Origin of the sequence: Halobacillus karajensis, from assembly GCF_900108515.1 — a bacterium.
Lineage (GTDB): Bacteria > Bacillota > Bacilli > Bacillales > Halobacillaceae > Halobacillus > Halobacillus karajensis.
The window spans coordinates 1-57,671 of sequence record NZ_FNWW01000009.1; the positions used below are offsets into that span (position 1 = coordinate 1).

Annotated in this window: 58 protein-coding genes and 1 other annotated feature (1 of these 59 running past the window's edge); of the genes, 9 read left to right on the forward strand and 49 right to left on the reverse strand. The window is 40.7% G+C overall.

Annotated elements, in window-relative coordinates:
- Positions 1–134, forward strand: a 134-nt coding sequence (locus BLW54_RS16240) for a transposase (protein WP_139254209.1), incomplete at its 5' end; no start/stop codon positions are given.
- Positions 135–379: 245 nt separating this feature from the next.
- Here BLW54_RS16240 and BLW54_RS16245 read toward each other — a convergent pair.
- Both BLW54_RS16245 and BLW54_RS16250 read right to left on the reverse strand, forming a co-directional pair.
- On the reverse strand, positions 380–1,465 hold the full coding sequence (locus BLW54_RS16245; protein WP_035509559.1) for a M42 family metallopeptidase: 1,086 nt from the start codon (positions 1,463–1,465) through the stop codon (positions 380–382).
- 83 nt (positions 1,466–1,548) lie between these two features.
- Positions 1,549–2,031, reverse strand: a complete 483-nt coding sequence (locus tag BLW54_RS16250) for a dUTP diphosphatase (RefSeq protein WP_035509560.1) — start codon at positions 2,029–2,031, stop codon at positions 1,549–1,551.
- A gap of 109 nt (positions 2,032–2,140) precedes the next feature.
- Between BLW54_RS16250 and BLW54_RS16255 the strand changes: the two genes are divergently transcribed.
- Complete coding sequence (locus tag BLW54_RS16255; protein WP_035509562.1) at positions 2,141–2,545, forward strand: hypothetical protein; 405 nt, start codon at positions 2,141–2,143, stop codon at positions 2,543–2,545.
- Positions 2,546–2,574: 29 nt separating this feature from the next.
- On the opposite strand, the gene BLW54_RS16260 is transcribed toward BLW54_RS16255, so the two are convergent.
- From BLW54_RS16260 to citZ, 25 genes are all read right to left on the reverse strand, one after another.
- Positions 2,575–3,147, reverse strand: coding sequence for a TVP38/TMEM64 family protein (locus tag BLW54_RS16260; protein ID WP_035509563.1), 573 nt, complete (start codon positions 3,145–3,147; stop codon positions 2,575–2,577).
- Between the two features lie 38 nt (positions 3,148–3,185).
- Positions 3,186–3,467 (reverse strand): DUF1294 domain-containing protein, encoded by a 282-nt coding sequence (locus tag BLW54_RS16265; RefSeq protein WP_392387177.1) that lies wholly within the window; start codon positions 3,465–3,467, stop codon positions 3,186–3,188.
- A gap of 391 nt (positions 3,468–3,858) precedes the next feature.
- Complete coding sequence (gene rplT, locus BLW54_RS16270; protein ID WP_035509566.1) at positions 3,859–4,215, reverse strand: 50S ribosomal protein L20; 357 nt, start codon at positions 4,213–4,215, stop codon at positions 3,859–3,861.
- 30 nt (positions 4,216–4,245) lie between these two features.
- Entirely contained in the window at positions 4,246–4,443 is a 198-nt protein-coding gene (gene rpmI, locus BLW54_RS16275) for a 50S ribosomal protein L35 (protein WP_035509568.1), read from the reverse strand.
- A 32-nt stretch (positions 4,444–4,475) separates the two neighbouring features.
- Positions 4,476–4,979 carry a translation initiation factor IF-3 gene (gene infC, locus BLW54_RS16280; protein ID WP_035509569.1) on the reverse strand — a complete coding sequence of 168 codons (504 nt, stop codon included), beginning with the start codon at positions 4,977–4,979 and terminating at the stop codon, positions 4,476–4,478.
- Positions 4,980–5,060: 81 nt separating this feature from the next.
- Positions 5,061–5,185 (reverse strand) — a sequence feature (ribosomal protein L20 leader region).
- A gap of 247 nt (positions 5,186–5,432) precedes the next feature.
- Positions 5,433–7,379: a threonine--tRNA ligase gene (thrS, locus tag BLW54_RS16285; RefSeq protein WP_035509572.1), complete on the reverse strand. Its 1,947-nt coding sequence runs from the start codon at positions 7,377–7,379 to the stop codon at positions 5,433–5,435.
- A 325-nt stretch (positions 7,380–7,704) separates the two neighbouring features.
- Entirely contained in the window at positions 7,705–8,523 is an 819-nt protein-coding gene (gene ytxC, locus BLW54_RS16290; RefSeq protein ID WP_035509574.1) for a sporulation protein YtxC, read from the reverse strand.
- A 175-nt stretch (positions 8,524–8,698) separates the two neighbouring features.
- Entirely contained in the window at positions 8,699–9,631 is a 933-nt protein-coding gene (gene dnaI / locus BLW54_RS16295; protein ID WP_074735907.1) for a primosomal protein DnaI, read from the reverse strand.
- 14 nt (positions 9,632–9,645) lie between these two features.
- Entirely contained in the window at positions 9,646–11,001 is a 1,356-nt protein-coding gene (locus BLW54_RS16300) for a replication initiation and membrane attachment family protein (protein WP_074735909.1), read from the reverse strand.
- A 147-nt stretch (positions 11,002–11,148) separates the two neighbouring features.
- Positions 11,149–11,613, reverse strand: a complete 465-nt coding sequence (gene nrdR, locus BLW54_RS16305) for a transcriptional regulator NrdR (protein ID WP_035509578.1) — start codon at positions 11,611–11,613, stop codon at positions 11,149–11,151.
- Between the two features lie 38 nt (positions 11,614–11,651).
- Entirely contained in the window at positions 11,652–12,026 is a 375-nt protein-coding gene (locus BLW54_RS16310; RefSeq protein WP_074735912.1) for a cytosolic protein, read from the reverse strand.
- 227 nt (positions 12,027–12,253) lie between these two features.
- On the reverse strand, positions 12,254–12,631 hold the full coding sequence (speD, locus tag BLW54_RS16315) for an adenosylmethionine decarboxylase (RefSeq protein ID WP_035509582.1): 378 nt from the start codon (positions 12,629–12,631) through the stop codon (positions 12,254–12,256).
- A 240-nt stretch (positions 12,632–12,871) separates the two neighbouring features.
- On the reverse strand, positions 12,872–13,906 hold the full coding sequence (locus tag BLW54_RS16320; RefSeq protein ID WP_035509584.1) for a glyceraldehyde-3-phosphate dehydrogenase: 1,035 nt from the start codon (positions 13,904–13,906) through the stop codon (positions 12,872–12,874).
- Between the two features lie 130 nt (positions 13,907–14,036).
- Positions 14,037–14,636 (reverse strand): dephospho-CoA kinase, encoded by a 600-nt coding sequence (gene coaE, locus BLW54_RS16325; protein WP_035509587.1) that lies wholly within the window; start codon positions 14,634–14,636, stop codon positions 14,037–14,039.
- Between the two features lie 12 nt (positions 14,637–14,648).
- The gene (locus BLW54_RS16330) at positions 14,649–15,251 is read right to left on the reverse strand and encodes a manganese efflux pump (protein ID WP_074735914.1); all 603 of its coding nucleotides are present in this window, start codon (positions 15,249–15,251) and stop codon (positions 14,649–14,651) included.
- 47 nt (positions 15,252–15,298) lie between these two features.
- The gene (mutM, locus tag BLW54_RS16335) at positions 15,299–16,138 is read right to left on the reverse strand and encodes a DNA-formamidopyrimidine glycosylase (protein WP_074735917.1); all 840 of its coding nucleotides are present in this window, start codon (positions 16,136–16,138) and stop codon (positions 15,299–15,301) included.
- Positions 16,139–16,153: 15 nt separating this feature from the next.
- Positions 16,154–18,793, reverse strand: a complete 2,640-nt coding sequence (polA, locus tag BLW54_RS16340; protein WP_074735919.1) for a DNA polymerase I — start codon at positions 18,791–18,793, stop codon at positions 16,154–16,156.
- A gap of 202 nt (positions 18,794–18,995) precedes the next feature.
- Positions 18,996–19,922 carry a protease modulator HflC gene (hflC, locus tag BLW54_RS16345; protein ID WP_035509599.1) on the reverse strand — a complete coding sequence of 309 codons (927 nt, stop codon included), beginning with the start codon at positions 19,920–19,922 and terminating at the stop codon, positions 18,996–18,998.
- Positions 19,919–20,884 (reverse strand): FtsH protease activity modulator HflK, encoded by a 966-nt coding sequence (gene hflK / locus BLW54_RS16350; RefSeq protein WP_074735921.1) that lies wholly within the window; start codon positions 20,882–20,884, stop codon positions 19,919–19,921. Before hflK ends, hflC begins: the two co-directional genes overlap by 4 nt.
- 246 nt (positions 20,885–21,130) lie before the next feature.
- Positions 21,131–22,885: a two-component system histidine kinase PnpS gene (pnpS, locus tag BLW54_RS16355; protein WP_074735923.1), complete on the reverse strand. Its 1,755-nt coding sequence runs from the start codon at positions 22,883–22,885 to the stop codon at positions 21,131–21,133.
- Positions 22,886–23,578: a response regulator transcription factor gene (locus tag BLW54_RS16360; RefSeq protein ID WP_035509604.1), complete on the reverse strand. Its 693-nt coding sequence runs from the start codon at positions 23,576–23,578 to the stop codon at positions 22,886–22,888. It abuts the gene before it with no gap.
- A gap of 264 nt (positions 23,579–23,842) precedes the next feature.
- Positions 23,843–24,319, reverse strand: a complete 477-nt coding sequence (locus BLW54_RS16365) for a MaoC family dehydratase (RefSeq protein ID WP_074735926.1) — start codon at positions 24,317–24,319, stop codon at positions 23,843–23,845.
- A 220-nt stretch (positions 24,320–24,539) separates the two neighbouring features.
- On the reverse strand, positions 24,540–25,478 hold the full coding sequence (mdh, locus tag BLW54_RS16370; protein WP_074735929.1) for a malate dehydrogenase: 939 nt from the start codon (positions 25,476–25,478) through the stop codon (positions 24,540–24,542).
- A 23-nt stretch (positions 25,479–25,501) separates the two neighbouring features.
- The gene (gene icd, locus BLW54_RS16375; RefSeq protein ID WP_035509609.1) at positions 25,502–26,776 is read right to left on the reverse strand and encodes an NADP-dependent isocitrate dehydrogenase; all 1,275 of its coding nucleotides are present in this window, start codon (positions 26,774–26,776) and stop codon (positions 25,502–25,504) included.
- A gap of 111 nt (positions 26,777–26,887) precedes the next feature.
- Positions 26,888–28,006 carry a citrate synthase gene (gene citZ / locus BLW54_RS16380; protein WP_035509611.1) on the reverse strand — a complete coding sequence of 373 codons (1,119 nt, stop codon included), beginning with the start codon at positions 28,004–28,006 and terminating at the stop codon, positions 26,888–26,890.
- Positions 28,007–28,265: 259 nt separating this feature from the next.
- Here citZ and ytvI point away from each other — a divergent pair, with 259 nt between their 5' ends.
- The gene (ytvI, locus tag BLW54_RS16385) at positions 28,266–29,375 is read left to right on the forward strand and encodes a sporulation integral membrane protein YtvI (protein WP_074735931.1); all 1,110 of its coding nucleotides are present in this window, start codon (positions 28,266–28,268) and stop codon (positions 29,373–29,375) included.
- Between the two features lie 64 nt (positions 29,376–29,439).
- On the opposite strand, the gene BLW54_RS16390 is transcribed toward ytvI, so the two are convergent.
- The 8 genes from BLW54_RS16390 to dnaE form a co-directional block, all read right to left on the reverse strand.
- Entirely contained in the window at positions 29,440–29,832 is a 393-nt protein-coding gene (locus tag BLW54_RS16390) for an FxsA family protein (RefSeq protein ID WP_035509838.1), read from the reverse strand.
- A gap of 107 nt (positions 29,833–29,939) precedes the next feature.
- Positions 29,940–31,703: a pyruvate kinase gene (gene pyk, locus BLW54_RS16395; protein WP_035509614.1), complete on the reverse strand. Its 1,764-nt coding sequence runs from the start codon at positions 31,701–31,703 to the stop codon at positions 29,940–29,942.
- 28 nt (positions 31,704–31,731) lie between these two features.
- On the reverse strand, positions 31,732–32,691 hold the full coding sequence (pfkA, locus tag BLW54_RS16400; protein ID WP_035509615.1) for a 6-phosphofructokinase: 960 nt from the start codon (positions 32,689–32,691) through the stop codon (positions 31,732–31,734).
- A 220-nt stretch (positions 32,692–32,911) separates the two neighbouring features.
- Positions 32,912–33,874: an acetyl-CoA carboxylase carboxyl transferase subunit alpha gene (gene accA, locus BLW54_RS16405; RefSeq protein WP_074735934.1), complete on the reverse strand. Its 963-nt coding sequence runs from the start codon at positions 33,872–33,874 to the stop codon at positions 32,912–32,914.
- Positions 33,871–34,731 carry an acetyl-CoA carboxylase, carboxyltransferase subunit beta gene (gene accD, locus BLW54_RS16410; protein ID WP_074735937.1) on the reverse strand — a complete coding sequence of 287 codons (861 nt, stop codon included), beginning with the start codon at positions 34,729–34,731 and terminating at the stop codon, positions 33,871–33,873. Before accD ends, accA begins: the two co-directional genes overlap by 4 nt.
- A gap of 102 nt (positions 34,732–34,833) precedes the next feature.
- A complete protein-coding gene (locus BLW54_RS16415) occupies positions 34,834–35,430 on the reverse strand; it encodes a FadR/GntR family transcriptional regulator (RefSeq protein WP_074735940.1) in 597 nt (198 codons plus the stop codon).
- An 82-nt stretch (positions 35,431–35,512) separates the two neighbouring features.
- Positions 35,513–36,751: an NADP-dependent malic enzyme gene (gene ystJ, locus BLW54_RS16420; RefSeq protein WP_035509623.1), complete on the reverse strand. Its 1,239-nt coding sequence runs from the start codon at positions 36,749–36,751 to the stop codon at positions 35,513–35,515.
- Between the two features lie 127 nt (positions 36,752–36,878).
- Complete coding sequence (dnaE, locus tag BLW54_RS16425) at positions 36,879–40,229, reverse strand: DNA polymerase III subunit alpha (protein ID WP_074735943.1); 3,351 nt, start codon at positions 40,227–40,229, stop codon at positions 36,879–36,881.
- 131 nt (positions 40,230–40,360) lie between these two features.
- Here dnaE and ytrH point away from each other — a divergent pair, with 131 nt between their 5' ends.
- Positions 40,361–40,693 carry a sporulation membrane protein YtrH gene (gene ytrH / locus BLW54_RS16430; protein WP_035509626.1) on the forward strand — a complete coding sequence of 111 codons (333 nt, stop codon included), beginning with the start codon at positions 40,361–40,363 and terminating at the stop codon, positions 40,691–40,693.
- The gene (ytrI, locus tag BLW54_RS16435) at positions 40,693–41,190 is read left to right on the forward strand and encodes a sporulation membrane protein YtrI (protein ID WP_035509629.1); all 498 of its coding nucleotides are present in this window, start codon (positions 40,693–40,695) and stop codon (positions 41,188–41,190) included. Before ytrH ends, ytrI begins: the two co-directional genes overlap by 1 nt.
- 16 nt (positions 41,191–41,206) lie before the next feature.
- Here ytrI and BLW54_RS16440 read toward each other — a convergent pair whose 3' ends face one another.
- Positions 41,207–42,166 carry a DHH family phosphoesterase gene (locus BLW54_RS16440; protein WP_035509631.1) on the reverse strand — a complete coding sequence of 320 codons (960 nt, stop codon included), beginning with the start codon at positions 42,164–42,166 and terminating at the stop codon, positions 41,207–41,209.
- Positions 42,167–42,287: 121 nt separating this feature from the next.
- On the opposite strand from BLW54_RS16440, the gene BLW54_RS16445 reads away from it, so the two are divergent.
- Positions 42,288–42,590 carry a YtpI family protein gene (locus BLW54_RS16445; RefSeq protein WP_035509633.1) on the forward strand — a complete coding sequence of 101 codons (303 nt, stop codon included), beginning with the start codon at positions 42,288–42,290 and terminating at the stop codon, positions 42,588–42,590.
- Positions 42,591–42,628: 38 nt separating this feature from the next.
- On the opposite strand, the gene BLW54_RS16450 is transcribed toward BLW54_RS16445, so the two are convergent.
- From BLW54_RS16450 to BLW54_RS16480, 7 genes are all read right to left on the reverse strand, one after another.
- Positions 42,629–43,942 carry a DRTGG domain-containing protein gene (locus BLW54_RS16450; protein ID WP_035509634.1) on the reverse strand — a complete coding sequence of 438 codons (1,314 nt, stop codon included), beginning with the start codon at positions 43,940–43,942 and terminating at the stop codon, positions 42,629–42,631.
- A gap of 148 nt (positions 43,943–44,090) precedes the next feature.
- The gene (locus tag BLW54_RS16455) at positions 44,091–44,771 is read right to left on the reverse strand and encodes a metal-dependent hydrolase (protein ID WP_035509636.1); all 681 of its coding nucleotides are present in this window, start codon (positions 44,769–44,771) and stop codon (positions 44,091–44,093) included.
- Positions 44,772–44,801: 30 nt separating this feature from the next.
- Positions 44,802–46,349, reverse strand: a complete 1,548-nt coding sequence (locus tag BLW54_RS16460) for a polyamine aminopropyltransferase (protein WP_035518854.1) — start codon at positions 46,347–46,349, stop codon at positions 44,802–44,804.
- An 80-nt stretch (positions 46,350–46,429) separates the two neighbouring features.
- Positions 46,430–46,825 carry a DUF350 domain-containing protein gene (locus BLW54_RS16465; RefSeq protein WP_035509637.1) on the reverse strand — a complete coding sequence of 132 codons (396 nt, stop codon included), beginning with the start codon at positions 46,823–46,825 and terminating at the stop codon, positions 46,430–46,432.
- A gap of 15 nt (positions 46,826–46,840) precedes the next feature.
- Positions 46,841–47,509: a DUF4247 domain-containing protein gene (locus BLW54_RS16470; RefSeq protein WP_035509639.1), complete on the reverse strand. Its 669-nt coding sequence runs from the start codon at positions 47,507–47,509 to the stop codon at positions 46,841–46,843.
- 69 nt (positions 47,510–47,578) lie between these two features.
- Positions 47,579–48,250 (reverse strand): PspA/IM30 family protein, encoded by a 672-nt coding sequence (locus tag BLW54_RS16475; protein WP_035509641.1) that lies wholly within the window; start codon positions 48,248–48,250, stop codon positions 47,579–47,581.
- 15 nt (positions 48,251–48,265) lie between these two features.
- Complete coding sequence (locus BLW54_RS16480; protein WP_035509642.1) at positions 48,266–48,778, reverse strand: DUF4178 domain-containing protein; 513 nt, start codon at positions 48,776–48,778, stop codon at positions 48,266–48,268.
- A 225-nt stretch (positions 48,779–49,003) separates the two neighbouring features.
- Here BLW54_RS16480 and BLW54_RS16490 point away from each other — a divergent pair, with 225 nt between their 5' ends.
- Entirely contained in the window at positions 49,004–49,966 is a 963-nt protein-coding gene (locus tag BLW54_RS16490) for a bile acid:sodium symporter family protein (protein WP_074735948.1), read from the forward strand.
- A gap of 116 nt (positions 49,967–50,082) precedes the next feature.
- On the opposite strand, the gene ald is transcribed toward BLW54_RS16490, so the two are convergent.
- The gene (gene ald / locus BLW54_RS16495) at positions 50,083–51,201 is read right to left on the reverse strand and encodes an alanine dehydrogenase (RefSeq protein WP_074735951.1); all 1,119 of its coding nucleotides are present in this window, start codon (positions 51,199–51,201) and stop codon (positions 50,083–50,085) included.
- A gap of 85 nt (positions 51,202–51,286) precedes the next feature.
- Positions 51,287–52,045: an SDR family oxidoreductase gene (locus BLW54_RS16500; RefSeq protein ID WP_074735953.1), complete on the reverse strand. Its 759-nt coding sequence runs from the start codon at positions 52,043–52,045 to the stop codon at positions 51,287–51,289.
- Between the two features lie 566 nt (positions 52,046–52,611).
- Between BLW54_RS16500 and BLW54_RS16505 the strand changes: the two genes are divergently transcribed.
- Positions 52,612–53,073 (forward strand): universal stress protein, encoded by a 462-nt coding sequence (locus BLW54_RS16505; protein ID WP_035509651.1) that lies wholly within the window; start codon positions 52,612–52,614, stop codon positions 53,071–53,073.
- A gap of 143 nt (positions 53,074–53,216) precedes the next feature.
- Here the strand turns inward: BLW54_RS16505 and BLW54_RS16510 are convergent, their stop codons facing one another.
- From BLW54_RS16510 to BLW54_RS16525, 4 genes are all read right to left on the reverse strand, one after another.
- Positions 53,217–53,729, reverse strand: coding sequence for a MogA/MoaB family molybdenum cofactor biosynthesis protein (locus tag BLW54_RS16510; RefSeq protein ID WP_074735956.1), 513 nt, complete (start codon positions 53,727–53,729; stop codon positions 53,217–53,219).
- Positions 53,730–54,560, reverse strand: a complete 831-nt coding sequence (locus BLW54_RS16515; protein ID WP_083391573.1) for an EcsC family protein — start codon at positions 54,558–54,560, stop codon at positions 53,730–53,732. It abuts the gene before it with no gap.
- Between the two features lie 101 nt (positions 54,561–54,661).
- On the reverse strand, positions 54,662–55,852 hold the full coding sequence (locus tag BLW54_RS16520) for an acetate kinase (protein ID WP_035509654.1): 1,191 nt from the start codon (positions 55,850–55,852) through the stop codon (positions 54,662–54,664).
- Positions 55,853–55,975: 123 nt separating this feature from the next.
- Positions 55,976–56,968 carry a class I SAM-dependent methyltransferase gene (locus tag BLW54_RS16525; RefSeq protein ID WP_035509656.1) on the reverse strand — a complete coding sequence of 331 codons (993 nt, stop codon included), beginning with the start codon at positions 56,966–56,968 and terminating at the stop codon, positions 55,976–55,978.
- Positions 56,969–57,233: 265 nt separating this feature from the next.
- Here BLW54_RS16525 and BLW54_RS16530 point away from each other — a divergent pair, with 265 nt between their 5' ends.
- Positions 57,234–57,671 carry the 5' portion of an NAD kinase gene (locus BLW54_RS16530; RefSeq protein WP_035509658.1) on the forward strand. It continues 366 nt past the right edge of the window, so the window shows 438 of its 804 coding nt (coding positions 1–438); it begins with the start codon at positions 57,234–57,236; its stop codon lies beyond the right edge, outside the window.

Below are 57,671 nucleotides of genomic sequence, written 5' to 3' on the forward strand. Positions count from 1 at the left end.
CAGATTCAAAAGAACTGCACGGGCTACGTTATTGTCGCTTGCGCGGAAAAGAGAAAGTGAAGGAACAGGCGCTGATGACGGCCGCCTGTCAAAATATGAAAAAGATTGCCCTCCATTTAGCTAGGGTAAGTTAGATGGAGGAGAGTCTTTTTTGGCTATAAGCTAGAGCGAAGGAGCACAGACCATGACACTCCTGCGGAAAAACGGGCGATCCGAGACCCCGCAGTGTGGGTTTCACGAGGAGGCTCGGGCGTTCGTCCGCGGAAAGGGAATGGTCTGTGCTCCTGGAGGCAAGAAAAAAGCTTGTAGAAAAACACGGGGTTTCTCTACAAGCTGAGCCAACCTTTTAAAAGGTTGGCTTTTTATTATTGGTTTGTATTTAGTTAAAAGTGATTTCTTGGACTTTATCTCCGTCGAGTCCCTTAATAACTTCTACAATCAAACGCACAGCATTTTCAAAATCATCCCGGTGTAGCATCGCTGCATGAGAGTGAATATAACGTGTAGCAATGGTAATGGATAGTGCCGGCACTCCATCATGACTCAAATGAATGGAACCAGAATCTGTCCCCCCTCCTGCAAGCGAATCAAATTGATAAGGGATGTCATTTGCATCTGCTGTGTCCGTAACAAAATCACGTAAACCTTTATGGGAAACCATGGAGGCATCGTAAAGGATGATTTGCGGCCCTTCTCCCATTTTGCTTGAAGCATCTTTATCTGACACTCCTGGTGTATCCCCTGCAATACCAACATCAACCCCAAACGCAATATCTGGATTGATTAAGTTCGCAGATGTTCTTGCCCCTCGCAGACCGACTTCCTCCTGTACCGTTCCAACACCGTAAACAACGTTTGGATGTTTTTCACCCTTGAGCTGTTTCAGCACTTCGATAGCAATGGCACATCCAATACGGTTATCCCAGGCTTTAGCTAATAACATTTTTTCGTTTTTCATTTGTGTGAACTCAAAGTATGGTACGACTGAATCCCCTGGTTTTACACCGAATTCCATAGCTTCTTCTCTGCTGGAAGCACCGATATCAATAAACATATCTTTAATATCTACCGCCTTTTTGCGTTGTTCTGGAGGCAGGATGTGTGGGGGTTTCGAGCCAATAACACCCGTGAGATCACCGTTACGTGTCATAATTGTCACACGCTGTGCAAGCATGACCTGGCTCCACCATCCACCAACTGTCTGAAAGTAAACATATCCATGGTCATCGATACGAGTAACCATGAACCCTACTTCATCTAAGTGGCCAGCCACCATAACGCTCGGTCCCTTTTTATTACCAACCTTTTTCGCGATCAAACTGCCTAAATTATCTGTGAAAACTTCATCTGCATAAGGAGTGATGTATTGCTTCATAACATCACGTGCTTCTCTCTCATTTCCTGGCACGCCTTTAGCGTCAGTCAAATCTTTCAACATTTGTAAGGTTTCATCTTTTTTAGCCATATGTAATGGTTCCTCCTTTTCTTTTCCAATGATATTATAAACCTTTTAAAGCGATTTCACAAAATATTGTGTCCATTTGAATCCTAATACCCTTGATCTTGTCGTTCAAAATTAATAGCATTCTTTTTTTCGTAAGCTTCTATTAATTCTTGCTCGGTTATACCTAAGGACCTCCCCAGTGCCAAATAGGAAGAGAAAGCCGCTACATAGGACTCTTTGTCTCTGTTTTCTCTCATTGTTTCTACACACTGATAAACACGAAGAAAGGCCTTCGTCACAGATTCACTGTTTTTTAAAGGTGAAAAAGCATATCGGTGACCTAAATCTAAACCTAAAGAGAGCAGAAAATGAACACCATCCACATACTCTTCCAAGATCACGGTTTTCTCGCTCGGCCCTTTTTTACTCCAAAATTTGAAGCATCTTGTTTCATTGGCAAGCTCCCCTAATTCAACAAGCAAAGCCAAAACTTTCTCCTCTACCTTGTCGCCCCTTTCAATTTGGTGCTGATCCTCTATATATTCATCTAACTTTCTTTGCATATCGTATAAGAAATTCCAATTCATCTTAGACTCCTCCATTTAAAAATTTGCTCATTTAATGTATCATTTTTTGAAACAAAAGGATATGCTCGTACGTATGGAAACATAGAACAAATACAGGGAGACGATAGAAATGATCATCCTTTTATTTCGGTTGCTTTTACTAATCGCCATCGTTTTTATAATTTATACCGCCTATAAGTTCATTATCAATCCTAGAAGAAAACTGGAACTCGCGCGAGATAAGAAACAATTTTATTTTCATGATAACAAGGAAAATACGAAAGAAAACTTCCTTATGACATTAAAAGGTCATGTATTCGAAGGGGAGAAGTATTTAGGAACGACAGAAGATTCTTTTGAAGTAATCAATATCAGTGTGAGTGCCCATAACCCTGAGAAATTACAAGGCTTGGACAGAGAGGATATTTACTTTATGGAAAAGGAAATCCTTATCCGTTACCCTCATGCTTCTATTGAATGGAAATATCCAATCAACCGCTTAATCATTCAGCCGTTAAAAGGAAATCACGATTAAAAAAACCTCACTCTATAGAGTGAGGTTCCTTAAGGACTTGTTTGGAAAAAATCACGCCATAAAAACACTTCATATTTTTTACGGATAATAAAACACAACCCAATTAATCCCCCCGAAAAGAGGATCATCACTGGAATTGAGAGTAAAGAGATCCACTGCCCAATTGATGTATAAATAACCGCGAGTGGCAGGTTTGCAAATAACGATGATTTCGCATATTCCTTAAAATCCGTACTGATTTCCAACAAACAGTAGGAAAGTAAGTGGAAATGAATGAAGGGTATCAGTCTTAAAATGGCTACTTGCTTAACAGTTAAATGAGAATGTTTGTTCAACCATCTCTCTTTTAAGGATCGCAACTTCTTCAACCCGGATGGGACGAGCCGTATGGTGCGGTAAAACAATAAACTAGAAAGCATGGTTCCTACCACGGAATAAGCACTTCCAACGATGGGACCGAATAGAACACCTCCTGTAATGCAGACGAGCATAACAGGTAAAAATAAAAAGGGTCGTAATAAATGAATACCAATAAATAAGAGCGGTGCCCAGGCTTCTTGATGTTCCATCCATGCAAAAATTGCACTTGCTGTTTCGCCCATATCATCCCCCTCCCTGTCTACATAATATGACAGGAGCCCTAGAGATAGAACTGATTTAACAAATACACCACTAGTGCTATGTAAAATAAGGTTAAAGCTGGAAATCCATACTGAAATGATGAGTGTTTTGTCTTATGTCTGAATAAGCTCATCCCTAGCCAGCCCCCAAAAGCGCCTCCAAGCATGGCAAATATCCAAAGTTTCTTTTCACGAATGCGCCAAGAACCCCTTTTGGATCTTCGCTTATCCACCCCCATCATCACAAATAGTAACAAGTTGATTATAATCGCATACCCTATAAGCAAAATTGCTATATCCACTTATCTCTCTCCCTATATAACCGATTTAATTATTTCTCTACCACCAATTATCCCCTATCCGAACACAAAACTAATATTCCAAATATACCTCCTATAACCAGCCCCTTCAAATTCGATACATTTTGTGTGAGAAGAGGGGGGACGGCTCGCTTTCCGTCGATATGTGGTGAGCTTCCTAAGGCTTCGCCTTCCGGATCTCACCTATTCGTTCATCTAAAGGATGTTCAACGAAGGTTGGGACGTCCTGTGCCATAATCGAACACAAACACTCGAAATCAAGCCTTCCATTTAGCTGAGAATAAGGAGACCACTCGTTATTTTTAAAATACTATATATAAAAAGAGCCATTTCCTACCGAACGGAAATGGCTCTTCAGTGTGTACGCTTTTTATTACTTAAGGGCAGACTTAGCTTGCTCAGCCAAGCTTGCAAATCCCTGCTCATCATTAACAGCAAGATCAGCTAGCATCTTACGGTTTACTTCGATGCCTGCAAGCTTCAAACCGTGCATTAAACGGCTGTAGGAAATGTCGTTCAAACGCGCTGCAGCGTTGATACGAGCGATCCATAGCTTACGGAAGTCGCGTTTTTTCTGACGACGGTCACGGTAAGCATACTGACCTGACTTCATTACTTGTTGTTTTGCAGTTTTGAATAGTGCGTGTTTTGAACCATAATAACCTTTTGCTAGTTTAAGGACACGGTTACGACGTTGACGTGTCACTGTTCCACCTTTTACTCGTGGCATGGTAATCCCTCCTATTTATGTCGTTCTATATTAGTCTTTTGGAAGCATGTGCTTGATGCGGCGGTAGTCTCCAGCAGAAACTAGTGCATCTTTACGCAATTTACGCTTTTGTTTTGTAGATTTATTCGCAAACAAGTGGCTTGTGAAGGCGTGGGAACGTTTCACTTTACCTGTTCCAGTCTTTTTAAAGCGTTTTTGAGAACCTTTATGGGTTTTCATTTTTGGCATGTGAATTTCCTCCTTTTACTTGATACAATCACTTACTTCTCATTTAGAGGAGCAAGCATTAAGAACATACTACGACCTTCCATTTTAGGCTTGGTCTCAACTTGAGCAATATCTTTGCACTCTTCCGCCATGCGTTCAAGTACTTTTTGTCCAAGTTCTTTGTGTGTAATCGCACGACCGCGGAAACGGACAGATGCTTTCACTTTGTCACCTTTTGACAAGAACTTACGTGCATTACGAAGTTTTGTATTAAAGTCATGATCTTCGATCCCAGGGCTGAGACGAACTTCCTTGACTTTGATGACTGTTTGTTTCTTACGAGCCTCTTTTTCTTTCTTCTGCTGCTCGAAACGATATTTACCGTAGTCCATCACTCGGCAAACCGGAGGCTTCGCATTTGGTGCCACCATAACAAGATCAAGATTCGCATTCGCTGCTATATCTAATGCTTCGTTACGTGATTTAACTCCAAGTTGCTCACCATTCACGTCGATTAGACGAACTTCACGGGCACGGATTTTTTCATTAACGTTCATGTTATCCTTGCTAATATCGAGCCACCTCCAACTAATTTTAGAAAACTTATATGAGATCTGTCATCGACAAGATTTCCTAATGCAATAAAAAAAGTGTCGGTACACATAATGCACCCACACGTCTCCTAAAATATCAAAGGAATAAGTGACCTGCCAACTGCTTTTTGCGTCGATCAGGTGAGAAGCGGGTGCTCCTACTTGTCTCTAGATCCGTTCATTCAGTTACCTAAACTATAATAGCATGCTTTATGATACATGTCAACAGTCAAAACCGCCGACATGACTACTTAAATTAGGATAAAGGATGATTGCTTAAAAATCAAGTTTTTTTAGATCTACCCTCTTCCTCATTTGTTGCCTAACATTACGTCTACAATAGTGATTCCGAAACGGCTGCATATAAATAATGAAGAAAAAGACCGTAAACCTTAATAAGTTTACGGTCTATCTCCCTTATTTTCTTAAGAGTTTTTGGTCAATTTCATTGCTGATTTCTTGTTTAAATGTTTCAAGTGGTTTAGTTTCAGAATTCTGTTCTCCGTAGCGACGTACGTTGACCGCGTTGCCTTCGATTTCTTTATCACCGATTACTAACTGGAACGGAATCTTTTGCATCTGAGCTTCTCTAATCTTATAACCAATCTTCTCATTACGCTCATCCACTTCAACACGAACTCCTGCTTCACGAAGCTCATCTTCTAGTTTCTTTGCATGGTCCAAATGTGCTTCAGCAGATACAGGAATGATTTTCGCCTGCACCGGTGCCAGCCATGTCGGAAAGACTCCTTTATACTCTTCAATCAAGAAGGCTACAAAGCGTTCCATTGTAGACACCACACCACGGTGAATGACCACAGGGCGGTGATCTTCTCCATCTTCCCCGACATAAGTGAGGTCGAATCGCTCAGGCAGGTGGAAGTCCAGTTGTACGGTAGACAATGTTTCATCTTTACCAAGTGCTGTCTTCACTTGAACATCAAGTTTTGGTCCGTAGAAGGCCGCTTCCCCTTCCGCTTCCACATATTCAAGCTCCATATCCTCCATCGTTTCCTTAAGCATAGCCTGCGCTTTATCCCACATAGCATCATTATCTACATACTTTTCTTTGTCTTCTGGGTCTCTATAAGACAAACGGAAATAGTAATCATTAATACCAAAATCACGGTAAACTTCCTGAACAAGACGGACAACACGTTTAAATTCATCCTTAAGCTGATCCGGACGTGCAAAAATATGAGCATCGTTCAATGTCATCGCACGAACACGCTGTAGTCCAGCGAGGGCTCCTGACATTTCATAACGGTGCATCATGCCAAGTTCTGCAATTCTCACCGGCAAATTACGGTAACTGTGTAGTTGATTTTTATAAATCATCATATGATGCGGGCAGTTCATAGGGCGAAGGACCAAATCTTCGTTGTCCATCTCCATTGTCGGGAACATGTCATCCTGATAATGGTCCCAGTGACCACTTGTTTTATACAAATCCACACTACCAAGCACTGGCGTATAAACGTGATCGTAACCGAGGCGTTCTTCTGTATCTACGATATAACGTTCGATCGTGCGGCGGATAGTTGCCCCTTTCGGAAGCCACATCGGAAGTCCTTGACCAACTTTCTGGTTTACAGTAAAAATGTCAAGTTCCTTTCCTAATTTACGGTGATCCCGCTCTTTTGCTTCTTCAAGCATTTTTAAATGTTCATCCAACTGAGCTTTTTTCTCAAAAGCAGTCCCATAAATACGCTGTAACATTTGGTTATCGCTGTCCCCGCGCCAATAGGCACCAGATATGCTCAATAGTTTAAATACTTTGATTTTGCTTGTTTGTGGAACATGAACGCCACGGCAAAGGTCAAAAAACTCCCCTTGCTGATAAATCGTAACTTGCTCTCCTTCAGGAATCGCATCGATCAATTCAAGCTTTAAGTCGTCCCCAATTTCCTTATATTTCTCAACGGCTTCTTCACGAGACAACTCCATGCGTTCAATTTCCAAGTTTTCATCTACAATACGCTGCATTTCTCTTTCAATTTTCGGCAGGTCTTCGGGTGTAAGAGACTCTTCCATATCGATATCATAATAAAAACCATTCTCAATAACAGGACCGACACCTAGCTTAACATTTCCGTACAGACGCTTAATGGCTTGAGCCATCAAGTGTGCAGTGGAGTGGCGCAGTACTTCTACTCCCTCTGGATTTTTATATGTCAAGATTTCAATTGCTCCATCTTGTTCGATTGGTCTTCTCAAATCATAAGGTTCGCCATCCAATTTGATCGCCAAGGCCTGTTTTTTTAAACCTGGAGAAATAGAATGTGCGATTTCTTCACCTGTCGTACCTTTTTCAAACTCCTTGATGTTACCATCTGGAAATTTGATTTGAATCGCATTCGACATGTTAAACACTCCTTTTTCTAAAAATAAAAAAACGCCCGCCCCTTAGCATCAACTGCTAAGGGACGAGCGTTGTCACTCGTGGTTCCACCCAAATTCCCGCAGGGTTCTACCCTTACGGCTCATTTTCCTTAACGCGGATCAAACGCTGCCCATTACTAATAAAATGTTCACAGACAGGGCTCCAAGGTGGTAAACAATAAAGTCGTCAACAAGGAACTTCCAGCCTATGGCTCCTCTCTCTGGTCTTGCGTCACTCTATGTTCGTATCCTTTTCCAAGCCGTTGATTTAATATGTACGTTATTATATCCATTTAGGAAAAGGAAATCAACCCATTTTAAATGGAAATTGGGATTTGGGCCGCCAGGAAGCTTTTTCTTCAAAGATACTCATCAGCAACTCCAAATTTGAATGGTCTGTTTCATCAGAGTAAATAATCAACTCATCAGGTGCATGGGCAAGGGCTGGTGTTACCGGCCATTCAATAGGTAAGTGAGTAATGCATTCATCAGGATACTGGCTCATATATAATCTCGTTTCCGAGGTACTGATCGGGTTCCCTTCATCATGATAATAGGTCAATCTCCCATCATCCAATAAGTGAAGCAACTGCACCCCCGTATCTTTATGATGCACTCTATGCCGCCACGAATCCACCATCAGTTGATAGGCTTCTTCCTGTTTATACTCATCAATAACCTTCCCAGTGTATTCAATTAGAGATTCATGGACAGATTGAAGGCAGGCAGCGCTCAACTCATCAAATTCGACAAAAGAACGGGCAATTAAATAATCCTGAATAAAAGCCCGTAAGTAGTGATAAATCGGAGGGAGCTGCAGACCAGCCGGTGGTCTGTCATCAAAGTCCTGTCCTATTTCCAAAATACGTTGAACCTCGCCTGCGTCCTCATAGTAGTATCTATGCTTCAGCACCCCTTCCATCCATCCAAGCATTTTACGTTTTCGAATCAATAGTAAAAAGGCTCGAATCGCCTCTACATAGGCTGTCCCATTCAGAGAGGCATTCATAAGCTTAACTTCATAACAATCCACGTATTCTTTAAATATCCAAAGCTTTTGCTCAGAAACAATGGCCTTATAAAAGATGACGGCTTCTGTACGATTAGAAAAATGAATGGAAAACACCGAATTCCCCCTCATACCGACTTCAACTTCTATGTTCAATGTACGATCTCATGCGTGAGACCCGAAGGTATAACTTAGGAAGATGACGCACCTTAGACATAAAGTTGTCTATTCCCTGTTATATTTATGTGTCGGTAGGAGGAATCATGCTATTGTCATTCACCTTTTGTCCGGATCAGCCGCGTCGATTCCGACCATTGACATGCACACCTTCACTTAGCTGGCGGATTCTCTCCGTAATCCTCTTCGCTTTAACCTGCTCCACATCACCACGATTACTCGTCATTAATACTTTTTCTAATTCATTTAATGAATAATTAGAAGTGAAGAAAACAGGAAGTCTTTCCATCATTCTATAGTGCAGTATACTTCCAAGGACTTCATCCCTAAACCAGGCAGATTGAGACTCTGCACCGATATCATCAAGCATAAGTACGGGAATTTCCTTAAATGCTTCAATTTTTTCGTTCATGGAATCGTCTTTGATAGAAGCTTTAATTTCTCTGACGAATTCAGGCATATAGATAACCATAGATGGAATGTTTTTTGCACTTAATTCGTTTGCAATCGCGCCAAGAAAATAGGTTTTGCCAACGCCGAATGGACCATGAAAATAAAGCCCTTTGCTCGGAAGTTCATCTCCAAGGTTTTCTATATAATGCACAGTCCTTTCCACAGCCGTTCCGCGCTCAGGATCCTGTAAGTCCATTCTCTCCAAAGAAGCTTCAAGAATTTCCCTGGGCATATGCAGACTCTTCACCAATGACTTTTGTTCTTCTTGTTGTTCATGCTTACGTTGTCGTCTGCATTTATCATAAATGAGTTTCACATCTGAACCATCTACTTCCAATTGTGGGACATATCCCGGTAAGATATTAATACATTCTTCTCTAGAAGGACATTTTTCACAGTTTTTCGATTGAGTACGAAATTCATAAAGTTTAATCAGCTGTCTTTCAATAGCTTTTTCATCCAGCTCTTCATTGTTCTTCATCAACTTTTTCACTTCACTGGATTCCATTACTTCGGCCTTCATGTAGTTCATGCGTTCCTGAAACTGTTCATTATTACGCATCCATTTCTTTAATGACTTTTGAATTGGTTCCAAAAATCTCCCCCCTTTTAGTTTCCTTTATTCGTCAATTTCTTAATTCTCGCAGCAATATCATCTGTATTAACCTCTGTACCTTTTTGCTTTTCATGGGATGGAGCTTCCTGGTTATTAAACCACGCAGGGATCACTTCTTCTTTCTGACCTTTGCGTTTTTGTGACTTTTGCTTGCCCCACTGCTGATATTTTTGGTGTTCTGCTTTAGCTAAATTCATCGCTTGTCTCACCGTTGTTACATTTTTTCGAGCCCAATGACTTGCAATTTTTTCAAGATAGGCTTTAGATAATTTCATGTCTGTTTTTAATAACACATAATGAACAAGGACATTCATTACTCCAGGCTCCAAGCCCTGTTCTGTCATCACATCCCGAATCATTTTTAAATCTTGCTCGGATGCACGATTCCCATTAGATACATCTTCCAGTAACTCTCTAGGCGAAATTTCTTCAAGCATTTGAATAAACTGATCTTCTTTACTTCCCGCCGCTTGTGTTTTTTCTGTTTTTACTTTCTCTCTACGATCCACACCAGATTGTGGTGGTTGATTCGTTTTTTGTTCTTTCATAAAGTCATGACAGGCCGCCTTCAACTCTTCTTCCACCAAATAATGATTTTCATCAATGGCCCAGGTTACGGCTTTTTCAAGCTCCATATTTGTAAGGTCGTATAATGTGGCTAATTGAACAATCAACTTTTTATTTCGACCATTCAGTATTTGATCAGCTGGATACATACGCTTCTTCAGAGCATGGGTTAACCATTCAAAATCTACGCGGTCTAATGATGTGATTGGACCTCTCGATTCTTGTTGATATTTCTCTTTTGCCAGTACCTCGGTTTCCTTTTGGACCGTTTCAATCATCTTGTTATGAAAGACTTGATCAAAAGTAGCCGTTACTTCTGTAAACCCCTCTAATGATTGCTGAGTTGTCAACAACCGGCCTTTCAAACGCTCATATTTCTCATTCCCCAACTCATGACTCAATAGTAATGACAGCATATCATCAAGGAAAAATTCCTCAGGCGAGAAAGGTGGGTAAACGGAGTAAATGTATTCAGCCTGATGATCTTCATTTTCAGATCGGAACGTCCGTATAAGACCAATCGCCTCAAGTTTTTCTCTCGCTTCATATATTCTGTCCAGCGGGGCAGACAAATAAGCCATTAACATGTGGTGGGATTGTATCTGGTCTTGTCCAGACATGTCAGCTTCTGATATAAGGACATGGTAAAGAGACACAGCCAATCTTCCTACAATCGGCTGGTATAAATGGGATAACGAACGATGAAAACTTCGAGGCAGCTCTCCACTGCGTATAATTCTGAAACCATCTACAGGAAGAAGTTTGCCAATAGAGTAATTCACCGTTTTCACCTCCTTCAATCTTATCACTCATTTTTCGCAGGATATTAAATAAAATGTCCATTCGATCAGGTTATTTCAATTTCCCTGGAAGTATAGAAGAACAATCAAAAGAAGTACAGGAAAAAGAAAATGAGCCGGTCCATTGGCTCATTCATCATCTTCATGTTTAATTAATTCTTTTAATTCATCGATGAATACATTGATGTCCTTGAACTGTCTATACACAGAGGCAAAACGTACATAGGCTACCTCATCAATATCTGACAAACGCTCCATCACCATTTCACCAATGTCCTCACTCATGACTTCTGAAACCCCACGATTTCTTAATTCTTTTTCAATATCCAACGTTACTTTTTCCAGTTCCTCTACAGCAACCGGACGTTTTTCACAGGCCCTGATTAATCCACGCATCAATTTTTCTCTACTAAATTCTTCTCTTGTTCCCTCTTTTTTGACTACAATTAAAGGAACCTCTTCAATTCTTTCAAAAGTGGTAAACCGAAACTGACATTGTTCACATTCTCGGCGTCTTCTAATGGTTTGTCCCTCTTCGATAGGCCTAGAATCAAGTACTTTTGTACTTTTATAGTGGCAATTCGGGCATTTCACGTATGATCAACTCCACATTAACTTCGTTTCGACTTTATTTAAGACGGGTCGACAGTAGTAAATTGACTGTCCAGTTTTTCATAAAGCTGGACGATCAAATTCCGACTGTAGCCAAAGTCTACAGGTCCGCCAGAGTCTGTCGTTATAGAAAAATCTACTGCTGTATGAAAAGGTCGTACCATGATGATGGTAGCCACTATAAACGCACGCCTTTTCCCTTTGTATTTGACGGTTAACTCTCCGCGTTCTTTAGAACTTGCGACAATTTCAGAAGGTGACTGGAACAGTTCTTCGACTGCCCGGAAAATATCGTCATGCTTCGCTTTATAATAGTGTGTGACAAGTGCGGAGTCCTTATGCTTTTCACTGGTTTCCGAATGATTGCTGATATACCTGGAAATAAATGCTTTCACTTATCTAACCCCTTCAAATCCATTCGACATAAACTACCTTTATTTTAACATGTCTTAAGGAAATTAGAAACGATTATTAGGGTAGAGGGGCCCTCGGGAGGAGGTCATCCCCTATCATTCACTAAAAGATGCTTCAACAGGTAAGGGATCAGAATTACATTTTCTCATAATTTTTTACCTACAAAAAACCCATGCAGACCTTTGCATCTGCATGGGTTCATTCACATTTATAAAGCACGGGATTCCTGTACTTCTACAGGTCCCATCCCTCTAGGGACTTCAACAGTTTCATTTTTTCCAGCTTCCAACGCATCCACGATAAATTGGGCGGCAATATTTGGGTCAATACGATCTCCGCAAGTATAAACATCAATGCTTGCATACCCGTGCTCTGGAAAACTGTGAATCGTTAAATGCGATTCTGAAATAATAACGACTCCACTAACTCCATGCGGGGCAAATTTATGGAAGGCTACTTCCCGTACTTCTGCTCCCGCCCTAAGGGCAGCATCCACAAATACTTGTTCTATATACGACATATCATTTAATTTTGATTCATTACAATCCCATAATTCGGCTATTACGTGTCTTCCCATTGTATCCATATTCAGGATCCCCCTTCGTACATTCACTCTTCAATACCCCTGAAATAACAGCCATGTACTACCACGGGGGAAAGTTAGTCCTGAGAGGTCCTAACCCTTTGAGTAGACATGAATTTATGTGAAAATCAGAAGTTCAAGAGAAAGTATATATGGTTTACCCCTAATTTGCAAGATATATTTTCCTTCCTGAAAATCTTGCTCATCTGCCTTCAATATGGATACAACAGAATTTCGGTTCACTTATGAAACTCGAGCTTCTTTTTGTTCCTTTATTAAGTTACTAACATGTTTAGCAAGGTCCACCACTCTACAAGAGTAGCCCCATTCATTATCATACCATGCCAACACTTTTACCTTACGATCTTCAATGACTTGTGTCGATAATCCATCTATTATTGCTGAAGAGGGGGATGTCGTATAATCTATTGAAACGAGAGGCTCATCATTGTATTCAAGAATCCCCTTCATCTCCCCCTTAGCCATAAGGGCGAAGGTTTCGTTTACTTCCTCCACAGTTACTTCTCTCTTCAAATCTACTACTAAATCAACAAGAGACACGTTCGGTGTCGGTACACGGAGGGCCATCCCATTCAATTTCCCTTTGAGGGAAGGGATGACTTCCCCTAATGCTTTCGCAGCACCTGTAGAAGTCGGAATAATGGATTGCGTACACCCTCGTGCCCGGCGTAAATCCTTATGGGGATTATCTAAGTTCTTTTGATCATTAGTAAAAGCGTGCACAGTTGTCATTAAACCATTCTCTATACCAAACTCATCTTCCAATACCTTCACAACAGGAGCAAGGCAATTGGTGGTACAAGAGGCATTTGAAATGACATCATGGCTGTCTGGTAAATAACTTTCCTCATTGACGCCCATTACAATGGTAGCATCAACCTCTTTCCCAGGTGCAGTAATGATTACTTTTTTCGCTCCCGCTTCTAAGTGAAGACCCGCTTCTTCTTTAGTCTTAAATTTACCTGTGGCTTCTATAACTATATCAATATTTAGTTCATTCCATGGTAATTCTAAAGGATTTCTTGTGCTGCACAACTTCACTTTTTTTCTATTAACAATGAGGTCTCCGTCAACCACATTTACTTCCCCATCATAACGTCCATGGACACTGTCATACTTTAACATGTGTGCAATCGTTTCAGCTGGATAACTTGCATTAACGGCAACCAGTTCCATAGATTCATCTGTAACAACTTTTCTAAAAACCATGCGTCCAATTCTTCCTAACCCATTAATCGCGATCTTTGTTTTCCCCATGCTGTTCCAGCCCCCTATATATGATATACTTTATAACGCAATTTCAAAATTAGTATAACATATTGCAAGCGCTTTTACATACTGAATGAGAACTTTCCACAAAAAATAACACGTCAGCCCAGACGTGTTATTATACGAGGTTCCATGCTAGAAGTATGTCTTTTAATTGTTGAAAACTTTCTTCAACCGTTCCATTGTTATCGATGACGGCATCTGCCATCTCTGCTTTCTTTTTAACAGGAATCTGCGCGTTAATCCGTTCGATTGCATCTTCCTGATCTGATTGATCTCTTTTCATTAAGCGATTCAGCTGTGTTGTTTCGTTGACATAAACAACAATTGTCTTCTCTACATACCCTGTAAGTTGACTTTCAAACAATAGCGGGATATCCAGGACAACTGCCGCAAAGCCCTGCTGTTTATATTTTTCTCTCTGCCTTACCATCTCTTCTCTTACTCTAGGATGGACGATTTTATTTAACTTCTGACGCTTCGATTCATCGGTAAAAACAACTTTTCCGAGCTTCTTCCTATCTAATGTTCCATCAACCTGTAAAACAGAATCACTGAAAGTTTCTACAATATCTCTATATGCCGGTTCCCCAGGTTCCACTACATCACGTGAAATCTGATCTGCGTCTACTACCGGGATGCCCAAATCTCTGAACATATGAGCAACTGTGCTTTTGCCACTTGCAATACTGCCTGTCAATCCAATGACCAATGTCATCCTGCTCCCCCCTTAAGATAATTTAATCAAACCAATAACAATGAGTAGAACTCCTGGTAAGATCGACAAACTTTCCGCCTTATTACTCAGTTTAGAGCCGCTTAAAATGCCACAGCTGAGCATGAAAAATGTGGCAGCTGTAATCATAACGGCCGTAAATAAAGTAGGAATGCCGATGAGCGCCCCGCTAATTCCTGCTCCAATCGTATCCAGAGAAAGCGCAGCACCCAGCAGCCACACTTCTTTACCATGGATCCCGCCAGACCGGTCCACATCTGCTGCCACAGGATCATTCAGTACTTTAGTAGGGTTCAACCACGGCTCCTGTCCCTCCTCATCTCCTTTTTCCTTTTTAAAGAACTGCCACAAAAAATATATCCCAATTCCTATTAGAGCTAAGGCTCCCACGCGTTCTGCATCTTCCGGAGAAACAATGGAAGTGAGTATGTGCCCTAAATAGGAGGAAAGGAGAAACATACCTCCTGATACGCTCGAAATTAGTAATACCCCTTTAAAAGTCAGACCTACTTTTTTCAAACCTAATACACAACCGATACCGAAGCTATCAATACTGACAGCCGTAACGAATAAAAATATAAACATCCCAATCCCCATATATCCCACACCTTTATCTCTTAAGCTGTGGGATAGTATATGGGAGTTTACCTAGTAGTGTGTAAAGGCTGACATTCAGGACATATATGTGTCCCTCTTCCGCTTACTTTAAGCTTTCTCACAGGGGCGCCGCAATTGACACAAGAAGAGTCTTGTTTCCCATACACACGGAGTTTTTGTTGGAACATCCCCATCTCACCTTGACTGTTCAAATAAGAACGAATGGTGGTGCCTCCTTGCTCAATGGCTTCTAAAATCACAGAGATACTAGCATCATGGACTTTTTCGGCCTCTTCTCGTGTCAATGAATGGGCGATTCGTTCAGGATGAATCCGAGCTCGAAAAAGGGCTTCATCTACATAGATATTGCCAAGCCCAGCGACAATGGACTGATCCAATAAAACAGCTTTCATATTTCGTGATGTTTTTTTCAACTTATTGTAGAAATAATCCACGGTAAAAGCTTTCTCAAAAGGATCGGGCCCTAATTGCCTCAAGGGTTTATTTTCCAGCTCCTTCCCTTTCTGAAAGACGTGCATTGTTCCAAATTTGCGGACATCGTTGTAGCGGAGCTCTGTACCATCTGTAAAATGGAAAATGACGTGGGTATGCTTCGTTTTTTCAACCGCTTCGTCGTATACGCCAAACTTTCCTTCCATTCGGAGATGGGAGACCAGTGAAAGATCATCCATTTGAAAAATAAGAAATTTCCCTTTACGGTTTATATCTTTGATGGTTTGACCGATCAGAAGTTGCTCAAACTCTTTAGGGTCCTGAGGCTGTTTAATAATATTTCCCCAAAACACAGAAACACGATCAATCTTTTTTCCTAAGGCTAAATGTTTCAATGTATTTCTAACGGTTTCTACTTCAGGTAATTCCGGCATATTTCTATTCTCCTCTTACTTTGCATCATACCATGTGTCTCCAAAGGAAGAGTCCACTTTAAGAGGAACGTCCAACTCCACTGTACTTTCCATAACAGATACTACAATTTCCTCAAGTTTCGTTACTTCTTCTTTTGGTGCTTCTATAATTAGTTCATCGTGCACTTGTAATAATACTTTTGCTTCCATATTTTCCTGCTGAAGACGTTCTTCAAGGTCAATCATTGCTTTTTTAATAATATCCGCAGCACTACCTTGTATAGGTGTATTCATCGCTGTCCGTTCAGCAAAGCTGCGCTTATTAAAATTACGGCTCTTAATGTCAGGGAGGTAGCGCCTGCGGTTCATGAATGTAGTTACATAGCCGGTGTCTTTAGCTTCTCTTACCGTTTCATCCATATAGGCCTTAACCCCAGGGTAGCTTTCTAAATATCTATCAATGAATGCCTGCGCTTCCTTTCTTGCAATTCCAAGACTTTGAGATAAGCCATAATCACTGATTCCATAAACAATTCCAAAATTAACTGCTTTCGCCTGTCTTCTCATTTCTCCAGTCACTTCTTCACTCGTGACACCAAAAACTTCACTGGCGGTTTGCGTATGGATGTCTTCCCCTTCCTTGAAAGCCTGCATAAGCTTCTCATCTTGAGCAATATGGGCAAGCACACGGAGTTCAATTTGAGAATAGTCGCTCGCAAATATCACCCATCCGTCTTGAGATGGAATGAATGCCTGTCTAATTTTACGTCCTTCCTCTAAACGGATCGGGATGTTTTGCAGGTTAGGGTCAGTCGAGCTCAACCGACCTGTTTGAGTCAAAGCCTGATTAAAGCGGGTATGAATTTTTCCTGAATCTTTATGAACCACTTTCAAAAGCCCTTCGATATAGGTGGACTTTAATTTACGGAGTTGACGATTCAAGAGGATTTTCGGAATAATCTCATGCTGATCTTCCAATTGCTCAAGAACATCTGCAGAAGTGGAGTAGCCCGTTTTGGTCTTCTTAATGACCGGAAGCTCCAACTTCTCAAATAAAACAGGACCCAATTGTTTGGGAGAATTTAAATTGAACTCTTCACCAGCAAGATCATAAATCTCCTGTTCGACTTTATTGAGCCGCTCTTCCAATTCATCCCCCATCTCTTCTAATCGCTGGACATCTACACAAACTCCCCTGTGTTCCATGAGACCGAGAATAAGCGCAAGCGGCATTTCTAACTCTTTAAACAAACGATATTGTTCATTTTCCTTCAGTTGTTTTTCCATGTTTTCTTTCATGTTATAAAGGGCGGAAGCTTTCCTGCTAATATGATCACGGAATCCATCATTATTTTCCGGCCGCTTCATCTTAGCTCCTTTGCCATAGACTTCTTCATCATATTTCACCGCTGTTTCACCAAGACGGTGGGCAATAGCAGGAATATCATGATTGTTCTCAGACGGGTTCAGCAAATAAGAAGCCAGTAAAAGATCGAACGTAATTCCCTTCATATAAATGCCGTAGCGCAAAAGGGCTACAGTCGTCCTTTTGGCATCAAAAACCCATTTCTCTTTTTCAGCGTTCTCCGCCCAAGCTTTAAAAGCTTCTGAATCTTTGGCATCTTCTATCGATAAAACAAACGTTTTATTCTCATTTACAATCGCGATGCCTTCTACCGGTGCTGTATGGTAATTATCATATAACATCTCTACAACGACTGCTTCTTTCCCTGTGAATAGATGTGGCTTGACATCTTTGATGATTTCAATATCCATTTCAGGAAGTTCTGCTGTATCTTCAGAATCTGCTCCACCTTCCTGAATACGAGAAAGAAGTGATTGAAAGCCTAGTTCTTTGAAAAATTGCCCTACTTTTTGAGAGTGATACCCTGAGTAACTGATATCGGATAAAGCAACCTCAATCGGGGCATTACGTTCAATCGTGACAAGCTGCTGACTCATCAAGGCCTCTTCTTTATTCGCCTCCAGCTTTTCTTTCAGTTTTTTCCCGCTGACATCTTCAAGGTTTGTGTAAAGGTTTTCCAGCGTATCAAACTGTTTTAATAACTTAACTGCCGTTTTTTCACCGACACCTGGAACACCTGGAATATTATCAGAACTATCCCCCATAAGGGCCTTTAAATCTATGATTTGATCTGGCCTAACCTCCATTTTTTCCATTAAGAACGATGGGGTATATGTATCGACATTGGTGATCCCTTTCTTCGTTAAACTTACTGTCACATGATCATTGACAAGTTGAAGGAGGTCCTTATCCCCGGAAATGACTTTAACTTCCAGACCTTTTTCCCCTGCTTCTGCTGCCAAGGTACCAATGATATCATCTGCTTCATAATTTTCCAGCTGATAATAGTTGACCTCAAAGGCATCCAACAATTCCTTGAGTATAGGAAATTGTTCCGAGAGTTCAGAAGGTGTTTTTTGGCGCCCTCCTTTATACTCCTTATAAGTCTGATGCCTGAAAGTTGTTTTACCAGCATCAAAGGCCACTAATAAGTGATCCGGATTATCTTCTTCTAAAATTTTCAGCAACATTGTTGTAAAACCATACACGGCATTTGTATAAACACCTTTATCATTATTCAATAGGGGCAATGCAAAAAAAGCCCTGTATGCTATACTATTTCCATCGATCAATACAACTTTTTCAGCCATTTGGCTCACTCCTCAATATAAAAGAGATACGTGAAAGAATTTTCATAAGATCCATTCTTCTGCCTTGTCCTTAACATAGTCTTTGTCTATATACCTTCCATATTCTTACGAAAGTGGTCTATTCAAATGTATGATAAAGAAAACGCCTTTTCCTCCATTCTACCATGTTTACAGTAGAGAAGGAAAAGGCGTGTTTTTTCTATTATTCAAAATAGCCTAAAAGCAATTCAGCATAAGGAGAATCCTGAGGGAGGATAATTGTCGTCTCCCCATCCACCGTTTTCTTGTAGGATTCTAGTGTACGATATAACTGGTAAAACTCAGGGTCCTTAGAAAAAGAATCATTATAAATTTGTGCAGCTTCCTGTTCTCCTTCAGCGCGAATTTTTTCAGCATCTGCTCTAGCTGTCGAGAGCATTTCCTTCACTTCTCTGTCGACCTCTGCACGAATACGACTCTTATCTGCCTCGCCTTCCGATAGATACTGTTGAGCAATTTTTTCACGATCAGTAATCATTTGATTAAAAACCGCTTCTTCATTGGCTTCTGGTAAATCAGAACGCTTAATCCGGACATCATCCACAACAATCCCATAGTTGTCTCTCTCTAAGTATTCGTTAACCCTGGCAGTAATTTCCTCATTCAATACCCCTCGTGAACTTTCCTCTTCATTAATAATTTCTGAAAAGTCCATCTTTCCTAATTCCGACCGAACAATGGAAAATATAAATTCTCCCATCCTTGCTTCCGCATTCATTTCAGTCCGTGCATTAGATATCATTTTTTCGGGATCTGAAATACTCCATATAGCATAATTATCGATAATCATCCGTTTTTTATCCAATGTAGTAATCTCTTTTTCATCCACATCATAGACCATTTTCTTTTTCGAGAGAGTACTCACTTCCTGCAGTAGAGGTATTTTAAATTTGAGACCAGGGTTCTCATGAATTTTCACTACATCTCCAAATTGACGGACTACTTTATATTCGCCTTCTTTAGCGATAACGACTGAACTCAATCCTAACAATAATAAACCAATGGCGGCGATTAAGGTTACACCGACTTTTATATATTTTTTTAGGTCATTCTTTTGTTTTTCATTTTCATTATAAATGACTTCACTCATGATTGATCACCCTCCTCCTCTCCTTCTTCAGTAGAACTAGGTGGGGTCACCTTTTGAACTGTACTTTGATTTAAAGGCAAGTATTTCATTGTGTTTCCATCATCATTCATTATAAATACATTCGCGTCAGGAAGTACCTCTTCTAAAGTTTCCATGACAAGACGTTCACGAGTAATCGTTTCATGACCCTGGTACTCCTCCAACAAAGCATTAAAACTTGAAACGGCACCTGTAGCCTGCTGAACTCTTTCCACTTTTGACCCTTCTGCTCTTTGAATGATAGCATCCTTTTCACCAAGCGCTTCTTCACGCTTCTGGTTGGCATATTTCTCTGCTTCATTGACCTTACTCTGTTTTTGTTCTCTGGCATCTGTCACCTTTGTAAAAGCTGAACGGACTTCCTTGTTAGGTAAATCAACTTCCTGCAAGCGGACATCTATAATGGATACTCCAATTTCATAACTGTCAATCAGGCTCACCAAACCTTCTCGTACTTCATTCTCAATTTCGGCTTTTCCCGATGTTAAAGCCTCATCGATTTCGCTGCTGCCGATTACTCCCCTTAGCGAAGAAGAAGTTGCATTGAAAAGAACTTGTTCTGGATTTTCAGAAGCAAACAAATAAGCTGCTGGTTCGGTGATTTTCCACTGAACCACTAAGTCAGCTTGGAGGATCATATCATCCCCTGTTATCATCGTCACTTTGTCTGCTTCTTCCCCACTATCGTCAAAACCGAAGTCCAAACTGAACGTTTCTTTGGACATCTTTTCAACTTCCTGGATTGGCCAAGGCATTTTGAAATGAAGGCCTGGTTCTGTAATTCCGTCTTCAGCTTTCCCGAATGTTAATACAACTGCTTGTTCCGATTCATCTACGGTATACCACGTCGTTAATAAAACAATGATCAGCAGCGCTCCAACAACGATCAGACCAGCCCATTTATAAATTTGTTTTAGACTCATAGCGACTTCCCCTTTACCTTTTTGATTACTATTATTACGATTATGTAACAAAAAGGTTTCGAAAAATAAAGATTCAAATAATAATTAGCGGACTTCCATAAAATGTAGCCAAGTTCATATAGATAGAATAGAAAACATAAAAAAAGACAGAAGCTGGGAAACTTCTGCCAAAAGAGAAAACACCTTGGATGAAAGGGTTTCAAAGGTATTTTATCTAATAATTGTTAATTATGATTTAATGAAGTATTAATTTTCTGTAAACTCTTTAGGAAGCTCTACGTAAAACGTCGTCCCTTGCCCGACAACACTCTCCACCCGGATTGTTCCGTGATGGGCTTCCACAATATGTTTAACAATAGCCAGACCTAACCCTGTCCCTCCAGAATTCCTGCTTCTAGCCTTATCCACTCGATAGAACCTTTCAAAAATACGCGAAATTTCCTCTTGAGGAATACCTACTCCATTATCAGACACACTTATAACCACAGAATCTTTTTCTTCTCTAAACTCTAATAAAACTTCTCCTTCCCCCCCTGTATAATTGATTGCGTTCGTAAGTAAATTCATAAATACTTGTTTCAAACGGCTCGAGTCACCCTGAATAAAAGTATCTCCCTCTACAAATAAGTGGAGTTCCACCTCTTTTTGTTCAGCATGCTGCCTCACAATTGGCAATAAATCTTTTAATAAACGCTGTACACCTACTTTTTCTATGTTCAATAAGAAATCTTCCCTCTCAAGCTTCGACAACTCCAACAGATCTTGTATTAACGATTGTAATCTTCCACTCTCTTTCAAGATGATTCCTAAAAACTGTTCCAGCATTTTTTCATCTTTCATGGCCCCGTCCAACAAAGTCTCCGAGAAACCACGTATGGAAGTAATGGGGGTCTTCAATTCATGAGAGACGTTGGCCACAAAGTCTTTTCTCATCTGCTCCAATTGCTTGAGGTCTGAAATATCATGAAAAACAAGGACTACTCCTTTCCATTTTCGATCTTCACTGAAAATTGGAGCCCCTGTGACTTCTATATGTTTTCGATCAATATTCATAGGCAGTACAAAAGACTCTCTTACTGTTTCCTCAAACATATAAACCTTTTGTACTGTATCATGCAACTTTGTGTAAGGGATAGCATCATGATACAAATGTCCGATGAAATCACCTTGTTTTCCCTTGAATGTTTCCAGAAAAGCACGATTTATTAAAAGAATGTATCCTTTCTCATCAATAAGGACTAATCCGTTTCCCATATTATTAATGACCGCTTCTAATTGGTTCTCCTGCATCCCTTTGGTAGTTGTCATCTCCTGAAGGTTCCTTGCAAGGATATTTATAGATTGGCTTAGTTGTCCAGCTTCTCCGAAATGGCCTTCATATGTTCTTGCATTATAATTTCCCCTAGCTAATTCAGTAGCTACATTAGCTGCAGATCGAATCGGACGGATATATTTTGAGAAAACATTAAAACCTATAAAGAAAATAACCAGAAGCCCCAGAAGTAAAGTGAATCCAATTAACAGCCAGATGTTCTTCGTAATGTTCGCTAAAGGATCAACGGGGGATAGCAAGATGAGTGTCCCTTCAATCTCCTCTAACTGCGTACTTACAGGATAATAAAAAATATTATCAATCAGCTGCCCTTCACCAGCCTGTGATGTACGAACCTCCACCCTTGAAATGACCTCTTGCTTCTCTTCTCCTGTAATGACCGGGACCATTTCCACTGTATCAATAACTTTCTCTCCGGAATCAGAGATAAAAATCATTCCTGTATTTAGTTGTTGACTGAAATTATATAACTCTTCCTGGCTGACTTCCCGATCTTCTGTGAACTTTTCCAAATACGTAATAAAATATTGACTTTCTAACTCAACGCGCTGTTCGAAAATGTTGATAAAATACCCCCGTGTCAACTGGGCTAGAATGATTCCTAATCCGAGCATAACCGTGATCACGAGAACCGCATAGGTCATCAATGGTCTGGTATTTGACGACATTTATTGAGGCGCCTCCATTTTATATCCGAGCCCACGAATCGTTTTAATATACACAGGCTTTTTAGTATCCGGTTCAATCTTTTCACGTAAATGGCTCACATGTACATCAACAATTCTTGTATCTCCTGCAAAGTCATAATTCCATACGGCACTTAAAAGTTGGTCTCTTGAAAGAACACGTCCCAAATTTTGCGCGAGGTATAAGAGCAGTTCAAATTCTTTCGGTGTGAATGTTAAAGATTCTCCTTTTATAGTCGCTTCATACTGTTCAGGATAAATAGAAAGTTCAGCTATTTGGAGTTGACTATTTGTTTCCACTGGTTCACGAACCATTCTTCTTAATATCGCTTTTATTCTCGCGACAACCTCTCTTGGGCTGAAAGGTTTGGTTAAGTAATCGTCAGCTCCAAGCTCCAAGCCCAACACTTTATCAAATTCTTCATCTTTAGCCGTAAGCATAAGGACAGGGGTATTTACTTGTTTCTGCCTAAGTTGCTTACAGACTTCCATCCCGTCCATTCCTGGAAGCATGACATCCAGTACAATCAAATCAAATGACCCTTTCGATGCTTTCTCTAAAGCATCTGTCCCTGTATAGGCTACTTCTGTTTCGTATCCTGCCTGTTCAATATTATATTTTAGTAAAGTTACAATCGATTCTTCATCGTCTACGATTAAGATTCTTTGTTCCAATGCCATCACCTCTGGTACAAGTTAACTTCATCATACAATGAAGCTTACAATTTGAATACAGATCTTAACAATCTTTACTTAATCTTAATATAGAGCATTAAACGTTTCTTCATCCATGTAAAAAACTATGAATCCGATAGCTGCAGGAAGGGAGCATTAGGGCAAAGGAAAACAGCCGCTTCCTTCAAGCGGCTGTTTTATAAGCGATTCATTTAATTCAGACGATTGAACATCCATATTTAAACTTCACCATATCATGGATCATTAATAAAAGTTCTCTAAGGAAATTGCATTCATTGAATCAGGCTCATAAGGAGGCTGTACGATCAGATTTCCTTTAACAACTTCTTCTCCTTCTCCATCATAACCTTGCACTTCTAGTTGAATATAGTGATCTTTCTTATTTATATCTACTATTTCTAGATGAAAACGAACCTCGGCATAATGATAAAGTGGTTTAGGATACTGCAGGTTCTGTTGGGTGATGTGACTCCCTGGCCCGGGAAGGTGCATAGAGATCATCGACGAGACCATGCCAACAATCATAACTGTTGGAACGACTGGCCGCTTAAAGGGGGTCTGTGAAGCATAATCATGTTGAATATAAAGAGGGTTGGCATCATCTGTCAGACCTAAATATATAAGCAAATCCCGGTCTTCAATAGTAAATGATTTCGTGAACTTCTCTCCTGTTTGTAAATCATTTATTTTTTTCCCGAGTTTTCTCTTTTTACCTAGCATATTCCCACTCCTTGTAAACGTTTTCTTTTTAGAACAAGTCAAGTTAAACGCTGGTGTTGACTATGATAATCTGATTCACTAACCATCATTTTCCGGAAGGCTGGATGTTCATACATACCGATCAACCCCTCAAAGTCCCACATAAAAATCTACTAAAAAGATTAAAACTTAAGGTAAGGTAAAAAAAGGGACCCGAGGGTTTACCCCGAATCCCTAATCTTTATTTTAGTACATTTAGAACATTTTTTACAGAATCAGCTGATTTATCCAGCTGTTGCTTTTCATCTTCTGTCAATTCCAGTTCTATTACTTCTTCAATTCCATTTCCTCCAAGAATCGTCGGTACTCCTAGATAAATACCATCATAACCGTATTCCCCTTCTAAGTAGGCGATCGATGGAAGAATACGACGCTGATCTTTAAGAATAGCTTCCGCCATCTGTACCAAGGAAGCAGCAGGAGCATAATAAGCACTTCCGTTACCAAGAAGCCCTACAATTTCTCCGCCACCCTTACGAGTTCGTTCAACAATAGCATTCAGTCGTTCTTTGGAGATCAATGTTTCCAATGGAATGCCGCCTGCAAAAGAATATCGTGTTAATGGCACCATGTCATCACCATGGCCTCCTAAAACAAATCCAGTAACATCTTTGATAGATACGTTTAGCTCTTCAGCAACAAATGTACGGAAGCGAGCTGTATCCAGTACTCCAGACTGCCCAATTACCCGGTTCTTTGGTAACCCGGCTTCCTGAAATACGGAATAAGTCATGGCGTCAACAGGGTTAGTCAAAACAACGATAAAGCAATCTGGAGAGTTTTTAACAATTTCTTTCGTCACATTCTTCATAATTTTAGAGTTGGTATTAACTAGATCATCACGACTCATGCCTGGCTTTCGTGCAATTCCTGCAGTGATGATGACAAGGTCTGAATCTTTCGTATCTGCATAGTCAGAGGTTCCTGTAACTTTAGCATCGAAACCTTGCACAGGGCTTGCCTCCAACATATCTAATGCTTTCCCTTTCGTCGGATCTTCCATATCAGGAATATCAACTAAGACAACATCTCCTAGCTCTTTTTGTGCGAGCATAAGTGCTGTCGTAGCACCAGTAAAGCCAGCACCGATTACTGATATTTTGCTTCTACGAATAGCCATAATGATCCCCTTTCCCTATCTGATTACTCCATATTTTTAATCAGTTGATCACCGAACTCTGAACATTTCACTTCTGTTGCACCTTCCATCATACGTGCGAAATCATAAGTAACGACTTTGCTTCCAATCGTTTTGTCCATAGACTTCGTAATTAAGTCAGCAGCTTCTCTCCATCCGAGATGTTCTAGCATAAGTACACCGGAAAGAATAACAGAAGACGGATTTACTTTATCAAGACCAGCATATTTAGGTGCCGTACCGTGGGTAGCTTCAAAAATGGCATGTCCTGTTTCGAAATTAATGTTAGCACCAGGAGCGATACCGATTCCACCTACTTGAGCAGCCAATGCATCAGAAATGTAGTCACCATTTAGGTTCATTGTTGCAACAACATCGAACTCTTTTGGACGAGTAAGAATCTGTTGAAGGAAAATATCTGCAATAGCATCTTTAACGATAATTTTCCCTTCTGCTTCAGCAGCATCCTGAGCTTTGTTGGCTGCATCTTTGCCGTCTTTCTCAACAATACGATCGTACTCAGCCCATGTGAATACTTTATCACCGTATTCTTCTTCAGCCACTTCATAGCCCCAAGATTTGAAGGATCCTTCCGTAAACTTCATTATATTCCCTTTGTGTACAAGCGTGACATTCTTACGTCCTTCGTTTAATGCATAATCAATTGCTGCACGAACGAGTCGCTTTGTACCTTCTTCGGAAACTGGCTTTATTCCGATTCCGGAAGTTTCAGGAAAACGAATGTTATGTACACCCATTTCATTTTGAAGGAAATCGATGACTTTCTTCACTTCTGGTGTTCCTTTTTGCCATTCGATACCAGCATAAATATCCTCTGTATTTTCACGGAAAATCGCCATGTCTGTATCTTCTGGACGCTTAACTGGAGAAGGTACACCTTCGAAATAACGGACTGGACGCAGGCATGTAAACAAATCCAGTTCTTGACGTAGAGCTACATTCAAGGAACGAATACCTCCGCCGATTGGTGTTGTCAGGGGTCCTTTAATCGCAATTTTGTAATCTCTGATTGTATCAAGCGTTTCAGCTGGTAGCCATTCACCTGTTTGGTCATAAGCTTTTTGGCCAGCCAGGACTTCCTTCCACTCAATAGATTTCTCACCATTGTATGCCTTATCAACCGCTGCCTCAATCACACGGCTTGCGGCTGCCCAAATATCAGGACCGATTCCGTCACCTTCGATGAAAGGAATCACTGGACGTTCTGGTACGTTTAGTGTTCCGTTTTGTTCTACTGTGATTTTTTCTGCTTGTGTCAAAATAAACCCTCCTAATATTTTGTATGAAATAGGGATGGATCATCCTCTTCTATCATACGTTAAAATAGAACGAATAAAAAGTGAGTTTTACCAGTGAACTGGTCTCTCAGTTTATCTATCTTCGATTGGTGTGTAGCTTTGCCCTCTCGGACCTACATATTCAGCACGTGGACGAATCAGACGGTTGTTGGAGTATTGCTCAAGTATATGCGCAAGCCATCCGGATACTCGTGAAACCGCAAAAATCGGTGTGAAAATATCGTGATCGATTCCAAGGCTGTGATAAACAGAAGCGGAATAGAAATCAACGTTGGCCGGTAGACCTTTGTTTTCCTTGATATAATCCTCGATTTTAATAGACATTTCATAGTACTTGGAGTGACCTGTCAATTTTGTCAATTCACGGGACATTTCTTTTAAGTGCTTCGCACGTGGATCGCCGGAACGATAGACACGGTGACCCATTCCCATGATTTTCTCTTTGTTTTCCAGTTTCTTTTCGATCGCTGGAACAGCGTTCTCAACGCTTCCGATCTCAGTAAGCATCTTCATCACACGTTCATTTGCACCACCATGTAGCGGGCCTTTTAGTGCTCCGATGGCAGCCGTTATCCCTGAGTAAACATCGGAAAGTGTGGCAACACAAACCCGTGCTGTAAATGTAGAAGCATTCAATTCATGATCGGCATGTAGGACAAGCGCTTTATTAAAAGCTTCCACTTCAAGGTTTTCTGGATCTTTCCCATTCAACATGTAAAGGAAATTTCCTGCGAAACTTAATTCCTTTTTTGGCGAAACAGGTTCTTGGCCCTTGCGAATACGTGCAAACGCCGTTACGACAGTAGGAATTTTCGCCTGCAGGCGGAGGGCTTTCCGCTTATTAGCTTCTTCTTCCATAACATCAGATTCAGGATCAAAGAGTCCCAGCATGGAAACTGCTGTACGCAAAGCTGCCATAGGATGTACCGTTGATAGATCATAAGATTTCAGATGATCGACAACCTCAGTCGGAATATCCATATTAGATATAAGCTCAGACTTAAATGCATCCAATTCTTCCTTATTTGGTAACTTCTGATTCCAGAGAAGATAAACAACCTCTTCAAAGCTGGAATTATCCGCTAGATCATCGATGTCATAACCGACATATGTCAGTTTGTCGTCAATAATTGAACTTATGGATGATTCAGTTGCTGTAATTCCTTCAAGACCTTTAGTTGATGATGACATACAATCTCTCCCTTTCAAAGAATTCCATCAGTTCTCGTCCATTCCGACAAGAAAACGCTTTACTTTTTGCTTAGTACCTATATAGGAAAACTACCCCACAGACAATTATAAAGTATTCTGAAGAGAATGTGAATTGAAACCGTTTAATTTTGGTGGATTTTATCGAAAGTACTCCCGTCGTTCAAAAGTTCTTAGATCAGAGAATAAGTGCTTAGATGCTTTAATAATAGAAATTCACATCAAATAAGGGGGCAGCAAAATGGAAAACCAGATATTACAAGTAGGCTTGCGTGCTGCCTACATCCTTGTAATCCTGACTGGTATTATACTTTTATCATTCTTTTCATGGGTTTATCTTCAGCCCTTTGTTATTGCTTTAGTATTTTCAGTCATGCTCCAGCCATTCATATTACTCCTGGACCGTCGGTTACATTTGCCAAGGACAGTATCCATTCTGCTCGTACTTTTAATTTTCGGGGGGTTATTGGGTTCTCTCATGACCCTGCTTTTGGCAGAATTAATTAGAGGGATACAATTTTTAGGTTCTGATATCCCTGGGTATTTTTCACGCTTAACAAATTATATATCTAATGAATTCATGAATCTCATTAGCCCTTTATCCGCGAAGATAGAATCATTAACCAGCCGTTTGAGCTTAGATCAGCAACAATCTTTGGATGAATATATGCAGTTGGCGCAAGAGAGGTTCAGTGAGACGGGAATCTCTGTATTGAATCGTTGGTTTGAAAGTTTAGGCACATTTCTTGCAGGACTACCTGCCTCTTTTACTTCTATGTTTATAACACTGCTCGCAACCTTTTTTATATGTAAGGACTGGGAACGAATCCTGGGATTTTTCCAAAAAAGCTTTCCTCATTCCGTTTCCAAAAGAATCCATGTATTTCGAAATGAGCTTCTTCGTACACTGAAAGGATTAATCCGAGCACAATGCACCCTCGTCCTTATATCTACCACGATTATCGGGATAGGTTTGCATTTAATCCAAGCTCCCCACCCTTTGACCATAACATTCCTTGCCGCTCTTGTCGATTTTATCCCTTATGTAGGGACAGGGATCATTTTTCTACCTTGGATTTTATATCAGTTTTTAAGTGGGGAATTTATGATGACCATTAGTCTATCAATCCTTTATATGATCGTTTTGCTCACAAGACAGTCCCTTGAACCTAAGTTGCTCGCCGATCACTTTGGCGTGCCTCCAATAACATTACTTATGAGCCTCTTCCTCGGGTTCCAAATTTTCGGTGGACTTGGAATGATTATTAGCCCAATTGCTCTCATGATCATTCAAACATTGAATAAAACCGGGGTGACACATGAAGTGTGGACGTTTATTTCCGGTAAATAATAAGTAATCAGCCCTAATAAAGCTCAGAGGGTATTTTCCTCTGAGCTTCTAGTATCAAGTAGGTTTATTTCCGGTAAATGGTTATCGTTCCTTTTTGCATCGCTCTTTGAATAGCATTTCTCAAGAAGTGTTTAATAGGGAACCTTGTAGCAGGAAGCAGCAAAAGGAAACCAATGGCATCTGTAATAAAACCAGGGGTAAGCAAAACTGCTCCTCCTACTAAAATACAAGCGCCATCCAATAGCGTATCTTGAGGCATCTGACCAAATTGCACCGATTGTTGGAAATTTCTTATGGTCTCTAATCCTTGTTTCTTTGCTAACCAAGCACCGATGACTCCTGTCAAAATAATTAAAAGAATCACCCATAATGGACCAATCAAATTCCCAGTCCATATAAGCACACCTATCTCTAGAGCTGGTACTACTAAAATAAAAAGCAATAACCAACGAAACATAGAATCTTCCCTTCTTTCCATTTCCTCTAGTATACACCTTCTTAGAACTGAATAAAAAGAAAAGGCAGAGAAGTATCCTCCCCTGCCTTTCTTTCTACAATATTCCTTTACAATACACTCGCATGTCCTTCATAAATGTCACCACGTGAACTATCAATTGTGATGTCTGTTTCATCTTTGATAAGATCAAGAGCATCATTTACTCCAACAATTACTGGGATCCCAAGGCTCAATCCAACAACCGCTGCGTGGGAAGTAAGACCACCTTCAAGTGTAACGATTCCGGCAGCCTTTTCGATAGCTGGCATCATGTCACGATCCGTACCTTGTGTGACAAGGATATCGCCTTCTTCTACACGGTCAATGGCTTCTTGGGCATTTTTAGCCACAATAGCACGACCATACGCACTCTTCTGGCCAACCCCTTGTCCTTTTACAAGGACATCTCCAATCACATGGACTTTCATAAGGTTGGTTGTGCCACTTTCACCTACAGGTACCCCACCTGTGATCACAACGCGATCTCCTCGAATGGCAAGACCCGATGCAAGACTGCGTTCAACAGCAACATCAAGCATATCATCGGTAGAATACGCACGTGGTCCCATTACAGCATACACACCCCACACAAGGGATAGCTTACGATTTACTTCTTCGTCAGAAGTGATAGCAACAATTGGAGCTTTTGGTCGATATTTTGAAATCATACGGGCGGTATGACCACTCTCCGTTGGTGTAACAATCGCCGCTGCATTCAAGTTGATAGCGGTATGAGTTACCGATTGGCTGATGGCATCTGTAATCGTCATATCACTATGCTTTGTACGCTCTTGCAAAAGCCCCATGTGGTTTAAACCTGTCTCTGTTTTACTGGCTATATTGTGCATAGTTTGAACTGCTTCCACAGGATAATCTCCTGCAGCCGTTTCACCAGAAAGCATAATAGCATCTGTTCCATCAAAGATCGCATTGGCAACATCTGATGCTTCTGCACGAGTCGGACGTGGGTTACGCTGCATTGAATCGAGCATTTGAGTTGCTGTTATTACAGGTTTTCCGGCCTCGTTACACTTACGAATCAAGCGTTTTTGAACAAGAGGCACATCCTCAGCTGGAATTTCTACCCCTAGATCTCCACGAGCAACCATTAAGCCATCACTGACTTCAAGAATCTCGTCAATGTTGTCGACACCTTCTTGATTTTCAATTTTAGGAATGATCTGGATGTGATTAGCCTTATGTTTTTCCAATAGCTCTTTTATTTCAAGAACATCAGAAGCACGACGCACAAAGGAAGCAGCAATGAAATCTACACCTTGCTCAATTCCAAATTCAATATCCTTTGCATCTTTTTCGGTAATTCCCGGCAAGTTTACACTTACGTTCGGAACATTTACTCCCTTTTTATTTTTTAAAGGGCCATTGTTCAATACAGTTGTCTTAATTTCATTGTTTTCTTTATGGATTTCATCTACTTGAAGTTCTACAAGACCATCATCCAATAAAATTTTTGACCCAGGATGAACATCATTGATCAGACCAGGATATGTGACAGAGAAGCGTTCAGCATCTCCTTCAATATCTTCCATTGTCACGTAAGCCGTGGACCCTTTTTCCAAATAAACTTCTCCGTCTTTCAGTGTACCTGTGCGGATTTCCGGTCCTTTCGTATCTAAAAGAACAGCCACAGTCTTCCCAGTTGCTTTCGATGCTTCACGAATATTTTTGATTCTTGCTCCATGCTCCTCAAAATCTCCATGTGAGAAATTTAAGCGTGTTACATTCATTCCTGCTTCAATAAGCTGAGTTAATTTTTCTACAGACTCAGAAGCAGGTCCGATTGTACTTACGATTTTAGTTTTTCTAAACATTTTATTTCCTCCTCAAATGCCTCTTACATTATATAGATAATTCTTTGGAAAGACGATACATATCAAGGTCAATCGAGTGTTTGGTATTCAAGATTTCCACAATATCATGATCAACCATTTGGTTTTGTTGTATACCTACCATACGACCAGCCTTCCCGTTTAACAACAAGGAGACAGCGTATGCACCAAGACGACTTGCCAATACACGGTCAGCTGCACTAGGTGACCCGCCACGCTGTGTATGTCCTAGGACAGTTACCCGCGATTCTAGGCCTGCAGCTTCATCGATTTTGCGCCCAAGGTCTACACCACTGCCGACACCTTCAGCTACAATGATGATACTGTGTTTTTTGCCACGATCATGGCCTCTCTTTAAACGCTCAATAATATCTTCAAAGTCATCTTGTGCTTCAGGTATCATAATACTTTCTGCACCGTCCGCAAGTCCTGCCCATAGGGCTAGATCCCCCGCATCACGGCCCATAACTTCTATGATAAAAGTACGTTCATGAGATGTAGCTGTGTCCCGGATTTTATCAATCGCATCTGTAATGGTATTCAAGGCGGTATCGAAGCCTATTGTGAAATCAGTTCCAGGAATATCGTTATCGATAGTTCCTGGTACACCGATACATGGGTATCCTTTTTCCGTAATTTTTTTAGCCCCCATAAAGGTACCATCACCACCAATGGCTATCAAGCCTTCAATCCCATGTTTTTTCATCTGTTCGATCCCTTTTAATTGACCTTCTTCTGTTTTGAACTCTTCACTTCGAGCCGAATAAAGTTTCGTACCCCCCCGTTGAATGATATCCCCAACAGATCCAAGCTCCATCTTTTCAATGTCACCCTCAATCAAACCCTGGTAACCATATTTAATCCCATAAACTTCCACTCCGTGGTAAATGGCTTTACGGACGACTGACCGGATCGCTGCGTTCATACCCGGGGCGTCCCCTCCGCTAGTAAGTACTCCAATTTTCTTCATTCTCATCACCTCAAAAGTTTTCTAGTTATGTTGTCCCCAACCATAGATGAATTGAAACTTCCGTCCATTTCAGAAGTATAGCCTATCCTCTAGTCTATACAATTAATAAAAACTTCAACAACCACCCATCAATGATAACGTTACCATCCTGTTAAGATGCGAAAAGCCGCACTAAAGTGCGACCTTTCATTTACGGACATATTTTACTTCAACCCTCTTATTATAAATCAAGATACGTGTAATCGCCAATATTTTTATATTTGACGAACCGTTGTTCTAATAAATCTTCTGTTTTAAGTATGCTTAATTCATCCAAGGATTGTTTAATAACTTTTTCAATTTCGAATGCTTGGGTTTGGATATCCCTGTGCGCTCCTCCTCTTACCTCTGGTACTACCCCGTCGATGATGTTTAATTTCTTCAAATCATAGGAGGTGATCTTCATGGATTCAGCCGCTTCCTGAGCCAAACCAGCGTCTTTCCATAGAATAGATGAAGCCCCTTCTGGAGATATCACGGAATAGGTAGAGTTTTCAAGCATATAAATTCTGTCGCCGATACCAAGACCTAAAGCTCCTCCACTACCACCTTCTCCAATGACGATACAAATAATCGGAACGGTAAGCCCCGCCATTTCCATCAAGTTTCTTGCAATAGCTTCACTTTGACCTCTTTCTTCTGCTGCTTTCCCTGGATAGGCCCCTTTCGTATCTATGAAGGTGATGATCGGCCTCTGGAATTTCTCCGCCTGCTTCATCAATCGAAGGGCTTTCCTATAACCTTCAGGATGTGGCATGCCGAAATTACGTCGTATATTTTCTTTTGTATCTTTTCCTCTTTGATGACCAACCACAGTCACAGGTTGATTCTTAAACTTCGCAATCCCTGAAATGATAGCTGAGTCATCTCCAAAGTTACGATCCCCATGAAGCTCCAGGAAATCTGTAAAAAGATGTTCAATATAATCTAAAGTCGTTGGTCTTTCTGGATGCCTAGCCATTTGAACACGGTCCCATGGTGCCATCCTGTCATACACATCGGTTTCTAGCTTTTCCAACCGTTTCTCCAGTGTAATGATTTCATCACTTAAATCCATTTCACTATTCTCTGTGAGTTTTTTCAGATCAGCAATTTTTTCTCTTAATTCAATTACAGGTTTTTCAAATTCAAGGACATGCTTCATGTTCGATCACCTCCTCCTGTGTGAAGATCAAGTACTGTTGTCAATGTCTTTCTCATATCATGGCGGTGGACAACGCGGTCAAGTTGACCATGCTCTAATAAAAATTCAGCAGTTTGGAAATCTTGCGGCAGCTTTTCACGGATGGTCTGCTCAATAATTCTCCGGCCAGCAAACCCGATAAGTGCACCGGGCTCTGCAAAGTTATAGTCTCCAAGAGATGCAAAACTTGCGGATACACCACCAGTTGTAGGGTGGGTCATTACAGATATGAAAAGGCCTCCGCCTGCATGTAATCGCTGAAGCGCCACTGAGGTTTTCCCCATTTGCATCAGGCTTAGGACGCCTTCCTGCATACGAGCGCCTCCTGATGCCGTGAAGATAATAAATGGGATTTTTTCCTTTCTTGCCTCTTCAATGGCATTGGTAATCTTCTCTCCAACCACTGACCCCATACTCCCCATGCGGAACCTTGAGTCCATAACAGCTACAGCTGTCTCCATACCACTCATTTTCGCTTTTCCTGTCACGACTGCTTCATTTAAGTCTGATTTGTGTCGGTCTTTTTCTAATTTCTCTTCATACTCAGGGAAGTGTAAAGGATTATTTGAAATCATATGCTTGTCCCACTCCACAAAGGATTCCTCATCGAACAAATGCTGGATGCGTTCATACGCGCTAAGACGATGATGATGGTCACAATGAGGGCAAACATTCATATTTCTGTTCAATTCTTTTCTGTAGAAGATCTTTTGACAGTTTGGGCATTTCTGCATCAAACCTTCGGGTACATCCTGCCTCGCTTCTTGGCTAGGTATGGATGCGTATCTTTTTTTCTTGCTGAAAAAGTCTCTTAGCAAGGTGATTCCTCCTTTGGGACAAAGCTTCCTTTCTTACCAATATACAAAAAGTCTGTTGCATAAAAACAATCAATTTGGCGAACCAAATTTAACATAGTTCTTTTAGTTGAACAGTCGTAAAATTTTCATGGTGTCTCCATTCCCCATGACGGCGATCATTTCCTCATACCATTCATCCGTGTATCTGACCTTGTGCACCGTTTGTGTGAACCCAGAGATAAACTGCCACATAGATAGGAGAAGAGGTTGATCGCAAAGACCAAACAAATATTCGAATAACTGGTGATGCCTTTGTTCTGGAGTATTATGAAAGATGATTTCTCTCATTTTATCTATCTCATGGTTGGTCACCCGTCCATTTAATAACAGTAAGACTTCTTTTTCAATCATCTGTTTTGCTGTTAACAGTTCACTTTTCGTCCTCGACTCATTAAGTAGAAAATTGGATAGAAGTTCGACCATATGATAAGGACGGTAAGCCCTCATGTAGGTTCCTTCTCCTCTTCTTGTCTCAATAAGCCCCAGGAGTTCCATAGCTCTGAAAGCTTCTCTAATCGATGACCTGCCTACATGGAGTTGTTCACTTAATTCCCTCTCAGAAGGCAGCTTATCTCCAGGTTTCAAGTGATGCTCCTCTATAAAGGATTTCAGTTGCTGAATAACACTTTCATAAACTTTCCCGCGTTGCTCATGGGTCACGTTTAACGGACACCTCTTTTCTACACGTACCAGAACATTTTATAAGAAGGAGAAAACCAGTAACCTGGCTTCCCCCTCCTTATTATTCTTCGTCAATCAATGTCAGTTGTCGCGTTTTTTCTGCCACTTCCTCCGGATCAACATGATGGCGAGCCACGCCAGATTCCATAGCGGCTTTTGCAACACTTGCAGCTACAGCAGGCGCTACCCTTGGATCAAATGGAGCCGGGATGACATAATCTTCGCTCAGTTCATCTTCACTTACTAAAGAAGCAATGGCCTCAGCTGCAGCAATTTTCATTTTCTCATTAATCCGCGTTGCTCTGACATCCAGAGCCCCTCGGAAAATCCCTGGGAATGCCAGTACATTATTTACCTGATTTGGGAAATCGGAGCGGCCTGTCCCAATCACGCGGGCGCCTGCTTCTTTTGCAGCTTCAGGCATTATTTCCGGTTCTGGGTTTGCCATCGCGAAAATTATAGAATCATCATTCATTCGCGCAACCATCTCCTGGGAAAGCAATCCGCCAACTGATACACCGATGAAGACATCAGCGCCTTCCATGACCTCTTCAAGGTTCCCTTCTGTGCGGTCTTTATTCGTGATTTTAGCAATCTCATCTTTTACCTCGTTCATGCCGTAATCCCGTCCTTCAAAGATTGCGCCTTTGGAGTCACACATAATAATATCACGGACACCGAAATGATAAAGCAATTTAATAATGGCTATCCCAGCAGCACCAGCGCCATTGGCAACCACCTTAATCTCTGAAAATGATTTACCAGTAATCTTTAAGGCATTCATAAGCCCGGCCACTGTTACAATCGCCGTTCCATGCTGGTCATCATGGAAAATTGGGATATTCGTTTCTTTCTTTAAGCGATCTTCGATAATGAAGCAATTAGGAGCGGCAATATCCTCCAAATTCACACCACCGAAAGTAGGTTCCATCAATTTTACTGTCTGGACAATTTGGTCAATATCTCGTGTATTTAGACAAATAGGAAATGCATCCACACCAGCAAAACTCTTAAATAGCGCTGCTTTGCCTTCCATGACAGGCAGGGAGGCTTCCGGACCAATATTCCCCAGTCCAAGTACAGCCGATCCATCACTAACGACAGCGACCATATTTCCTTTCATTGTATAATCATAGACGGTATCCTTATGGTCATAGATTTCTTTACAAGGCTCAGCTACCCCAGGGGAATAAGCCAAGCTTAAATCTCGTGCATTTTTAACAGGTACTTTGGAGTGGGTTTCAAGTTTTCCTTTGTTAACACGGTGGATGTGCAATGCTTCATCTCTTAAATTCGACACGACGACACGCTCCTTTTTAACTTATAATAATACCGATCCAGGTGGTCTGACCACCATTAACTTCTTAATTATAACAGATGATCATGGAGTGTAAAGGAATACAAAAGCACGGGCTTAGTTTTTAATTTTATTCTCCATTCTTTATTGGCCGTACGGCTACAGAAGTTTCACCAAAAAACTCATATAGTTTATTTAAGGTTTTTTTTGAAAGGCTAAGAGAGTAATCATCATCCAATTTGTAGGTTCCCCTGTCTTCAGATCGAAAAATGAAGACTGGTGTATTCCCCGGGAAATATTCAGCTAGCTTTTTCAGCTTTTCTATTGAATAATGTTCATTTTCTTTAGATACTTTAATAAAAAGTCGCCGTTTTTCATGCTGTTCTGTTCCTTCTTGAGCGAAAGGAGTGGCATGATCTATAATCAGTTGTTTTTGACCGTTCCTTTCTTCAACCCTACCCGCTAAATAAACCAACATCTGTTCTTGCATCCAAACTTTTACGTTTCGATATGTTTCCGGAAAAAGTACAGCATCCATTTCAGTCGATTCATCACTAATAGTCAAGAATGCCATCGGATCTCCCCGCTTTGTACGGATTTCCCGTACACCGTCTATGACACAAGCCACTTCTACTTTTCTCTTAGGTGGTACACGATGAGCTTGTAATATAGATAGAATGCCGCTCTCATTTAGTCTTCCCCGCTGATGTGCAAGAGGATGTTGGGACATATATGAACCTAATACTTCTTTTTCCATAGATAAACGCTTCAAAGGAGGGAATGGTTCGACATGGATCATTTCCATATCTAATTCATTTCCAAAGAAACCTGGCTGATCTTGAAACTCTTTAAAAAGCTCTCCTTGTTCAAGAGCTTGATCAATGCTTGCAAGTACACTTGCTCTATTTTGGTGAAGTTCATCAAAAGCCCCCGCTAAAACTAGTGCTTCAATTACTTTTCTTGAAACAATCTTCCCATCAGTGCGAAGACAAAAATCATTGAGATTTCTAAACTGACCCTTTGATCTTTCTTCCAAGATGCTTTGAGCTGCTTGATAGCCCACACCTTTAATAGCTGTCAGTCCTATTCTTATATCCCCTGAATCGTTTTGGGAAAGAATATGACTTCTATTCACAGAGGGAGCATTTACTTTCACTCCCATATCCCTAGCTTCTCTGATGTAGATCGTCATTTTATCCTTGTCTCCAAGGTGAGCGTTCATAAGTTCGGCTAGAAAATAAGAGGAATAGTGAGCTTTCATATAAGCTAATCTATAAGAAATCATACTGTAAGCCACTGCGTGGCTTCTGTTAAAACCATAATTAGAAAACTTGACAATCCAATCAAACAATTGATGAGCAACCGAATCATCATAACCTTTCAGATTACAGCCATTTACGAATTTCAATCGTTCGTTTTCTAACACTTCCCCTTGTTTTTTACTTACTGCTCTTCGTAACAGGTCGGCTTGACCTAAAGAGTAGCCGGCAACATACTGAGCTACTTGCATAATCTGTTCTTGATAGACCAACACCCCAAAAGTATGAGATAAAATCGGCTTCAGATCTGGATGGGGATATTCGATGTTTTTACGTTTATTTTTTCTATCAATATAAACAGGAATATATTCCATTGGACCTGGACGATAGAGAGCATTAACGGCTACGACATCCTCAAAATGATTAGGTTTCAACCGCATTAGAACGTTTTTCATTCCTTGTGACTCCAATTGGAATACGCCATTAGTTCTACCTTCCTTAAGTAAACGAAAAGTAGAAGAATCATCCAGCGGAATTTGATCTATGGAAAATGACTTGTTTTGATAACGTTTCACTTTTCTTTCCATTTGTTCCAAAAACGATAGATTCCGGAGACCGAGAAAATCAATCTTTAGCAGTCCAATTTTTTCTAAATCTCCCATAGCGAATTGTGTTAAAGCCACCGGCCCTTGACTATTCAGCAAGGCCGTGTAATTCACTAGAGCATGCTCACTCAATACCACTCCTGCTGCGTGCGTGGATATATGCCTCGGAAGTCCTTCCAGCTTTGCGGCTACTCGAAATAATAACTTCAGACGGTCTGAATTCCGAATATAACTCTTTAATTCTTCGGAATCTTTCACAAGATCAACTAAAGATATGGATGTTGTCTTAGGGATATGATGAAGTATGAAAGAGGCATCATTTTCATCTATTTTAAGCACCTTAAACAGCTCTCTAAGAACACTTCTTGCAGCGAATGTTCCAAACGTACATATTTGAGCGACACGATCACTACCATATTTTTCAGCAACATAGGTAATGACTTCATCCCTGCGGTGATCAGGGAAATCAATATCTATATCCGGCATCGAAATTCTTTCCGGGTTTAAAAACCGCTCAAACAATAAATTATACTCAAGAGGGTCGATTTGAGTAATGCCGAGCAGATAGGCGACTATAGAGCCTGCGGCAGACCCTCGCCCTGGACCTGCGTGTATCCCTTTTTGTCTGGCATAGCTAATAAAATCCCAAACAATAAGGAAATAATCACTGAAACCCATGGAAGTAATGATCGATAATTCATGAGCTAATCGTTCTTTTGCCTGTACACGCCTTTCAGATTCATATTTTTTCACCAGAGATATCTCACACAACTCCCTCAAATAATCTTCCGACTTAGCTTGATCTGGAGTCGGATAAGAGGGAAGCAATTGCCGATCAAGCTCCAATTCCACATTACACGCGGCCGCAATGTCACTTGAGGCATCTAACGTTTCAGGCCACCACTCCCCGAAAAAGTCTTCCATCTCCCTCTGTGACTTAAGGTAATAGTGATGTTCATTTTCGTCAGAACTATAACGTGTCCCTTCATTTATCGCCTGCAAACATTGATAAGCATCTGCATCTTCTTTATGAAGATAGCGTACATCCCCAATGGCTACAACGCTCATTCCGTTTTCTTTCACCCATTCTTTCAAAGGTGTATGTAACTGCCGTTCTGAGTGAAGATCACGATCTTGAATGCTCAAGTAAAAACGATCAGCCCCTAATAATTCTAACCAGCGCTGTCGTGAGTCCTCAAGTTTTTCAGTCATACGATTAGCTATCGTTTCTGCCCAGGGGGATGAGGAGGTTAACTGAACAAAGATCAAACCATCTCTATAATTGGTCAACTGATCCAGCGTCATATCTTCACCTTTTGTCTGAACAAGCGTGCTGATTTGAAGTAGGTTTTGATAACCTTTATTAGTTTCTGCCAGAAGGATCATTGGAAATGGAAGAGAACGATCTAACACTGTTGTTTTTAACCCGATGATTGGTTTAATCCCCATTTTTATACATTTATCGTAAAATGTAACCGCTCCACTCATCGTATTCTCATCTGTGATCGCCATCGCGTGAAAGCCGACATCTTTCGCCGTCTTTACCAATGGATCAATTTTGACTGTACTCTTCATTAAGCTGTATCCTGTCTGGACATTTAAATGAGTAAAAGTCATTTCGTACACCTTCTTTCATATAAATTATAGCTAGTCTATGAAATGGATGAAAGCCTCCTGCATAAATAGGCACAAGAAAGAATAATGGTTATTGTAAGAGACTATTTCAAGCCAGCGAAAAGAGGGACAAGATGGAAGATCGCTTAGTCATATCCATGATTCAATGCTTCTTTATCGCTTTCGGGGTTATTGTAGGAGGAACGATTATTGGAAGTATCGGAAGTTTTTTAACAGGGGAAGCAGCATTAACCTCTATGTTCCGCATCGCAAAAGGTTTAAGAATTTGGGCGATTGTTGCGGCAATCGGAGGAACATTTGATGCCATTAGCAATTTTGAAAAAGGAATCTTTGACGGATCCACTTTTGATGTTTTTAAACAAGTAATGATTATTATCGCAGCAATGGGCGGAGTCAAAACAGCCCTGCTTCTTTTCGAATGGTTATTAGGTGATGAGGTGACCTAATGCATTTTCCAGCCTATCATAAAAGCAAAGAATGGAGACGCCTGTTCGCTGGTCTTGTATTAGGCGCTGTCATCGGTTACGCCTTTTTTGTTTATGTTCACGGTCAATTACAACAAAAGTATACGGAAGAACACATTGAAATGACCGCTAAAATCAGTGAGTGGGAAACAAAATATGAGGCCTTATTAAAAAACCAGGAACAAGGGTCAAACGAAAAACCGATGAGTATCAAAGATATATCGATCACTTTTACAAATGCGAAAAAGTTGGAAGTCGACCTCCTTACCCAACATCAATTGACAACCTTAGTAAAGGATCAACTGGTCAGTATCACAGGAAAAGATATTACAACTGTTGCGGATCAAGTAGACTTAATCGTTTCAGCAATTGAAAATAAGAACTATGTGGTCGATGATTTCACTTACGAACTTAAAATCACACGACTCATCGTTTCGGAGACCCTTTCTTTTCACCTGGAAATTAAATTAGTCCGATAATGATTTTGAGCAGGCTTTATTCAGCCTGCTCTTTTTTATACTCCAAGCATTTCTCTCGCAGTTCTTCCGCAATTTCATCTGTCTCTTCCCAGGAAGAAGCGGTTGCTCCGGAAGCCAAAGGATGACCACCACCTTTATGGTTTGCAGCAATCCCATTTATTACCGGACCTTTAGAACGCAAACGGACTCTAATCGTATCCTCTTCTTCCACAAAGAACGCCCAAGCTAACATCCCTTCAATATCTCCCAGCAACCCTACCAATTGACTAGTTTCAGAAGGTGTGACTTCAAATTTTTCCAATGTTGCCCGGTCAAGACGAATGGTTGAACACCCTGCTTCATGGACAGTGAAATTTTGTAAAACATATCCCTTAAGCTTGGCGACATGAAGAGGTGTTTTATACATTTCGTTATATAAGATAGGGCGATCAAAATTATAATTAACAAGTTCAGCGGCATAAGAAAGGGTTTGTTTGGTCGTACTCGGGTATAGGAATCGACCAGTATCCCCTACGATACCTGCATAAAGCAAACGAGCGGCTTCATCATTCATCTTCAACCCTTCATCAGCAAATTCTAAATAGAACTGAAAAATCATTTCAGAAGTAGAACTTGCTGATGTATCCACCCATTGAATATCACCATAGTTATCCACTTCAGGATGATGATCAATCTTAATCAATAGCTCTCCCTGGTTGTAACGTTGATCGTCAATTCGAGCCTGATTGGCAGTATCGCAGACGATGTTTAGAGCTCCATGGAAAGTTTCATCAGGGACTTCGTCCATAGTGATGAGAAAATCCAATGAGGGTTCCCCTTCCCCTGTTACATATACCATCTTTTTTGGAAACGTTGCCTGTATGAGCCTCGCTAATCCTGCTTGTGAACCATAAGCATCAGGGTCTGGACGAATATGTCGATGAATGATAATCGTATCATGATTCTTAATGGCATCTAAAATCGCTTGTTTACTCATAAAAAAAGCCTCCTCTTCTTCTTTCCATACTTTATAATAATAGAATCCTCTGTACAGGTAGCCTTTTCAAGAGAAACAAGCTACAATAAGAGGGAAAATTAACTTCAGGAGTCGATCTATAATGATAATTTTTCCGATCCTTATCTTAGTCTCTTTTGTACTCTATATCTACTACAAGGTGATGATTATCCGTTCCACTGATCCTTTAACACAAGAGTACCTGAACAGCAAAGCGAAGTTATTCCTTGGAAGCTTCATCTTCTTTTTTGGAATCAACCAATATGTATTCTACCAGACGAAACTTTCCTTATTTATAGGAATCGTATTTATCGCTCTGGGTATTTTCCAGGCAAGGCTGGGGTGGAAAGCAAGCAAGCATTATCAAGCTGAATATCAAAAGCACCGGACAAGCCCTCAATCTTGAGCTTGGCGCGGAAAAGTCGCTGATCTACAGCGACTTTTTTATCGATCAATAAGTTGTGCCATGAGCAATGCCTTACCAACAACCGATTTGTTATGATGGACCTCTATGTCCACTTTCGCAAATTTCCTTCCAACTTCTAGAATTTCCGGTCTTACTTCGATCTCGCTTTCAATCTGTACAGGCTTGATAAAAAACACAGAAATGTTTTCAACGACAAGATCGCCTTTTTTATATTTTCTCAACAACCGGCTTGAAGCTTCTGTAATCAATGAGATAAAAACGCCATAAGACATCGTGCCCAGCGGATTTGTCATCTGAGGCGTAACCATCGTTTTCCATACGGGAGACGTATCATTCTCCTCCAAAATTTCCATGCGATTTGTAGCGAGGTCATCAATAGTTTCTCCTACTTGAGGCTGTCTCTGGATATGCTGTAACGCTTTTAATACATCCTGACGGGAAATAATCCCTTGTAGTTTATGAGAGGGATCCACAACAGGCATTAATTCAATCCCTTCCCATACCATGACATGGGCTGCATTTGCTAGTGAAGTCTTTGCATGGACGGTCATTGGATTCCTTGTCATGACCTTATCAATCCTCATATTTTTATCTTTCCCAATGACATCTCTGGAAGTTACAATTCCGACTACACGATTTTGTTGATCAACAACCGGATATCGGCTGTGTCCCGTTTCCGTATTAAAATCATGCCAGCGGGAGACTAAATCTGCAGATCGTAAGAACTTGGAATGACTATATGACGTATAAATATCATCGACAAGCACAATTTCTTTTTTGATCAACTGATCATAAATGGCCCTGTTGATCATGGTAGCGACTGTAAAGGTATCATAGCTAGTTGAAATCACTGGCAGTTTCTTTTCATCTGCTAGTTTTTTTACGGTTTCACTTGTATCGAAACCTCCTGTGATTAAGACGGCCGCTCCTTCTTTAACGGCAAGCTCATGGGCATTTGTCCGGTTCCCTACAATTAGTAGAGAACCAGCCTCCGTATAACGCATCATAGCTTCGAGCTTCATAGCTCCTATAACGAATTTACTTAACGTTTTATATAAACCTTCTCGACCACCTAGAACCTGCCCGTCCACAATGTTAACAATTTCGGCAAATGTCAGCCTCTCAATGTTTTCTTTTTTCTTCTTTTCAATCCTAATAGTGCCGACACGTTCCATCGTACTGACCAAGTCTTGGTTCTCCGCTTCCTTAATGGCCCTGTAGGCTGTCCCCTCACTCACGTTTAAAGCCTTCGCTATTCCTCTTACAGATATTTTACTGCCGACTGACAGAGACTCAATATGTTCCAGAATCTGTTCATGCTTCGTTGCCATATGACCACCAAACTTTCTAACTGTACTAATCATTTTACTTTTAATTGTTATTATACAGTTGATACAGATGATCCGCAATTTCTTCCAGAAGTTTCAGAAAAAAAGCCGTTTGCCTTTGATAAGACAAACGGCTTTATATAGCCTGCTTTCACAGCTCTAATGACTCACCCGGCTTCAGTGCTTTTCCTGTACCTGGTTTTACCTCTTCCGCAAAAGCATCTCCATCTTGGTTAATTAAATCAAAGGTGTTGTAGTGGACTGGGACCACCTGTTTCGCTTGAATCCATTCTGCTGCTACAAGAGCATCTGAAGGCCCCATAGTAAAATTATCACCAATAGGAAGAAAAGCCAGATCGATATCATTTCGTTCGCCAATTAATTTCATATCGCTGAACAACCCAGTATCCCCAGCATGATAAATGGTTTTCCCATCAATGGTTAGAAGGATCCCCGCGGGCATACCGGTATATATAATCGTGCCATCTTCTTCTGTATAAGACGAACCGTGGAAGGCCTGTGTAAATTTCACATACCCAAAATCAAACTCATGACCACCTCCAATGTGCATTGGATGAGCATTCAGCCCTTTGTTTCCAAGGTATTCCGCCAGTTCGAAAGGGGCTACAACTTGCGTGTCATTTCGTTTAGCAATTTCAAATGTATCCCCAACGTGATCATTGTGTCCATGCGTAAGCAAGATCACATCAGCTTTCACCTCGTCCGCATCCAGGTCTGTGTTCCCGTTTTCTGAGATGAACGGATCAATAAGTATCGTTTTCCCATTTGCTTCAACTTTTACTACGGCATGACCATGATAAGAAACTTTCATTTCCAACACTCCTTTAAAAAGAATACCTATTTAATAGTTTTGCCAAGCTCGTTCATATTTTTGAATTAAATGAGGATCTATTAATGTATTTGGTTTTAATGGGATCGCTTGGCCATCCTTGTTCAAGATTTCCCCATCTTCATCTTTTCCAAACACCGTCATGGATTGAAAGACTTCTTCTGTAAGAAACTTCGTATCTACTGAAAAGCGAACCTCCTCAATATCAATAGGCTTCCGGCTCGCCATTACAAACCCCCAATTGCCAAAACTAGGTACATCCACATGAAAGTTTTCTGTATGAAGCCCTGTAGAAGCAATCGTCTTATCAATTGTCCAATAAACATCTGTTGCAAATAACGGACTTGTTGCCTGAACCATCGTTGCTCCACCAGGAGATAAGTGGTTTCTTACTAGTGAATAAAATTCTTTTGTGTACAACTTGTTCAGACTTTCATTATTTGGATCAGGCAGATCTATAATAATCACATCATAAAACTCATCCGATTTTTCCAGAAACTCAAAAGCATCTTGATTTAATACATCCACTCGAGGATCATCAAGGGCTCCCTTGTTTATTTGCAGCAAATGGTAATTGCTCCTGGCGAGATCTGTGACGGCAGGATCAAGATCCACAAGAGTGATTTCCTTAATCTCTTTATACTTAAGCAATTCATTGGCAGCTATTCCATCTCCTCCACCCAGAACAAGGACTTTATCCTTATTCTCTGCAAAAGCAACAGGCGGGTGGACAAGGGTTTCATGGTATCGATGTTCATCTGTTGAACTAAACTGTAAGGATCCATTTAAAAATAGGCGAGTGTCCCCCTGTTCCTTGGTAAGCACTATTCTTTGGTAAGCACTTTCTTCCATATGAATAATAGGGTCTTTATACAGCTTCTGTTCAAAAGAAAAAGCCATCTCTTCCCCGAAAAACAATCCCGCTATAAGAAGAACGCCTATCACAATGGCACCTGTTAAATGAATCGATAAGGTCTTTATTTCGGACCGAAATAAATATAAGACGGTAACGGCAACAGCTAAGTTTATACATGCGACAAAGAAAGCACTCTTCACCATCCCCATCTGGGGTCTTAAATAGAAAGCAAATAACAAACCACCGATTAATCCACCCGCGTAATCCGAAAAAAGCACCCGAGCTGTACTACGATTTAACTCTTCCCCGATTTCATTGGCTTTTCTAATTAATATGGGCAGTTCTAATCCTGTCAGTGCACCTATGGTGAATGTCACCAGGTATAGAAATAAGGCATCTGTGCCAGAAGGAGCGAAAGCGGTCATTCCAAACATTGTAAAACTGGAAAAACCACCAATTAATGCCACCATGAATTCAATCCAAATAAAAGTGACAATTAGTTGTTTCATCACTCGTTCACTTATACTTGCCCCAATACCCATTCCCGTTAGAAAAAGGCTGATGGTCAACGTGTACTGCTTTACCCCATCGCCTAATATATAGGAACCCAGTGCACCGAATAACACCTCAAAAATAATCCCACATATGGAAACAATGCCAGATGCCCAGTATATAAAATGACTTTTTCTAAAATTTGCTTCCACTTTGTTCACTCACTCCACTTTTCACAAAAATCCACTATGAGGTCTATTCATAGTGGATTTCTTGAAGATGTCTGGTGCGATTACGTAATCGACGCGCCGATAACAAAAGCTAACCCGATGGATACCCCCATCGTAATAATACCAACAGCTGTATTATTTTCCTTCAGCTGTGTTTCTACAGAAAAACTGCGTGTGAATAATTCAAACAAAAGATAGGCAATCATTTGAAGAATAACACCGTAAGCTCCCCAAATTAGTGTATCCCATACGGTAAAACTGTGATAGATGGCAAATGATAGCACAATACAAATCCCTATAACCTTACCTGCAATAGACATGGCAACTGCTTGATTTCCCTGCTTTACTTCTTCCCAATCCTTGTACTGCCTAGTTAACCATTCAAAGATCACCAGTCCGATGACAACAATGATAATAGCCATGACAAAATAACCTAGAGTAGACAAAAATGGTTCCATTATTAATAACCTCCTTTATTTTCCTGTCCCGGGACCCCCACCACGATTGGTAGATCCTCTCATAGAACTTGTTCCTCCGGAATTATAATTCCCATACATGCCATAACCTCCATAACAATTCCCGGTTTGCTGACAGCTGGACCTTCTCCGGTCATACCAATCATTGGATCCAAGAGCCCGATTCAGCAAGGACCCTAAAAATAGTCCCTGAAAGAAGCTTGGAGAATAATTATTTCTAACAAATTCATCAGATGCTAGCTCAATGGTAATCAATCCCGCTTCTTCGTCACTCTCCTGTATAATTACAAAATGATCCGGATAGATGAGTGCCTGCTTATTTTCCTGTCTTTCACTTATCTCTTCCGGGGAGATTGCCGACGACAAAGAATCTGCGACTTCTTTCAAAGTCAACTCCTTTGTCATATAAATTCTCGATATGCCTTGATCCGATCTCACTGTATCTAATAAAGGAAAACTTTCCTGAACCAATGATTCTATATCCTTTGCTTCAGACATTTCAATCGTATTTAATATTTCAGAGCGATCAGGCTCTGAGGGAAGTTCACCATATGTATCTTCGGTAGCAGAGCCTGACATTCCTCTCTGGTCATTTCCACCGAATACATTGAACAATAAGAAAAAGGCAATGATTCCTACGACTATGATTCCTGCATAATCTTTCAAAACACATCCTCCTTCCACAAAAAATAGCCGTGCCTGACTTGTGGCCAGGCACGAGACTTCGACCAGAGATTACCCTTTATTCATCTTTTTCTTCAATGCTTCCAATTCACTATCTACACTATCTTTATTATTCAATTCCTCGAATTCATCATCAAGGGACCGGCTTTGGGAAGACATATCTTCACTTGTTTCGGCCTCTGCTTCATAATGCATCACTTTTTCTTCCATACGATCAAAACCTTGACGCGATTCGTCTCCTCCGATATTTGACATCGTACGATTCATCTTCGTACGTGTTTTTGCCGATTCTGCACGTGCTTTCAATGAATCTTTTTTCAGTTTCATTTCCTGGTATTCTTTTTTCATTTCATCCAGTTTCTGGCGAAGATTGTCAGCATCCTGCTGTGCACGTTCCCAAGAAGATTTTAACTGATCTGCTTGATCCTGGTGATTTTTCTTATCCTCCAAAGCCCGGCGTGCTAAATCTTCATTTCCTGCTTCAATCGCCTTTTCAGCTTGCTGCATACGCTTATCTACAAGAGCTTGAGAATCATCATATTTCCGTTTCAGCATTTTTTCATTGGCAATTTGTTTCGCTACTGCACTTTCCGCTTCACGAATGTCGTTTTCCATATCCCTCATAAATTGATCCAGCATCTTGACAGGATCTTCAGCTTTATCCAACATCGAATTTAATTCGGAACCCACCACTGTCTTCACACGTTTAAAAAATTTGAACATCTTTATATTTCCTCCTTATTTTGAACCTGCAATAATTTTAATTTCATAAGCTTCAATATCATGACCTACACTAACTTCAACTTCACTCCCCCACGATTCGACACTTACATATGTCTCTTCATCTTCTGAAATATATTCGGCATAACGGGAAGTTCGGCCGTTAATATTTTTGCTTCTTCCTTCTCCCACCACGCGCGCTTCCCCTTCTTCATCTTTGAAAAAGGATTGGCCCTCGTATTCCAGTGTCTTAGGGAAAGGCAAAGTTACAGGTAATTTCACTGTTTCATATATGCCTAACTCTAACTCGTCATCCATTTCAGCGGCCAGCCATTTTGTTTGATTCCCCTCTAATAACTGATAGGAAAACCATTCATACCCTCCATCCCGGTACGTAATTTTACCGACGACTTCATAATCCACAAGATCATAGGTGACAATGTCACCTACTTGGATATTCAGGGGAGTTCGCTCTGTTACTTCAGGTGTCTGTTTGTCCTTATTTGAAAACAATCTTGAAAAGAATCCCAACTCTTCTCTTCACCTCTCCTTCAACTTTGACCCTGTGTACTTGTATGTACGTTTGTTACCAATCAAAGGTTTCACTTTTTCTTTTTATTTTACGTTCTATTTGAAAGAATCTCAAATCCCCCCTAAACCGTCTTTTTTTCGTTTTTTTCCCAGAGAAGATCCTTTGATTTTTCAGAAAAGCGAGTATAATCAGACATTATCTTTCTACAATTGGAGTGATATCGCATGAAGACATTAGAAAAAATAAGCCAATTCGCTGGCAGCACCTTTGCCTTATGGGTTCTTCTTTTTGCCGCATTATCTTTTTATGTTCCGGAAGGATTCACATGGATTGCCCCATACATTGTCCCCTTATTAGGAATTATCATGTTTGGTATGGGGTTGACCCTTTCAAAAAAGGATTTTCTGGAGGTTTTTAAACGACCGAAAGATGTTGCGATTGGAGTAGGCGCACAATTCATTCTGATGCCCCTTCTGGCCTTTCTATTAGTGACTATACTTCCTGTATCCCCTGAAGTGGCCGTCGGGGTGATCCTCGTAGGATGCTGTCCTGGAGGGACATCTTCAAATGTTATGACCTATTTATCAAAAGGAGATACAGCACTCTCTGTAGCTATTACGTCTGTATCAACTATACTTGCGCCCCTCTTTACGCCATTTTTAGTTTGGATATTTGCCAGTCAATGGCTTCCCGTTTCAGCTGGAGATCTGTTTCTTTCAATTGTTAATGTTGTCCTTTTACCTATTATTCTTGGGGTTGGTGTGAAAACCATTTTCAAAGAAAAGGTCGAAGCAACAATCAAGGCTCTTCCCCTTATTTCTGTTATCAGCATTGTGGCTATTGTAGCGGCCGTTGTAAGTGTAAACCATACCCAAATTGCAGAGACAGGAGCCACCATCTTCGCTATTGTTGTTGTTCACAACCTTCTTGGTTATTTGACTGGGTATGGATTAGGAAAACTCTTTAATATGGAGCCCATCAAAAAGCGCGCCGTTTCTATTGAAGTTGGTATGCAAAATTCCGGTTTAGGGGCGTCTCTAGCAGCCGTGCATTTCAGTCCACTTGCAGCTGTACCAAGTGCCATTTTCAGCGTGTGGCATAACATATCCGGACCAATCATAGCGACCATCTTTCGAAAACAGAAGGAGGTTAAGTCGACAGATCATCATTATACAAAATCCGCTTAAAACAGAACTCCTAGACAATTCCCTTATAGATGCCTGCTTATAACTTCTTTTCAGGGATGCTACAAATAGATAATGAAAGCGAGGGTAGATTCGTTTATCCTCGCTTTTCCCAATCATTATTTATGGAGAAATTCCTTAGCATCTGCATATTTTAAACCTTGCGCCTCAGCCACAGCTTTATAGGTTACATATCCGCCAAGTGTATTAACCCCTTTGTATAGAGCTTCGTTTTCCTGACAAGCCCTCACATACCCTTTGTTTGCTAACTGTAGAGTGTAAGGAACTGTAACATTCGTTAATCCTATTGTTGATGTTCTTGGCACAGCACCAGGCATATTAGCTACAGCATAATGGAGCACCCCATGCTTCACATAGGTAGGATCATCATGGGTCGTAATTCGATCCGTTGTCTCGAAGATACCACCTTGATCAATGGCCACATCAACGATAACCGATCCATCCTTCATTGATTTCACCATATCCTCCGTTACAAGGCTAGGTGCTTTGGCACCTGGAATAAGAACAGCGCCTATGACAAGGTCGGACTCTGACAATGCTTCCTGGATATTTAATGGATTGGACATTAATGTATTAATATCCGAGCCGAAGATGTCATCAAGCTGTCGCAAGCGTTCGGGATTAACATCTATAATAGTCACATCTGCTCCAAGTCCCATTGCGATCTTAGCAGCATTCGTTCCCACAACTCCGCCGCCAATAATCGTTACGCGTCCCCGTCGGACACCTGGTATTCCCCCTAACAGGATCCCTTTCCCTCCTCTTGACTTTTCAAGGAATTGGGCACCAATCTGAGAAGACATTCTCCCTGCCACTTCACTCATCGGTGTAAGTAAGGGCAATGATCCATTAGGTAATTGCACTGTTTCATAGGCTATAGAAATAACTTTCTTATCTACAAGTGCTTTGGTTAATTCTGGCTCTGGAGCCAAGTGTAAATAAGTAAACAAAATTAATCCTTCATTAAAATAATGATATTCTTCCGGTAATGGCTCCTTTACCTTCATGACCATGTCCTGGTTCCAGGCTTCCTTGGCTGAATTTACGATAACAGCCCCAGCTTCTCTATATTGTTCATCTGTAAAGCTCGATCCTAGTCCAGCTTTAGTTTGGACATAAACTTCATGACCTTCGGTTGTTAAACTGACAACTCCTGCCGGTGTCATTGCTATGCGATTTTCATTGTTCTTTACTTCTTTGGGTACTCCAATTTTCACTGTTACAACCTCCTCATTCTATTGTTCATGTAACATATAGATGAATCCGTTTAGCGAAATGATTTTCTCTTTTATTTTACACTCCTTATCGGTGCCTATGTATGACATCTAGGCCACCTGTTACTTCATAAATGGTTCCAGTGATCATATCAGAATCCTCTTCACAAAGAAAGGCTATCATCCTTGAAATATCTTCACCTGTTCCTGGTCTTCCGATGGGAGTCTCTTTATCCTCCATTCCTCTGCTATCCTTTATAGAGGCTTCCTTCCAATCTCCTACAATGTTCCCCGGGCAGATCATATTTGAGGTGATTCCATATTCTGCTTCTTCATAAGCGACTGTTTTCGTAAGTGATACAAGGCCCACTTTAGCTGCTGCGAAAGCCGAACGATAAATCCATCCTGATGCTGATTGCGCCCCCTGAAACCCATAATTAATAATTCTCCCAAAGTTCTGCTTTCTCATAAGCGGAACCGTGCGTTTAAGTAAATAGAAGACAGCATCAAGATTCCCACGAATCATCGTATCCCACTCATCTTCTGTGTAATCCATCAGTTTTTTTCGTTTAAAAATATAAGGTCCCGCATTGTTAATTAAGTAATCGACCCTTCCAAAACGTTCCACCGTTTCTTTAACAAGACGATCTAAATCTTCCAGCACTGTTACATCAGCCTGGATTAATTGAATCCTTTCATGATCGTTAGGAAACTCTTCAAGTAACGCAAAAGCCTTTTCCTTATCGTTCCTATACGTAACAGTTACGGAATGATTGAGATTTAATAGCTGCTCTGTCACTTTCCTCCCCAATCCTTTTGTGCCTGCTGTAATGATCGCATGTCTCATCTATCATCCTCCTCTTACGCCTTTACTTAGGTAATGATTTACTCCCCCTTACCCTTACACTAACCCCCTTATTTAGAGGGAGAGGTTGTTTGAATTTGGTAGAGTGGTCGTATGATAGCTTTTCTAATCTTTGCAAAAGTCAGGCCTTATATTCCCATTTAATGATTCACGTATACTACAATAACTGTACTACAAATCATGAGCACGATTCACTATTGATGCTTTACACATGTATGTATAGGCTAACTAGCCTTCTCGACAAATAAATTTTGTCCTCAATAGTCCATTTCTTTATAGTTCATTAAACCCAACAGAAAGTCTTCTGTTGGGCTTACGTATTATCGCTTATCTTTATTTTTCACACCTGACTGGTAACTTTCGTTTATAGATGACATTAGTCGCTTTTCCATATCTTTTTCTTTCTCCAATGGATTCTTTGGTTTTTTCATAAAAACACCTCCTTTTATAATATTCGCAAAATTATCGAAATTATGCATGTATAGAGAGTCTATGGGCGAAGAGGACATGATATAATAGAGATAACAAAAAGAGAGGGGGCATCAAGCATGACTTTTGAGTACAAAGATATTGTAGTGGCTGTCGATGGGTCGGTAACGGCTGAAGTAGCATTTAATAAAGCGATCGATATCGCAAACCGGAACGATTCAAAGTTAATTTTAGCCCACGTAGTCGATACAAGAGCTTTTGCTACAGTGGAAGCATATGACCGGTCTTTAGCCATCCGTGCCGAACAATATGCAACAGAATTGTTAAATGACTACCAGGAAAAAGCAGAAAAAGCCGGGGTAAATCATGTGGTTGTTGACGTAGAATATGGTTCTCCTAAGGTGAAGATTGCTAAAGATGTCGCTCCCAAATACAATGCTGATCTCATCATTTGTGGTGCCACAGGTTTAAGTGCCATGGAACGGTTCTTTATCGGTAGTGTATCCGAACACATCACACGGTATGCCTCCTGTGATGTGCTTGTTGTCAGACCGGATAATGCAACAGAGGGGCAAAAATAGAGCTAAAGTACCCTTCCCTGCTCCCCTTGACTTAGGAAGTGGAGAGAAGTTGCTGGAGCAGGGAATACTGCCTCTTCACAAAGAAATGCTCACGGAAGGCTATCCTTTACTTAATCAATAAAAAGCCCGGCCCCCGGGCTCTTTTATTGATCTTTATACAATTCGCGGACAACATGCGGAAGTTCTGGAATAATTAATCGATCCATAGCAAGCTTAACAGCACCTGAAGATCCAGGAGTAGAAAAAACCGCTGTTTTCCCAGCCACTCCTGCAATAGCCCTCGATAAAATAGCAGCAGATCCGATATCTTCCGTATAGCTTAACATACGGAAAATTTCCCCGAAACCAGGTATTTCTATATCAATCACGCTTTGAACAACATCTATCGTTACATCCCTCTTCGCTATCCCTGTACCTCCGTTCAACAACACGGCATGCACGTCAGGAGAGTCAATTCCCTTTTGCAAATAGCCCCGGATGAGTTCTTCTTCATCTGCCACAATATGATATTCTACAACCTCATACCCTTCATTTTTTAGTTTCTCTATCATCAAACTCCCACTCTTATCTGTTTTTTTGGTACGTGTATCACTAACAGTAAGAATAAAACATGTGATAGGAAAGCTTGTATTTGCTTTATGTTCTTTCACGGACATTTATTGCTCCCCTTCCTGTTCCATGAGGTGGCGATACTGGTAGAATTTCATCGCAAACTCTGTTACTTGTTTCGTTAAATGGTAGTTAGAATATGCCCCTATTGCAATACTGATGAAAGGTAAGCCTTGGATGAGTTTTTTTCTGAACATCAGAATAAACAAAGACTTAAAACATTGTTTTACTGGTTGTTCCAGCCAGGCTTCATCCGTTAATTGGTCCTCCCCTGAAAAAATATAAGGGTGTTCCTTTCTTTTCACCTCGTCCATTAACTCATTCCACGCAGTTACTCTCAAACGTTTAGGCAATGTAGCCGCATGAAAAACTTTGAGGGAGATCATCATTTCATATGGATGGTTCATCTCATGACCAAACGTCAAACCAATTAATTGAATAGCACGGATGTTCATCAACATCATTAAAGGGTAATCAATTCCGAGGAACAGCCATCCCCCTGCCCCTGTCAAACCACCTTGAGCAAAAGAATAAAATCGACCGCGTGTCATTTGCTGCTCTGCTATGTAAGTTAACTGCTCAACCGTCAATTCATTATTCATATCTTCAATCCGCTCAATACGGGTAGAAAAAATACGCCCAACTGTCAATATTCGTTCCCTTGCCTCATATTGGTATGAAGTTCCTTGCAAGAAAGCATGAGTATGAAAAAACCAAGCATCAAGTTTTGAAAAAAAGGCTTTCCTTACATTCGGGTTTATGTTCCTAAAATGTTGCTGAACCCAATGATCATAAACCATTTCAAAATCATTGGGCTGATATTGTTTATATTGTTCCAACCAGTTGTTTAATTCAGTACGTATTCTTTGGTGTGACAAAGCGATCCCTCCTCGTCTTTGTTCCTTACCATTTATTGTAGACTTAAAGTTCAAAAAAAAGCAATCGCGCCTATCTTCATCAGGAGCGATTGCTTTTTTCATTAAAGTCCTTTCTCAACTGTGTCACGAGCAATCATGACTTCTTCGTTTGTAGGAATAACCATTACTTTCACAGGAGAATGTGGGTAATTAACAAATGCGTCTTTTCCACGAACTTTGTTAAGAGCCGGGTCCCAATAGACACCCATAAACTCCAACCCTTTCAATACTCGTTCACGCATTGTAACACTATTTTCACCTACACCAGCTGTAAAGATGATCCCGTCGATCCCGTGCATCCGTGCCGCGTAGGAACCAATATATTTGTGAATACGAGCAGCAAAGACCTCTAAAGCAAGCTCTGCGCGCTCATCTCCATTATCCGCACGTTTTTCAATATCACGTAAGTCACTTGAAAAACCAGATAATGCAAGCATCCCACTTTCTTTATTTAATACGTTCATGACTTCATTCGCTGTTTTACCCGTCTTCTCCATAATGAACGGAATCAAGGCTGGGTCGATGTTACCTGAACGTGTCCCCATTGTAACACCTGCTAACGGTGTAAAGCCCATGGATGTATCAATCGATTTACCACCTTCGATCGCTGCAATACTAGCGCCGTTCCCAAGGTGGCAGGATAGAAGACGCAGTTCTTCCAAAGGACGCCCCAGCATCTCTGCCGCACGCTCAGAAACGTATTTATGAGAGGTACCGTGGAAACCGTACTTACGGATACCATATTCTTCATAATACTCGTAAGGCAAGCTGTAAAGATAAGATTGCTCAGGCATAGACTGGTGAAAAGCCGTGTCAAAAACAGCCACATGAGGGACATTTGGTAACACTTCACGGAAAGCATGGATTCCAGTCAAGTTTGCTGGATTATGCAATGGAGCTAAATCAGACACTTCTTCAATCTCTTTAATTACTTCATCTGTGATATACACAGATTCGCTGAAACGCTCCCCGCCATGGACCACACGGTGACCCACACCATTAATCTCATCAAGAGATTCGATGATTCCATTTTCAGTCAATTTATTAAGAAGCATTTTAACAGCTTCTCCATGATCAGGAATATCTGTTACTGTTTCATTTTTTTCATCATTTACTTCAATTGTAAACACACTATCATTTAGGCCGATACGTTCAACCAGCCCTTTGGTTATTACTGTTTCTTCAGGCATGTCGATCAGTTGGAATTTCAGTGATGAACTACCTGCATTTATAGCAAGAATATTATGACTCAATGTTGCTCATCCCCTTAAAATTTAGGTTCGTAATTTTCTACCATTACTATTTAATCACCCGTCTTCACCGATTTCAAGGTAGTTGGGAAATGATAGCGTTTACTTGTTATATTCGTTATTTTCTCACAATTGCGTTCCTTGATAATCATCAAACCATTTATTCATTTGGGCAAGAATATCTGCCATCCCGTTCGGGTTTTTGAACGATGGTAATTTGACCAGCAAAGCCTGTTTTGGTGCCTTTGTCTCGGGACCTTTTTTCTGTAATATTAAAATGCTTTTGCCATGTTTCTCATCTTTGAATAAAGAGTCAGACAATTGAAGCATGCCAACAATGTGGGCATGTTCGCGAAGAAAGGCGTTTAGCTCTTTTGATTGATCACTATCAAAAAGGAAGTTCGGCACAATAAACATAAGGAAGCCGCCTTCTGTTGTGTAATTCAAACCTTGTTCAATGAACAGGTGGTGGGCATAGGATAACCCTTCTTTCGATTTCAAATCATATCGTTCTGCTTGAGCATCATCTGGATAATACCCTACTGGCAGATCACCTAACACAAAATCGACCGGTTCCATAAGGAAAGGGGCCAAACTGTCCTGATGGAAAAATTCAATTTCATTTTTTTGCAAGTTTGCATTAGCTACAGCTAGTTGGATTAAGGTAGGGTCAACTTCACTTGCATAAGCTCTCACTGGCATATCTAATTGATTCATAACAGAAGTGATCAAATTCCCACTCCCCGCTGCCGGGTCAAACAATTTTAAATCCTCTTTACCTTCGTAAAGTTTTGATGCCAGATACCCCATAAACATAGCTACAGAATCGGGAGTGATTAAATGCTGTTGCTGTGTTGCTCCCTTCATTCCCTTTAAAATAGCAAGCTGGACTGCTTTACGAATTTCTTCTTTTTCGAATTCTTCTTTTTTCATCTTCAAAAGTTCATTAGTGAGATAAGTTTGCAACGACTCTCCCATATCATCAAAAGGTTGACCATTGAATAAGACATCCATAGTTTCAGCAATTGCCTCTAAATAGGTGATATTCAAATCTTCAGAAATAACGGTGGCCGTATCATCAACCCATTGAAATAGTTTTTCCACTTGTTCCTGCTTCATAATCATTCTCCTTCACTTAAATTCGTGGGCTCTCTATATTCCTTAAGAGAGCTCTTGTAAATCAAAAGAAATTGGCGCAGCTGTTTTTACACATGATGCGCCAATACCAACTTTCCTTTTTGCGTTTTCGTCTACTCCCACCATATCGAAATCCACACCGCAATTCAACAATGATAAACTTTCACGATTTATTTGAAAATTGTGTGCGGTTTCAAGAGTGAAATGATAAAATGACATCAAGCTTTACATAAGAGGAGGATCCTAGATGAGCGATCAACGAAGAAACTTATACTTTTTTTATCAACAAACCGAAGAATTAAATGATAAATTGGAGTCGCTGTTCCAACTGGCAAGAGATAACGACTTTCAGGTCGTAGAAGATTCGAATAAGGCCAACATCATCATTGCAGTAGGAGGCGACGGCACATTCCTTCAAGCCGTGCGTAAAACAGGCTTCAGGCAGGACTGCTTGTATGTAGGAATTAGAGCTGGAAATGAAGCCGGACTATATTGCGATTTCGATATAGATAATCATGATGAGATGATCGATGCCATGAAAAATTCGGAAATTGAAGTTCGGCGATTCCCCCTGATTGAGACAACCATCAATAATGAGTCAACTTTTTCCTCCCTGAACGAGTGTAGTGTGCGTTCAACATTGATAAAATCGATTGTCGTTGATGTGTACATCGATGATCTCCAC

Bases quoted from the DNA above. Each gene is read 5' to 3' on its own strand.
- ytrI (WP_035509629.1), top strand. From the start codon at position 40,693: ATGCATTTTCCAGCCTATCATAAAAGCAAAGAATGGAGACGCCTGTTC.
- mdh (WP_074735929.1), bottom strand. From the start codon at position 25,478: ATGGCTATTCGTAGAAGCAAAATATCAGTAATCGGTGCTGGCTTTACT.
- BLW54_RS16245 (WP_035509559.1), bottom strand. From the start codon at position 1,465: ATGGCTAAAAAAGATGAAACCTTACAAATGTTGAAAGATTTGACTGAC.
- BLW54_RS16490 (WP_074735948.1), top strand. From the start codon at position 49,004: ATGAAGACATTAGAAAAAATAAGCCAATTCGCTGGCAGCACCTTTGCC.
- rpmI (WP_035509568.1), bottom strand. From the start codon at position 4,443: ATGCCAAAAATGAAAACCCATAAAGGTTCTCAAAAACGCTTTAAAAAG.
- citZ (WP_035509611.1), bottom strand. From the start codon at position 28,006: ATGTCATCATCAACTAAAGGTCTTGAAGGAATTACAGCAACTGAATCA.
- infC (WP_035509569.1), bottom strand. From the start codon at position 4,979: ATGAACGTTAATGAAAAAATCCGTGCCCGTGAAGTTCGTCTAATCGAC.
- BLW54_RS16500 (WP_074735953.1), bottom strand. From the start codon at position 52,045: ATGAGACATGCGATCATTACAGCAGGCACAAAAGGATTGGGGAGGAAA.
- ytvI (WP_074735931.1), top strand. From the start codon at position 28,266: ATGGAAAACCAGATATTACAAGTAGGCTTGCGTGCTGCCTACATCCTT.
- BLW54_RS16475 (WP_035509641.1), bottom strand. From the start codon at position 48,250: ATGTTCAAATTTTTTAAACGTGTGAAGACAGTGGTGGGTTCCGAATTA.
- BLW54_RS16510 (WP_074735956.1), bottom strand. From the start codon at position 53,729: ATGTCCGTGAAAGAACATAAAGCAAATACAAGCTTTCCTATCACATGT.
- BLW54_RS16365 (WP_074735926.1), bottom strand. From the start codon at position 24,319: ATGCTAGGTAAAAAGAGAAAACTCGGGAAAAAAATAAATGATTTACAA.
- BLW54_RS16450 (WP_035509634.1), bottom strand. From the start codon at position 43,942: ATGGCAACGAAGCATGAACAGATTCTGGAACATATTGAGTCTCTGTCA.
- thrS (WP_035509572.1), bottom strand. From the start codon at position 7,379: ATGTCGAATGCGATTCAAATCAAATTTCCAGATGGTAACATCAAGGAG.
- polA (WP_074735919.1), bottom strand. From the start codon at position 18,793: ATGGCTGAAAAAGTTGTATTGATCGATGGAAATAGTATAGCATACAGG.
- BLW54_RS16390 (WP_035509838.1), bottom strand. From the start codon at position 29,832: ATGTTTCGTTGGTTATTGCTTTTTATTTTAGTAGTACCAGCTCTAGAG.
- pyk (WP_035509614.1), bottom strand. From the start codon at position 31,703: ATGTTTAGAAAAACTAAAATCGTAAGTACAATCGGACCTGCTTCTGAG.
- pnpS (WP_074735923.1), bottom strand. From the start codon at position 22,885: ATGTCGTCAAATACCAGACCATTGATGACCTATGCGGTTCTCGTGATC.
- BLW54_RS16465 (WP_035509637.1), bottom strand. From the start codon at position 46,825: ATGGAACCATTTTTGTCTACTCTAGGTTATTTTGTCATGGCTATTATC.
- speD (WP_035509582.1), bottom strand. From the start codon at position 12,631: ATGGATACAATGGGAAGACACGTAATAGCCGAATTATGGGATTGTAAT.
- BLW54_RS16260 (WP_035509563.1), bottom strand. From the start codon at position 3,147: ATGGGCGAAACAGCAAGTGCAATTTTTGCATGGATGGAACATCAAGAA.
- BLW54_RS16255 (WP_035509562.1), top strand. From the start codon at position 2,141: ATGATCATCCTTTTATTTCGGTTGCTTTTACTAATCGCCATCGTTTTT.
- dnaE (WP_074735943.1), bottom strand. From the start codon at position 40,229: ATGACTTTTACTCATTTAAATGTCCAGACAGGATACAGCTTAATGAAG.
- BLW54_RS16250 (WP_035509560.1), bottom strand. From the start codon at position 2,031: ATGAATTGGAATTTCTTATACGATATGCAAAGAAAGTTAGATGAATAT.
- ytrH (WP_035509626.1), top strand. From the start codon at position 40,361: ATGGAAGATCGCTTAGTCATATCCATGATTCAATGCTTCTTTATCGCT.
- accA (WP_074735934.1), bottom strand. From the start codon at position 33,874: ATGAAGCATGTCCTTGAATTTGAAAAACCTGTAATTGAATTAAGAGAA.
- BLW54_RS16455 (WP_035509636.1), bottom strand. From the start codon at position 44,771: ATGAAAGTTTCTTATCATGGTCATGCCGTAGTAAAAGTTGAAGCAAAT.
- BLW54_RS16330 (WP_074735914.1), bottom strand. From the start codon at position 15,251: ATGGGGATTGGGATGTTTATATTTTTATTCGTTACGGCTGTCAGTATT.
- coaE (WP_035509587.1), bottom strand. From the start codon at position 14,636: ATGACATTGGTCATTGGATTGACAGGCAGTATTGCAAGTGGCAAAAGC.
- mutM (WP_074735917.1), bottom strand. From the start codon at position 16,138: ATGCCGGAATTACCTGAAGTAGAAACCGTTAGAAATACATTGAAACAT.
- BLW54_RS16525 (WP_035509656.1), bottom strand. From the start codon at position 56,968: ATGAAGCAGGAACAAGTGGAAAAACTATTTCAATGGGTTGATGATACG.
- hflC (WP_035509599.1), bottom strand. From the start codon at position 19,922: ATGAGTGAAGTCATTTATAATGAAAATGAAAAACAAAAGAATGACCTA.
- BLW54_RS16440 (WP_035509631.1), bottom strand. From the start codon at position 42,166: ATGAGTAAACAAGCGATTTTAGATGCCATTAAGAATCATGATACGATT.
- BLW54_RS16445 (WP_035509633.1), top strand. From the start codon at position 42,288: ATGATAATTTTTCCGATCCTTATCTTAGTCTCTTTTGTACTCTATATC.
- BLW54_RS16320 (WP_035509584.1), bottom strand. From the start codon at position 13,906: ATGGGGAAAACAAAGATCGCGATTAATGGGTTAGGAAGAATTGGACGC.
- BLW54_RS16505 (WP_035509651.1), top strand. From the start codon at position 52,612: ATGACTTTTGAGTACAAAGATATTGTAGTGGCTGTCGATGGGTCGGTA.
- pfkA (WP_035509615.1), bottom strand. From the start codon at position 32,691: ATGAAGAAAATTGGAGTACTTACTAGCGGAGGGGACGCCCCGGGTATG.
- hflK (WP_074735921.1), bottom strand. From the start codon at position 20,884: ATGAGTCTAAAACAAATTTATAAATGGGCTGGTCTGATCGTTGTTGGA.
- rplT (WP_035509566.1), bottom strand. From the start codon at position 4,215: ATGCCACGAGTAAAAGGTGGAACAGTGACACGTCAACGTCGTAACCGT.